At 70.6% G+C, this 55818-nt stretch carries 59 protein-coding genes (2 of these 59 only partly in view); 33 read left to right on the top strand and 26 right to left on the bottom strand.

The window, feature by feature from the left end:
* The 3 genes from ACXKZB_RS14550 to ACXKZB_RS14560 form a co-directional block, all read left to right on the top strand.
* Positions 1–340, top strand: partial view of a rhamnulokinase gene (locus ACXKZB_RS14550; protein ID WP_488823597.1) — the 3' portion only. The gene continues 1136 nt to the left of window position 1, outside the view; the window shows 340 of its 1476 coding nt (coding positions 1137–1476); its start codon lies off the left edge, out of view; its stop codon occupies positions 338–340.
* A gap of 128 nt (positions 341–468) precedes the next feature.
* On the top strand, positions 469–1662 hold the full coding sequence (locus tag ACXKZB_RS14555; protein ID WP_488825913.1) for an alpha-hydroxy acid oxidase: 1194 nt from the start codon (positions 469–471) through the stop codon (positions 1660–1662).
* A gap of 284 nt (positions 1663–1946) precedes the next feature.
* Positions 1947–2936, top strand: a complete 990-nt coding sequence (locus ACXKZB_RS14560; protein ID WP_488823598.1) for a glycoside hydrolase family 16 protein — start codon at positions 1947–1949, stop codon at positions 2934–2936.
* 97 nt (positions 2937–3033) lie between these two features.
* Here ACXKZB_RS14560 and ACXKZB_RS14565 read toward each other — a convergent pair whose 3' ends face one another.
* Together ACXKZB_RS14565 and ACXKZB_RS14570 are read right to left on the bottom strand one after the other, a co-directional pair.
* Positions 3034–4167, bottom strand: a complete 1134-nt coding sequence (locus ACXKZB_RS14565; RefSeq protein ID WP_488823599.1) for a sensor histidine kinase — start codon at positions 4165–4167, stop codon at positions 3034–3036.
* Positions 4164–4859 carry a response regulator transcription factor gene (locus ACXKZB_RS14570; RefSeq protein WP_488823600.1) on the bottom strand — a complete coding sequence of 232 codons (696 nt, stop codon included), beginning with the start codon at positions 4857–4859 and terminating at the stop codon, positions 4164–4166. The genes ACXKZB_RS14565 and ACXKZB_RS14570 overlap by 4 nt, the downstream gene beginning before the upstream one ends.
* A 141-nt stretch (positions 4860–5000) precedes the next feature.
* On the opposite strand from ACXKZB_RS14570, the gene ACXKZB_RS14575 reads away from it, so the two are divergent.
* From ACXKZB_RS14575 to ACXKZB_RS14585, 3 genes are read left to right on the top strand one after another with little or no spacing between them, the layout of a single operon-like run.
* Positions 5001–5576, top strand: coding sequence for a M15 family metallopeptidase (locus ACXKZB_RS14575; RefSeq protein ID WP_488823601.1), 576 nt, complete (start codon positions 5001–5003; stop codon positions 5574–5576).
* Complete coding sequence (alr, locus tag ACXKZB_RS14580; RefSeq protein WP_488823602.1) at positions 5573–6712, top strand: alanine racemase; 1140 nt, start codon at positions 5573–5575, stop codon at positions 6710–6712. Before ACXKZB_RS14575 ends, alr begins: the two co-directional genes overlap by 4 nt.
* On the top strand, positions 6705–7718 hold the full coding sequence (locus ACXKZB_RS14585) for a D-alanine--D-alanine ligase family protein (protein WP_488823603.1): 1014 nt from the start codon (positions 6705–6707) through the stop codon (positions 7716–7718). Before alr ends, ACXKZB_RS14585 begins: the two co-directional genes overlap by 8 nt.
* Positions 7719–7747: 29 nt before the next feature.
* Here the strand turns inward: ACXKZB_RS14585 and ACXKZB_RS14590 are convergent, their stop codons facing one another.
* The 3 genes from ACXKZB_RS14590 to ACXKZB_RS14600 all read right to left on the bottom strand — a co-directional run bounded on the left by ACXKZB_RS14590 (position 7748) and on the right by ACXKZB_RS14600 (position 9107).
* Entirely contained in the window at positions 7748–7876 is a 129-nt protein-coding gene (locus tag ACXKZB_RS14590; RefSeq protein ID WP_488823604.1) for a hypothetical protein, read from the bottom strand.
* Positions 7877–7938: 62 nt separating this feature from the next.
* A complete protein-coding gene (locus ACXKZB_RS14595) occupies positions 7939–8490 on the bottom strand; it encodes a hypothetical protein (RefSeq protein WP_488823605.1) in 552 nt (183 codons plus the stop codon).
* An 80-nt stretch (positions 8491–8570) separates the two neighbouring features.
* Complete coding sequence (locus ACXKZB_RS14600; protein ID WP_488823606.1) at positions 8571–9107, bottom strand: hypothetical protein; 537 nt, start codon at positions 9105–9107, stop codon at positions 8571–8573.
* A 57-nt stretch (positions 9108–9164) separates the two neighbouring features.
* On the opposite strand from ACXKZB_RS14600, the gene ACXKZB_RS14605 reads away from it, so the two are divergent.
* On the top strand, positions 9165–9878 hold the full coding sequence (locus ACXKZB_RS14605) for an NUDIX hydrolase (protein ID WP_488823607.1): 714 nt from the start codon (positions 9165–9167) through the stop codon (positions 9876–9878).
* On the opposite strand, the gene ACXKZB_RS14610 is transcribed toward ACXKZB_RS14605, so the two are convergent.
* Positions 9784–11040, bottom strand: coding sequence for an ROK family protein (locus tag ACXKZB_RS14610; protein WP_488823608.1), 1257 nt, complete (start codon positions 11038–11040; stop codon positions 9784–9786). The two genes, ACXKZB_RS14605 and ACXKZB_RS14610, sit on opposite strands and share 95 nt — an antisense overlap.
* Before the next feature lie 168 nt (positions 11041–11208).
* Between ACXKZB_RS14610 and ACXKZB_RS14615 the strand changes: the two genes are divergently transcribed.
* The 6 genes from ACXKZB_RS14615 (at position 11209) to ACXKZB_RS14640 (ending at position 18336) form a co-directional block, all read left to right on the top strand.
* Complete coding sequence (locus ACXKZB_RS14615; RefSeq protein ID WP_488823609.1) at positions 11209–12471, top strand: ABC transporter substrate-binding protein; 1263 nt, start codon at positions 11209–11211, stop codon at positions 12469–12471.
* A gap of 11 nt (positions 12472–12482) precedes the next feature.
* Positions 12483–13430 (top strand): carbohydrate ABC transporter permease, encoded by a 948-nt coding sequence (locus tag ACXKZB_RS14620; protein ID WP_488823610.1) that lies wholly within the window; start codon positions 12483–12485, stop codon positions 13428–13430.
* Positions 13430–14335 carry a carbohydrate ABC transporter permease gene (locus tag ACXKZB_RS14625; RefSeq protein WP_488823611.1) on the top strand — a complete coding sequence of 302 codons (906 nt, stop codon included), beginning with the start codon at positions 13430–13432 and terminating at the stop codon, positions 14333–14335. The genes ACXKZB_RS14620 and ACXKZB_RS14625 overlap by 1 nt, the downstream gene beginning before the upstream one ends.
* Positions 14336–14370: 35 nt before the next feature.
* Positions 14371–16041, top strand: coding sequence for a glycoside hydrolase family 13 protein (locus ACXKZB_RS14630; RefSeq protein WP_488823612.1), 1671 nt, complete (start codon positions 14371–14373; stop codon positions 16039–16041).
* 145 nt (positions 16042–16186) lie between these two features.
* The gene (locus ACXKZB_RS14635; RefSeq protein ID WP_488823613.1) at positions 16187–17116 is read left to right on the top strand and encodes an ABC transporter ATP-binding protein; all 930 of its coding nucleotides are present in this window, start codon (positions 16187–16189) and stop codon (positions 17114–17116) included.
* Positions 17113–18336 carry an ABC transporter permease gene (locus tag ACXKZB_RS14640; RefSeq protein WP_488823614.1) on the top strand — a complete coding sequence of 408 codons (1224 nt, stop codon included), beginning with the start codon at positions 17113–17115 and terminating at the stop codon, positions 18334–18336. Before ACXKZB_RS14635 ends, ACXKZB_RS14640 begins: the two co-directional genes overlap by 4 nt.
* Here ACXKZB_RS14640 and ACXKZB_RS14645 read toward each other — a convergent pair.
* Together ACXKZB_RS14645 and pnuC are read right to left on the bottom strand one after the other, a co-directional pair.
* Positions 18333–19043, bottom strand: coding sequence for a hypothetical protein (locus tag ACXKZB_RS14645; RefSeq protein ID WP_488823615.1), 711 nt, complete (start codon positions 19041–19043; stop codon positions 18333–18335). The genes ACXKZB_RS14640 and ACXKZB_RS14645 overlap by 4 nt on opposite strands.
* 103 nt (positions 19044–19146) lie before the next feature.
* Positions 19147–19812, bottom strand: coding sequence for a nicotinamide riboside transporter PnuC (gene pnuC, locus ACXKZB_RS14650; protein WP_488823616.1), 666 nt, complete (start codon positions 19810–19812; stop codon positions 19147–19149).
* A gap of 356 nt (positions 19813–20168) precedes the next feature.
* Between pnuC and ACXKZB_RS14655 the strand changes: the two genes are divergently transcribed.
* The 9 genes from ACXKZB_RS14655 (at position 20169) to ACXKZB_RS14695 (ending at position 25993) form a co-directional block, all read left to right on the top strand.
* The gene (locus tag ACXKZB_RS14655) at positions 20169–20723 is read left to right on the top strand and encodes an alternate-type signal peptide domain-containing protein (protein ID WP_123314016.1); all 555 of its coding nucleotides are present in this window, start codon (positions 20169–20171) and stop codon (positions 20721–20723) included.
* A 132-nt stretch (positions 20724–20855) separates the two neighbouring features.
* Positions 20856–21452 (top strand): TasA family protein, encoded by a 597-nt coding sequence (locus ACXKZB_RS14660; RefSeq protein WP_488823617.1) that lies wholly within the window; start codon positions 20856–20858, stop codon positions 21450–21452.
* Positions 21449–22345 (top strand): hypothetical protein, encoded by an 897-nt coding sequence (locus ACXKZB_RS14665; protein ID WP_488823618.1) that lies wholly within the window; start codon positions 21449–21451, stop codon positions 22343–22345. Before ACXKZB_RS14660 ends, ACXKZB_RS14665 begins: the two co-directional genes overlap by 4 nt.
* Positions 22342–22995, top strand: coding sequence for a signal peptidase I (locus ACXKZB_RS14670; protein ID WP_488823619.1), 654 nt, complete (start codon positions 22342–22344; stop codon positions 22993–22995). The genes ACXKZB_RS14665 and ACXKZB_RS14670 overlap by 4 nt, the downstream gene beginning before the upstream one ends.
* An 11-nt stretch (positions 22996–23006) precedes the next feature.
* The gene (locus tag ACXKZB_RS14675) at positions 23007–23534 is read left to right on the top strand and encodes a hypothetical protein (protein WP_488823620.1); all 528 of its coding nucleotides are present in this window, start codon (positions 23007–23009) and stop codon (positions 23532–23534) included.
* A 17-nt stretch (positions 23535–23551) separates the two neighbouring features.
* On the top strand, positions 23552–23692 hold the full coding sequence (locus tag ACXKZB_RS14680; protein ID WP_185020900.1) for a hypothetical protein: 141 nt from the start codon (positions 23552–23554) through the stop codon (positions 23690–23692).
* Between the two features lie 360 nt (positions 23693–24052).
* Complete coding sequence (locus ACXKZB_RS14685; RefSeq protein WP_488825914.1) at positions 24053–24697, top strand: hypothetical protein; 645 nt, start codon at positions 24053–24055, stop codon at positions 24695–24697.
* Positions 24698–25102: 405 nt separating this feature from the next.
* On the top strand, positions 25103–25651 hold the full coding sequence (locus tag ACXKZB_RS14690; protein WP_488823621.1) for a hypothetical protein: 549 nt from the start codon (positions 25103–25105) through the stop codon (positions 25649–25651).
* A gap of 123 nt (positions 25652–25774) precedes the next feature.
* Positions 25775–25993: a hypothetical protein gene (locus ACXKZB_RS14695; protein ID WP_488823622.1), complete on the top strand. Its 219-nt coding sequence runs from the start codon at positions 25775–25777 to the stop codon at positions 25991–25993.
* Positions 25994–26222: 229 nt separating this feature from the next.
* Here the strand turns inward: ACXKZB_RS14695 and ACXKZB_RS14700 are convergent, their stop codons facing one another.
* The 3 genes from ACXKZB_RS14700 to ACXKZB_RS14710 form a co-directional block, all read right to left on the bottom strand.
* Positions 26223–27002: an alpha/beta fold hydrolase gene (locus ACXKZB_RS14700; RefSeq protein WP_488823623.1), complete on the bottom strand. Its 780-nt coding sequence runs from the start codon at positions 27000–27002 to the stop codon at positions 26223–26225.
* A gap of 9 nt (positions 27003–27011) precedes the next feature.
* On the bottom strand, positions 27012–27551 hold the full coding sequence (locus ACXKZB_RS14705; protein WP_488823624.1) for a GNAT family N-acetyltransferase: 540 nt from the start codon (positions 27549–27551) through the stop codon (positions 27012–27014).
* A 71-nt stretch (positions 27552–27622) separates the two neighbouring features.
* Positions 27623–28465, bottom strand: a complete 843-nt coding sequence (locus ACXKZB_RS14710; RefSeq protein ID WP_488823625.1) for an NAD-dependent epimerase/dehydratase family protein — start codon at positions 28463–28465, stop codon at positions 27623–27625.
* Between the two features lie 109 nt (positions 28466–28574).
* Between ACXKZB_RS14710 and ACXKZB_RS14715 the strand changes: the two genes are divergently transcribed.
* Positions 28575–29249 (top strand): flavin reductase family protein, encoded by a 675-nt coding sequence (locus tag ACXKZB_RS14715; protein ID WP_488823626.1) that lies wholly within the window; start codon positions 28575–28577, stop codon positions 29247–29249.
* A gap of 159 nt (positions 29250–29408) precedes the next feature.
* On the opposite strand, the gene ACXKZB_RS14720 is transcribed toward ACXKZB_RS14715, so the two are convergent.
* The 5 genes from ACXKZB_RS14720 to ACXKZB_RS14740 form a co-directional block, all read right to left on the bottom strand.
* A complete protein-coding gene (locus ACXKZB_RS14720) occupies positions 29409–29936 on the bottom strand; it encodes a hypothetical protein (RefSeq protein ID WP_488823627.1) in 528 nt (175 codons plus the stop codon).
* A 132-nt stretch (positions 29937–30068) separates the two neighbouring features.
* A complete protein-coding gene (locus ACXKZB_RS14725; protein WP_488823628.1) occupies positions 30069–30290 on the bottom strand; it encodes a hypothetical protein in 222 nt (73 codons plus the stop codon).
* A 94-nt stretch (positions 30291–30384) separates the two neighbouring features.
* Entirely contained in the window at positions 30385–30510 is a 126-nt protein-coding gene (locus ACXKZB_RS14730; protein ID WP_463321891.1) for a hypothetical protein, read from the bottom strand.
* 862 nt (positions 30511–31372) lie between these two features.
* Positions 31373–32014 (bottom strand): GNAT family N-acetyltransferase, encoded by a 642-nt coding sequence (locus ACXKZB_RS14735; RefSeq protein WP_488823629.1) that lies wholly within the window; start codon positions 32012–32014, stop codon positions 31373–31375.
* A gap of 63 nt (positions 32015–32077) precedes the next feature.
* On the bottom strand, positions 32078–32593 hold the full coding sequence (locus ACXKZB_RS14740) for a GNAT family N-acetyltransferase (protein ID WP_488823630.1): 516 nt from the start codon (positions 32591–32593) through the stop codon (positions 32078–32080).
* A 201-nt stretch (positions 32594–32794) separates the two neighbouring features.
* On the opposite strand from ACXKZB_RS14740, the gene ACXKZB_RS14745 reads away from it, so the two are divergent.
* The 8 genes from ACXKZB_RS14745 (at position 32795) to ACXKZB_RS14780 (ending at position 39842) form a co-directional block, all read left to right on the top strand.
* Positions 32795–33754, top strand: coding sequence for an NAD-dependent epimerase/dehydratase family protein (locus ACXKZB_RS14745; RefSeq protein ID WP_488823631.1), 960 nt, complete (start codon positions 32795–32797; stop codon positions 33752–33754).
* Between the two features lie 390 nt (positions 33755–34144).
* Positions 34145–34684 carry a hypothetical protein gene (locus ACXKZB_RS14750; protein ID WP_488823632.1) on the top strand — a complete coding sequence of 180 codons (540 nt, stop codon included), beginning with the start codon at positions 34145–34147 and terminating at the stop codon, positions 34682–34684.
* A gap of 122 nt (positions 34685–34806) precedes the next feature.
* Positions 34807–35169: a hypothetical protein gene (locus ACXKZB_RS14755; protein ID WP_488823633.1), complete on the top strand. Its 363-nt coding sequence runs from the start codon at positions 34807–34809 to the stop codon at positions 35167–35169.
* A gap of 61 nt (positions 35170–35230) precedes the next feature.
* Complete coding sequence (locus tag ACXKZB_RS14760) at positions 35231–36706, top strand: cryptochrome/photolyase family protein (protein WP_488823634.1); 1476 nt, start codon at positions 35231–35233, stop codon at positions 36704–36706.
* A gap of 29 nt (positions 36707–36735) precedes the next feature.
* On the top strand, positions 36736–38055 hold the full coding sequence (locus ACXKZB_RS14765; RefSeq protein WP_488823635.1) for a GNAT family N-acetyltransferase: 1320 nt from the start codon (positions 36736–36738) through the stop codon (positions 38053–38055).
* A complete protein-coding gene (locus ACXKZB_RS14770) occupies positions 38055–38381 on the top strand; it encodes a nucleoside triphosphate pyrophosphohydrolase family protein (RefSeq protein WP_131845820.1) in 327 nt (108 codons plus the stop codon). The genes ACXKZB_RS14765 and ACXKZB_RS14770 overlap by 1 nt, the downstream gene beginning before the upstream one ends.
* Before the next feature lie 107 nt (positions 38382–38488).
* A complete protein-coding gene (locus ACXKZB_RS14775) occupies positions 38489–38854 on the top strand; it encodes a DUF2087 domain-containing protein (RefSeq protein ID WP_222658318.1) in 366 nt (121 codons plus the stop codon).
* Between the two features lie 10 nt (positions 38855–38864).
* Entirely contained in the window at positions 38865–39842 is a 978-nt protein-coding gene (locus tag ACXKZB_RS14780; RefSeq protein ID WP_488823636.1) for a squalene cyclase, read from the top strand.
* A gap of 1 nt (position 39843) precedes the next feature.
* Here the strand turns inward: ACXKZB_RS14780 and ACXKZB_RS14785 are convergent, their stop codons facing one another.
* The 10 genes from ACXKZB_RS14785 to ACXKZB_RS14830 form a co-directional block, all read right to left on the bottom strand.
* Positions 39844–40842: an ABC transporter permease gene (locus ACXKZB_RS14785; protein WP_123314050.1), complete on the bottom strand. Its 999-nt coding sequence runs from the start codon at positions 40840–40842 to the stop codon at positions 39844–39846.
* The gene (locus ACXKZB_RS14790; protein ID WP_488823637.1) at positions 40839–41774 is read right to left on the bottom strand and encodes an ABC transporter permease; all 936 of its coding nucleotides are present in this window, start codon (positions 41772–41774) and stop codon (positions 40839–40841) included. Before ACXKZB_RS14790 ends, ACXKZB_RS14785 begins: the two co-directional genes overlap by 4 nt.
* The gene (locus ACXKZB_RS14795) at positions 41771–43513 is read right to left on the bottom strand and encodes a dipeptide ABC transporter ATP-binding protein (RefSeq protein ID WP_488823638.1); all 1743 of its coding nucleotides are present in this window, start codon (positions 43511–43513) and stop codon (positions 41771–41773) included. The genes ACXKZB_RS14790 and ACXKZB_RS14795 overlap by 4 nt, the downstream gene beginning before the upstream one ends.
* Positions 43510–45177 carry an ABC transporter substrate-binding protein gene (locus ACXKZB_RS14800; RefSeq protein ID WP_488823639.1) on the bottom strand — a complete coding sequence of 556 codons (1668 nt, stop codon included), beginning with the start codon at positions 45175–45177 and terminating at the stop codon, positions 43510–43512. The genes ACXKZB_RS14795 and ACXKZB_RS14800 overlap by 4 nt, the downstream gene beginning before the upstream one ends.
* A 217-nt stretch (positions 45178–45394) precedes the next feature.
* The gene (locus ACXKZB_RS14805) at positions 45395–46276 is read right to left on the bottom strand and encodes a cation-transporting ATPase (RefSeq protein WP_488823640.1); all 882 of its coding nucleotides are present in this window, start codon (positions 46274–46276) and stop codon (positions 45395–45397) included.
* 103 nt (positions 46277–46379) lie between these two features.
* On the bottom strand, positions 46380–47654 hold the full coding sequence (locus tag ACXKZB_RS14810; RefSeq protein ID WP_488823641.1) for an FAD-binding protein: 1275 nt from the start codon (positions 47652–47654) through the stop codon (positions 46380–46382).
* 17 nt (positions 47655–47671) lie between these two features.
* Positions 47672–49267 (bottom strand): L-arabinose isomerase, encoded by a 1596-nt coding sequence (gene araA, locus ACXKZB_RS14815; RefSeq protein WP_488823642.1) that lies wholly within the window; start codon positions 49265–49267, stop codon positions 47672–47674.
* Positions 49264–49974 (bottom strand): L-ribulose-5-phosphate 4-epimerase, encoded by a 711-nt coding sequence (locus ACXKZB_RS14820; protein WP_488823643.1) that lies wholly within the window; start codon positions 49972–49974, stop codon positions 49264–49266. The genes araA and ACXKZB_RS14820 overlap by 4 nt, the downstream gene beginning before the upstream one ends.
* A complete protein-coding gene (locus tag ACXKZB_RS14825; RefSeq protein WP_488823644.1) occupies positions 49971–51701 on the bottom strand; it encodes a xylulokinase in 1731 nt (576 codons plus the stop codon). The genes ACXKZB_RS14820 and ACXKZB_RS14825 overlap by 4 nt, the downstream gene beginning before the upstream one ends.
* Positions 51702–52184: 483 nt before the next feature.
* Positions 52185–53198, bottom strand: coding sequence for a LacI family DNA-binding transcriptional regulator (locus tag ACXKZB_RS14830; protein ID WP_340195792.1), 1014 nt, complete (start codon positions 53196–53198; stop codon positions 52185–52187).
* Positions 53199–53369: 171 nt separating this feature from the next.
* Here ACXKZB_RS14830 and ACXKZB_RS14835 point away from each other — a divergent pair, with 171 nt between their 5' ends.
* Together ACXKZB_RS14835 and ACXKZB_RS14840 are read left to right on the top strand one after the other, a co-directional pair.
* Positions 53370–55367, top strand: a complete 1998-nt coding sequence (locus tag ACXKZB_RS14835; protein ID WP_488823645.1) for a glycoside hydrolase family 127 protein — start codon at positions 53370–53372, stop codon at positions 55365–55367.
* Positions 55368–55371: 4 nt separating this feature from the next.
* Positions 55372–55818, top strand: the 5' portion of a protein-coding gene (locus tag ACXKZB_RS14840; RefSeq protein WP_488823646.1) for an ABC transporter substrate-binding protein. Its footprint extends 861 nt past the window's final position; the window shows 447 of its 1308 coding nt (coding positions 1–447); the start codon lies at positions 55372–55374; its stop codon lies off the right edge, out of view.

The following is a 55818-nucleotide window of genomic DNA, read 5'->3' on the forward strand; positions in this document are numbered from 1 at the left end:
GCTGGCCGCCGCGTACGCGGAGACACTCGCGACGATCAGCACCATCACGGGCAAAGACGTCCGACAGGTGCACATCGTCGGCGGCGGATCGCAGAACCGGCTGCTCTGCCAGCTGACGGCCGACCGCACCGGGTTGCCCGTCCTGGCCGGGCCCGTCGAGGCGACAGCGCTCGGCAACATCCTCGTGCAGGCGCGGGCCGCCGGACTCGGTGGCCTGGGTGGCGCGTCGCTCGAGGCCCTGCGCGCGACGATCGCCCGCACCGTCGAGCCCGTCCGGTACACCCCTCGGGCCGATCACACCTCCCCACAATCCACTCCGAGACGTAGGATGTCTGTATGACCTCGATCGACGACCAGCACCGAGTCGACCCCGCGACCGGGGCTCCGGCAGCGACCCCCGGGGCACCGTCGACCCGGCGGACACCGATCAAGCGGCAGCTGCCGACGGTGCGTGACCTCGCGCCGCTCATGCAGTTCAAGAAGCCCTCACTGCCGGGCCGGCGACAGCGGCTCGAGTCGGCGCTGACGATCTGGGACCTGCGCGACATCGCCGCCCGCCGCACGCCGAAGGCCGCGTTCGACTACACCGAGGGCGCCGCTGAGGCCGAGATCTCCCTCGCCCGTGCCCGCCAGGCGTTCGAGGACATCGAGTTCACCCCCGCGATCCTGCGCGACGTCTCGAAGGTCGACACGTCCCGATCGGTGCTCGGTGCGCCCGTCGCGTACCCGTTCGGCATCGCCCCCACCGGGTTCACGCGCATGATGCAGACCGAGGGCGAGCGTGCCGGCGCCCGGGCAGCCGGACGCGCGGGCATCCCGTTCTCGCTCTCCACCATGGGCACCACCGCCATCGAGGACGTCCGCGACGCCAACCCGAACGGCCGCAACTGGTTCCAGCTGTACATGTGGAAGGACCGCGAGAAGTCGATGGCGCTGGTCTCCCGTGCCGAGAAGGCCGGGTTCGACACGCTGCTCGTCACCGTGGACGTGCCCGTCGCTGGCGCGCGCCTGCGGGACAAGCGCAACGGCTTCTCGATCCCGCCGCAGCTGAGCGCCCGGACCGTGCTGAACGCCATCCCGCGACCGTGGTGGTGGTTCGACTTCCTGACCACCGAGCCGCTGGCCTTCGCGTCGCTCGACCGGTGGTCCGGCACCGTCGGGGAGCTCCTCGACCACATGTTCGACCCCACCGTCACCTACGAGGACCTCGCCTGGATCCGCGACCAGTGGAAGGGCAAGGTCGTCGTCAAGGGCGTGCAGTCCCTGGCGGACGCGAAGCGCTTGGCCGAGATGGGCGTCGACGGGATCACGCTGTCGAACCACGGCGGTCGCCAGCTCGACCGGGCACCCGTGCCGTTCCACCTGCTGCCCTCCGTGGTCAAGGAGGTCGGCATGGACACCGAGGTGCACCTCGACACCGGCATCATGTCCGGCGCGGACATCGTCGCCGCCGTGGCGCTCGGTGCGAAGTTCACCATGGTCGGCCGGGCGTACCTGTACGGGCTGATGGCGGGCGGCGAGGCCGGCGTCGACCGGATGATCCAGATCCTGTCGGAGCAGATCGAGCGGACGATGCGGCTACTCGGGGTCACGTCGCTCGACGAGCTCGAGCCCGGGCACGTGACGCAGCTGCAGCGGTTGCAGCCGGTACCGCGCGGCTGAGGCTGCGGGCTGCGGGCTGCCCGCCGTTCACCGCGCGTTCGACTGCCGATTCGGGCGATTACCCCCGAACGGGGCACAAATGATGCAAGATGTCCGTGGACGCGTCACCGAACCCCTCGGCATCCTGCCCCCTGGCGCGCCGTCCCCTCCCCGCATCCTGCGCCCGAGCACCACGAGGAGCCCGACATCTCGACCCGAAGCACGTGCACGCCCATGCGCGGCACGACCCCCGCGACCACCACGCCCATCACCTCCATCACCTCCATCACCGAACGGCACACCCGATGAGCCGCCGTCGCGCGATCCTGGCGGCAGCGACCGCCGGTTGCCTGGCGCTCGGAGTTCCCACCGCCTCCGCCGCCTCCGCTGACAGCTGGTGGGGTTGGGGCGGACACCGCCACGGGCAGCACGCCCCGGTGACGCCCACCCCCACCCCCTCGGACACCGCGACCCCGGCCCCGTCGGACGACGAGGAGTCGGACACGACGCCGACGGAGACGCCCGCGCCGACCGCCGAGGCCGCGCCGATCGAGGACACCACCCCGACCGCAGAGCCCGAGGCAGCAGTTCCGTCGGACGAGCCTTCGTCCGACGGAGCGGCCGAGGGCTCGGCTGAACCGCAGGACGAGGTCGCCGAGACTCCTGACGCAGCCGCCGCGCCGGACGCCTCGTTCGTCGAGGACTTCACCACCGACGCCGTGACCGGCCTCGTCTCGCGGCTCTACCCGCAGTCGTGGCAGCCCTACCCCGACGGCACCTCCGGCATCTACGCGCCGAGCAAGACCGTCTCGGTGCACGACGGCGTGATGGACGTCGCCCTCGGCACCGGCGCCGGAGCAGCCGGCACGTTCGGCTCCTCCGCCGGAGCCTGGGACCACGTCGGCGGCTCGTTCTCCGTCCGCGCCAAGGCGACCGGTGGCGACGGCAACGGCGCGGCGTTCATGCTGTGGCCGACGTCGGGCACCTGGTCCGACGGCGAGATCGACTTCCCCGAGGGCAACTTCGAGGACAGCCCCTCCGCCTTCCACCACTCGATGACCCCGGGCAAGGAAGCCGACCGCGTGCAGATCGGTACCGGCGTCTCGTGGCGCGACTGGCACACCTACACGGTGGACTGGGTGCCCGGAGAGTCGGTCACCTACAGCGTCGACGGCAAGGTCCTCGACACGATCACCCACGACGTGCCGACGACCCCGCACCGCTTCATGTTCCAGGTCGGCAACTGGGGCGACCAGGGCAACCTGCTCATCGACTGGGTGTCCACCACGGAGTAGCACCCGACCCCCTGCCGGGAGGACCAGCCCCCGGCCGTCGACCGCTGAGCGGTGCCGGACACTCGGTCCGGCACCGCTCGCGGTCATCGCCGAGTCGTCACCGGTCGTCAGAGCGCCCGACGACACCACCTTGCTGCGGCTGACGGTCAACGGACTCGAACTCGGCGACCACGTGGAGGCCGCCGCCACGTCGTGCCCGGACCCTCAGGGCACCGCGGTGCGACGAGACGATCGCGTCGACGATGGCGAGTCCGAGGCCCGCGCCCGAGCCGTGGTCGTAGCGCCGCCCGCGGCCACGCTGGAACGGTTCGGTCAGGGTCGCGACGACGTCGTCGGCGATCACCGGGCCGGAGTTCTCGACCTCGATCGTGGCGGTCCCCTTCGTCGTCCCGATCCGCACCACGACCCAGCCGTCCTCGTCCCGCCCGAGGTTGTGGACGATCGCGTTCTGCACCAGGTTGGTGAGCAGTTGCTGCAGCAGCGTCGTGGAGCCCTGCACCCGCGCGGTGGCGATGCTGTGGTCCAGTCGGATGCCCCTCTCGGCAGCACGGGCCAGGGAGTCCTCGATCGTCTGCTCTGCCAGGAGGGACAGGTCGGCGACCTCGTCGTCGGGGACGTGTGCTCCGGAACGGGCCAGCAGCAGGAGTGACTCCGTCAAGGCGACTGCACGGTCGTTCACGGCCAGGAGCCGCTCGAAGGTCTCGGCCGGTGCCCGGTCCGGCGTGCGCGCGGCGACTTCGAGGAGCGCGCGGGTGGTGGCGAGCGGCGTGCGGAGTTCGTGCGAGGCGTTCGCGGCGAACCGTTGCTGCTCGGCGACCTGTTCGGCGAGGCGATCGACCATGCCGTCGAAGGAGTCCGCGAGGGTCCTGAACTCGTCGCGGCCGCCGGCGAGGTCGACGCGGTGGTCCAGCGAACCGGCCGAGATGGCCTGCGTCGCCGCCGTCAGGTGGGTGAGCGGTGCGAGCATCCGCCCGGCGAGGTACCACCCGCCGAGGAGGCCGCTGGCGAGGAGGGCGACGAGCATCGCCGCGGCGGGTGGCACGAAGGCGCGGACCAGGTCGCTCCGGTTCGGGACGTGCCCGGTCTCGTCTGCGATGTTGCCGACGGGGACGTACCGGAGCAGGAACAGCCAGACGACGGCGAGGATGAGCACCCCGACGACGAGGACCACCGCCGCGTAACTCACCGCCAGGCGGAGACGCACGCTCGTGCCCGGGCGTCGGTCCTTCACGGCTGCGTCTCCGCGGCAGGACCGTCGGGGCCCGCCACCGTGATGCGGTACCCGACACCGGGCACCGTGCTGATCACCCACGGCTCGCCGAGACGGCGCCGGAGCGCGGACATCGTGATGCGGACGGCGTTCGTGAACGGGTCGGCGTGTTCGTCCCATGCGCGCTCCAGGAGTTCTTCGGCGCTCACGACCCCGCCTGCGGCCTGCACCAGCACCTCGAGCACGGCGAACTGCTTCCGGGTGAGGGCGACGTACTGCCCGTTGCGGAACACCTCACGGCGGAACGGATCCAGTCTGATCCCCGCGAGCTCCAGGACCGGCGGGCGTCGCTGCGGTCGACGGCGATCGAGCGCTCGGATCCGCATCACCAGCTCACGGAGCTCGAACGGCTTGGTGAGGTAGTCGTCGGCACCCGCGGCGAAGCCCGAGGCCTTGTCGTCCAACCGGCTCGCCGCCGTCAACATGAGCACCGGGGTGCCGGACGCGCTGGTGAGCACCTGTGCCGCCACCTCGTCACCGGACGGTCCCGGCACGTCGCGGTCGAGGACCGCGACGTCGTACGCGTTGACCGCGAGGAGCTCGAGAGCGGCATCCCCGTCCAGCGCGATGTCCGCAGCGATGGCCTCGAGCCGGAGGCCGTCCCGGATCGCCTCGGCCAGCAGGGGTTCGTCCTCGAGGATCATCACGCGCACGGACCGATGCTAGGCGGCGGAACGTGTCGTCAGCGTATGCAGAAACAGCGACGCTCCTGCAACGCCGGCTCAGGTGCACTCGTCCGTATGCCCACCAACCCCACGTCCAGCCGACCGCAACCCCGACGTCGACGAGTCCGCGTGCTGCCCGTCGTGCTCGCGGTGCTGCTGCTCGCATCGGCAGGCGCTGTCCTCACATCCCTCTTCCTGACCCCGGGGACCGTCACCGGACTCGGCGACGAGGCTCCCGCAGCGTCCGACGGCACCGGAGCGCTCGATGGCGACGTCCCGCCCGGCACGACGGTCTTCGACGACGTCCCCGCGGTCACCCGTCTCCGCCCCGACCTCCTCGGCGCGGTCCGGCACGCAGCCCGCGATGCGGATGCCGAGGGAGTCCGGTTCACCGTGAACAGTGGCTGGCGATCCCCGGCGCTCCAGGAGCAGCTGTTGGACGAGGCGGTCGCCGAGTACGGCTCGCGGCAGGAGGCCGCGCGGTGGGTGTCCACGCCGGAGACGTCGCTGCACGTCCGCGGTGCAGCGATCGACATCGGTGGCTGGGACGCGGCGACCTGGTTGCAGCAGAACGGCGCGAGGTACGGCCTGTGCCAGATCTACGACAACGAAGCGTGGCACTTCGAGCTCCGCGCCGGCGCACCGCAGGCGGGCTGCCCGCGGAAGTACTGGGACCCCACCGACGACCCGCGGATGCAGCGATGACGAAGGGTGTGCCGGAACTGCTCGTCCACGACGATGCCGTCCGCGCCAACACAGCGGTCTTCAGCGATCGCACGCGTGGCCGACTGATGGCAGTCCTGAAGGCCGACGGGTTCGGCCACGGTGCGGTCGCCGCGTCGGTCGTCGCAGCCGGCGCGACCGCGATCGGCGTGACGAACATCGACGAGGCGTTGGCCGTCCGCGCCGGTGTCCCGGGAGTGCCGGTGCTCAGCTGGCTCAACCCGGTCGACGCCGACTTCGACGGAGCGCTGCTCGCGGGCATCGACATCGCGGTGTCCGGTACGGAGCTGCTCGACGCCGTGCACCGAGCAGCGATCAGGACGGGTCGGCGTGCGCGGCTGCACCTCCACGTCGACATCGGCATGGCCAGGGACGGCGCACCGCCGGCCTCGTGGCCAGCGCTGTGCGCACTGGCGTTCGAGCTCGAAGCGACCGGAACGGTCCGGGTCGTCGGGGTGATGGGGCACATGTCCTGCGCCGACCGACCCGCAGACCCGCAGAACGTCCGCGAGCGGCTCCTCTTCGCCAACGCCGTCCGCACTGCTCGGCGACGAGGACTCTCCCGGTTCGTCACCCACCTCGCGGCCACGGCGGCGACGATCACCGGAGTCGGCGCCGGGTACGACCTGCACCGGGTCGGAGCGGGCCTGTTCGGCATCGACCCATCCGGGACGTCGACGGACCTGCAGCCCACGCTCTCCCTGACCGCGCCCGTCGTCGGCGTCCGGACGATCCTGGCCGGGACCGGCGTCGGGTACGGGCTGGAGCACGTGGCGGACCGGCGCACGAACCTGGCGCTGTTGCCGCTGGGCTACGGGGACGGACTCCCCCTCGCTGCATCCGGGCGCGCCGAGGTCATGGTGCGGGGGCGGCGTCGACCGCTCGTCGGACGGTTCTCGATGGACATGGTCGTCGTCGACACCGGGGACGAGGAGTTGCACCTCGGCGAGACGGTCACGGTCTTCGGCCGCGGACGCGGCGACGAACCCACGGTCCGCGACTGGGCTGGTTGGGCGAACACCATCGAGCACGAGATCGTCACCCGGATCGGCAGCCGAGTCGCCCGCGTCCGTCGATCCACGACATCCACGACATCCACGGAGAAGACCGATGCCTGAGCCGAAGCCATCCCTGCGCCGGGTCGCCGTCCTCGGCGGCGGAGCGAACGACGAACACGACGTCTCCCTCGCATCGGCACGTTCGGTCGCGCGCGCCGTGCGGGCACTCGGACTGGAGGTGGTCGCGCTCACCATCGACCGGGCCGGGTGCTGGTGGCGGACCGGCGGCACGGAGCTCACCCCGAGCGGAGCGGTCTCCTTGCTCACCACGTGCGATGCAGCGTTCCCCGTCCTGCACGGCGAGCACGGTGAAGACGGCGCTGCCGCTGGGTTCCTCGAGATGATCGGCGTCCCGGTCGTCGGCTCACCCGTCCGCGCGGGTGCGCTCGGGCTCGACAAGTGGGTCACGAAGCTCGTTGCCGAAGCGGTCGGGATCCGCACAGCGCCAGCGGTCCTGCTGCGGCGGGGCGACGACCTCGACGGCCCGCCGCTCGGGTTGCCGTGTGTGGTGAAGCCGACCACGGGCGGATCGAGCAACGGGGTGTCACTCGTGCGGAGCGCTGCCCAGTTCCCGCCCGCGGTCCGAGTCGCCCGCGACGCAGGGGACGACGTCCTCGTCGAGTCGTTCGTCACGGGACGCGAGGTCGACATCGCCGTGTTCCGTGACCGCGGCGGTGTCCTGCGCTCGGGCGCGACCTTGGAGATCGGGGTCGCCGAGGGCTCGCTCTTCGGCCGAGCAGAGAAGTACGACGGCTCGGCGACCTTCGTCGTGCCTGCTCGGTTGACGGCCGCGGAGCACGAGGCGGTCGAGCACGCGGCGCGCACCCTGTACGAGTCGCTCGGTTGCGCCGGAGTCGCTCGGTTCGACTTCTTCGTGACCGGCGACGGCGTCGTCCTCAACGAGCTGAACACCTCGCCGGGCTTCACCGAACAGTCGCAGGTCCCGCAGATGTTCGACGCCGTCGGACTCACGTACACCGAACTCGTCCGCGAGTTGCTCGACGCCGCCGCCCCCGAGCACGCAGACGTCGACGGTACGCGCGCACATCGACAGACCCCTTCATGACCCGACCAGCCAGTCAGCCAGTCAGCCGGTCAGCCGGTCAGCCGGTCTTCCACGATGACCACCATGAGCGTCGCACCCCGACCGGCCGAGCCCGCATCCTCCGTGCCGGAGGACACCCCGAACACGACGAGCGTGACCGCGATGATGACGAGGCCCACGCCGATCATCCGGCTGCCGAAACCGCCACCATCGCGCCGCGGGCCGGCTCCTCGCTCGCCGCTCACCGCGGGTCGAACTGCGGAGCGCTCGGCTCGGGAACGGTCCAGGTTCCGCGCAGGGCGGTCAGCAGGTGGTCGATGTTCCGCAGTGCCCGTCGGGTCTCCCAGACGGAGTACGCGCAGAGGCCGACGAACAGCACCAGGATCGCCCACCAGAACGGACTGACCGTCAGGGCGGCCCAGACCGAGAACGCCGCGAAGACGACGACCATGATCGGCACGATGACCCGGTTGTTGCGGTACCGCTTGCGGGTGGACTCGAGCTCGCGGGTCCACACGACGTGGTCCACGTCGCCCGGCAGTTCCCCGGTGCGGACCGCTCGCTGGATCGCGGCGGCACCCTCGGTTCCGCCTGCCTGACGGCGACGGATCGCGATCATGATGCCGAACCCCGCGGTCGCGATCGTCGCGTACGCGATGGCTCCGATCGCTCGCTCGACGGGCGCGAAGTCACCGGGGCCGGTGAGGAGGCCCATCGCGAACCACACCGACCACAGCACCACGAACAGCAGGGGCAGCAGCGCCGGCAGCGGGAGTCGTCGGAAGCGGTCCACGGTGTCCCCTCGTAATGTTCGAGTCGTTCTCGGTTCTTCCACGATGCCCACGGTGTCCGAGAGTCCGCTGGGTACCCGGGCTACTGTGCACCGCCGCGCTCCCGACGGCGGACCACGAGCGTGCCGATGCCCTGCACGACGAAGAACAGCCCGCACGCGATGACCAGCACCGCCGTCAGGAGCCCGGCAACCGTCGCACCGCCCAACACGAGCGGCGCGACGCCCACGGCGACGAAGATCCCGCCCATCACGATGACGACGACCGGGTTCGGGGCGATGAAGAACCGGCGGCCACCGTTGGCCTCGGCGACGGCACGGTCGCGAGCCTGCGGGACGGCGTCCGGCGACCGACCCGCGAGCCGGTCCGCACGGCGCCGCAGCGCTCGGAGGACGAGCCACACGGCGAGGCCGATCACGATGCCACCGAGGAGCGCGGCCCACTCGGCGAGGCCGAGGAAGCCGAGGACGACCCGCGCGAGGAAGCCGGCCACGATGCCGATGACCATCGCCGTGGTGGTCCGGTCGGTTCGACCGTCGACGCCCGTCACGTAGCCGGGACGGCGGGCGTAGGGATCATGCTCGTCGGCGGGTCTCTCGTCGACACGTTCGGTTGCCATGGGTCGAACCTACCGATCACCGGACGGCTCGTGACCAACGCCTAGGGTGGGCGGGTGATGGACGACGGGCGCGCACGGGCGGCACTGGCGAGGCTCGCGGCGACCGGGTGGGGCGACGCCGAGCCGCCCGTCGAACCCGGCGGCACGACCGCCCCGCGGCACGCTGCCGTCCTGATGCTCTTCGGCGCACTCGACGGCACCCCCAGCGACCGCCCCGCCGTCGCCGCCGACGTGCCGCGTGACCTCGACGTCCTGTTGCTCGCTCGCGCCACGACCCTGCGCGCGCACCCGGGCGAGGTCGCGTTCCCCGGCGGACGGATCGACCCGGGCGATGCCGACGCCGTCGCCGCGGCCCTGCGCGAGGCGCGTGAGGAGACCGGCCTCGACCCCGCCGGCGTCGAGGTCCTCGGCACGCTGCCCGCCGTGCCGCTGGCGTTCTCGAACCACCTGGTCCGCCCGGTGCTGGGCTGGTGGCGCGAGCCGTCCCCGATCCGGGTCGTCGACGAGCGCGAGTCGGCCGCGGTCTTCCGGGTGCCGGTGGCGGACCTGCTCGACCCGGCGAACCGCGGGGTCACGGTGATCCGACGCGGTGGTCAGGAGTGGCGCGGGCCGGGCTTCACGGTCGATGCGGAGGGCAGCGAGCGCCCCGACGACGGCGGCCACCTGGTGTGGGGGTTCACCGCGATGCTGCTGGATGCGCTGTTCGACCGACTCGGGTGGACCGAGGACTGGGACCGGACGCGGGAGCTTCACCTCGACCGTCGGCACTGACGACAGCAGGGTCGACCAGCGGGAACGACAGCGGATCAGCACGGACGGCATCCACCGCGTGGGCGACGGCCCCGATGACGACGACGTCGCCACCGAGCGTGGACGCCACCAGCTCGGGCACGGGGTCGAAGTGCCAGCCGTCGAGCAGCGCACGGGCCCGGTCGATGACGGCGACCGCAGGCTGGGCGATCGCACCGGCGACGACCACGCGGTCGATGTCGAGCAGGCTGGCGAGCAGGACGCAGACGCGGGCGAGCCGGTCGCCGAGGCGGTCGACGATCGTCAGCGCCAGGGCGTCGCCGTCCTGCGCCGCTCGGAACACGGCGGAGGCGCCGGCGTCCACCGTGAGGGGGCTGCCCGGCTCGATCTCGCCGGCGGCGAGGGCCTCGGCGACCAGCGTCCGTGCCGTCGCGCCGATGCCGTCCGACGACCCCACGCCCTGGACGATGTCGAGCACGCGCATCTCCCCCGCGCCGCCGTGGGCACCCCTGAGCAGCACGCCGTCGACCACGAGCCCGCTGCCGAACCGCTCGCCGGAGAGCAGCGCGGCGAACGAGGCGTCCCCCGAGGACGGCCGCTCGGCGAGCGCGGCGAGGTTCGCGTCGTTCTCGACGACGACGCGGCCGTGCGGGACGGCGTGGGCGAAGCCCGGGTTCATCCGGTCCCAGAAGCCGCCGTCGCCCGGCGATGCCCCGCCGGCGTCGACCGGCGCGGGGATGCCGACGACGGTGACCAGGACGCGGGAGCGGTCGGCACCCGCCGCGGCGAGCGCGTCGTCCACGGTGTCGGCGAGGACCGCGAGCCGGACGGGGACCTCGAGTCCCGATTCACCGAGCGCCCCCTCGGCGCGACCGAGCACGGTGCCGCGCAGGTCCGCGACGAAGGCGGTGACCCGGTGCTGTCCGGCGTCCACGCCGACGACGACCCCGGCGACGGTGTCGAGTTCGTAGCGCCGGGCGGGCCGGCCGATCCGGTACTCCCCGGCGGCACGGGCGTCGTCGAGCTCGTGGAGCCAGCCGAGCCGGACGAGTTCCTCGCACGCGGCCAGGACGGTCGAGCGGGTCAGGCCGGTGGCGTCGATGGCCTCGGTCGCGGTGAAGGCGCCGGCGTCGAAGGCGTGCGCGAGCAGTGTCTCGGCGCTCGTTCGACGGGGTGGCGGCATGCCGTGACCTTATCGCGCAAGGAGTTCCTTGCGTAATTAGATTTTGTCGCTAGATTTAGTCCCGCGGTCGACATCGGAGCCGATCGCAGGACGGAACGGCAGGGCTGCCGGGTCCGGACGGACGGAGACGACGTGCAACCACACGCCACGACCAGGACGGCAGCATCGGTGAGCCGACGCTCGTTCCTGCTCGGAGCCGGCGGCATCGCCAGCGGGCTCGCGCTCGCGGGGTGCGCCCCGATCGGGTCCGCGAGCGCCAAGCCGGAGACCATCACGTTCTACGTGTCGAAGCCCGAGGTCATCGGCTACTTCGACGGCGTCATCGCGCAGTTCCACGACAGCCAGTCGAAGGTGCGGGTCGTGCGCGACTCGACCTCGAGCATGTCCGCGAACTTCGTCCGGAACCGTCCGCCGGACCTCGGGTGCTGGAACTACAACTTCTCGGTCGTGCCGTTCGTCGAGCACGGGGCACTGACGGACCTGTCCGACCTGCCCCAGACCGACACGATCAACCCCGACCTGTGGCCGCTCATGGAGCAGACCGCCGACTACCCGGGCCGCAAGAGCGCCCTGCCGTACTCGGTGACCGCCGCCTCGGTGATCTACAACAAGGCGCTGTTCGCCGAGCAGGGGCTCGAGGTCCCGACGACCTGGAGCGAGTTCGCCGACCTCTGCGAGCGCCTGACGAAGGCCGGGATCGCCCCGATCTACGGCACGTTCAAGGACAACTGGACGATCGCGCAGGGCATGTTCGACTACACGATCGGCGGCGCGATCGACACCCCGAAGACGTTCGACGCGCTGCGACGCGAGGGCACGAAGGTCGGCAAGGACTCGTCGGTGTCGTTCGAGAAGGACCTCCGGACACCGATGGAACGCATGGTCCAGCTGCGCGAGTGGCACCAGGACGGCGCGGCCAGCCGCGGGTACGGCGACGGCAACCTCGCCTTCGCGCAGGGCAAGGCCGCGATGTACCTGCAGGGACCGTGGGCCCTGGGCGAGATCGCGAAGACGAACAAGGACATGGACCTCGGCACCTTCCCGCTGCCCGTCACCGACGACGCCGCGGACAACAAGGTGCGGGTGAACGTGGACCTGGCGCTCTGGATCCCGGAGGCGTCGCGCAAGCAGGAGGCGGCTCGCGAGTTCCTGTCGTTCCTGATGCAGTCGAAGGTCAATGACGAGTACAACGCCGACAACAACGGCTTCGGTGTCCGGAAGGACGCTCCCCCGGCATCGAACCCGGCGCTGACCGGCATGCAGTCGTACTACGACGACGCCGCCTTCTACCTCGGTGCGTCGCAGCTCATCCCCGCCGAGATCCCGGTCGCGAACTACGCGCAGTCGATCGCCTTCGGCGGCGACCCGCAGCGCCAGCTCCGCACCCTCGACGCCGACTGGGCGCGCCTCGCGCTCCGCACGGCCGCGTAAGGAGACGTCCCATGGCAACCACGACCACCGAAGCCATCACGACGGCGGACCGCCGCCGACGGGGCGGAGCCGCCCCGGGCCTCCAGTCCGTCACCCACAAGCGGAAGCGGATCGAACCGCTCTTCCTCGCCTTCCTGCTCCCCACCCTGCTGCTCTTCACGCTCGCCATCACGCTGCCGGCCGTGATGGGCATCGTGCTGAGCTTCACGAACTCCGTCGGGTTCGGTGAGTTCCGCTTCATCGGGCTCACGAACTACGTCGCGGTGTTCTCCGACCCGGCGATCCTGCAGGCGTACCTGTTCACCCTCGGGTTCTCGCTCGTCACCGTGATCGTCGTGAACGCGGTCGCGTTCCTGCTCGCCATCGCCCTGACCTCGAAGATCCGCGGCAAGATCGCCCTCCGCGCGGTGTTCGTGCTGCCGATGGTGATCTCCGGCATCGTCATCGCGTACGTGTTCTCGTTCCTGTTCGCGAACAGCCTGCCGGCGTTCGCGACCGCGATCGGCTTCGGGCCGCTCGAGCAGAGCATCCTGGCGAACCCCGACCTGGCGTGGGTCGCGATCGTGATCGTCACCGCGTGGCAGGCGATCCCGTCGACGCTCCTCATCTACATCGCCGGGGTGCTGTCCATCCCCGGCGAGGTCTACGAGGCCGCTGCCCTCGACGGCGCGAGTGCCTGGCGCCAGCTGATCTCGATCACCGCGCCGCTGACGGCCGGCTACATCCTGATCAACCTGGTGATCGGGTTCAAGAACTTCCTGAACTCGTACGACATCATCGTCGGCCTGACCGACGGCGGCCCCGGCACCTCGACCACGAGCGTCGCGATGTCGATCTTCAAGGGCTTCAACGGCGGCGACTACGCGTACCAGATGGCCAACGCCACGATCTTCTTCGTCATCGCGGTCGTCATCGCCGTGATCCAGCTGCGGGCGACCCGCGGGAAGGCAGCGCTCTGATGACCATCCAGACACCCCTCCGTCCGGGAACGACGAAGACGGGCACCATCCGATCGGTCGACGCCGACCGGACCGCGGGCCGCCGCGGCGGCACCGCCAACTGGCCCGTCACCGTCGTCCTCGTGCTCTGCGCGCTCTCGATCCTGGTGCCGCTGTACGTCACGCTGACGATGGCGTTCAAGACGACGAGCCAGGCGGTCGACGGCAACGCGTTCTCGCTGCCCGCGCCCTTCAGCGTCGACGGCTTCGTGCAGGCGTGGGAGCTCACCGACTTCCCGCGGGCGTTCGGCGTCTCGGTGCTCGTCGCCGCGATCACCGTCGTCGGCACGATCCTGCTCGCCTCGTTCACGGCGTTCGCGATCGCCCGGAACTGGGACCGTCGGCTGTTCCGCTGGTCGTTCTTCTACCTGCTCGCCGCCATGTTCCTGCCGTTCCCGGTGCTCGCGCTGTCGCAGGTGAAGCTCACCGGACTCGCGCACCTGGACAACCCGTTCGGCGTCGCGCTGCTGCACGTCATGTTCCAGCTGTCGTTCAGCGTGCTGCTCTTCACGGCCTTCCTGCGGTCGATCCCGGCCGAGCTCGAGGAGAGCGCCCGCATCGACGGTGCGAGCACGGGCCAGGTGTTCTGGCGGCTCGTGTTCCCGCTGCTGGCACCGATGAGCGCCACCGTCGGCATCTTCGCGTTCCTGGCGTCGTGGAACGACTTCGTGATGCCGTCGTTGATCACCTCGGACCCGGCGCTGCAGACCCTGCCGGTGCTGCAGCAGATGTTCCAGACGCAGTTCAGCAACAACTACAACGTGTCGTTCGCCTCGTACCTGATGGCGATGGCGCCGGCGATCATCGTCTACCTCGTCACCCAGCGATGGGTGATGGCCGGTGTGACCCAGGGCGCCATCAAGTGACCGGAACAACGACCTCGACCGAAGGAAGAACCCAGATGACCGACGTGCTCGACCCCGCCGTCAGCGCCAGCCCGACCTCGACCGACGAGACCTGGTGGCGCCAGGCGAGCGTCTACCAGATCTACCCGCGCTCCTTCGCGGACGCGAACGGCGACGGCATCGGCGACCTGCCCGGCATCTCCGAGCGCGTGCCGTACCTGGCGTCGCTCGGTGTCGAGGCCGTCTGGCTCAGCCCCTTCTACCCGTCCGCGCTGGCCGACGGCGGCTACGACGTCGACGACTACCGCGACGTCGACCCGAAGCTCGGCACGCTCGACGACTTCGACCGGATGGTCGAGGCACTGCACGCCGCCGGCATCCGGGTGATCGTGGACGTGGTGCCGAACCACACGAGCGACCGGCACGAGTGGTTCCGCGAGGCGCTCGCCGCGCCGAAGGGCTCCCCCGCCCGCGACCGGTACGTGTTCCGCGACGGTACCGGGCCCTCCGGCGACCAGGCGCCGGCCGACTGGATCTCGATCTTCGGCGGCCCCGCGTGGACCGCGGTCGGCGACGGCCAGTGGTACCTGCACTCCTTTGCCAAGGAGCAGCCCGACCTGAACTGGGCGAACCGCGAGGTCCGCGACGACTTCCTGCACACCCTGCGGTTCTGGTCGGACCGCGGCGTCGACGGCTTCCGGATCGACGTCGCCCACGGGCTCGCGAAGGACCTGCCCACCGGCACCCTGCCGACCTGGGCGGAACTCGCCGAGATCCCGAAGGACGGCTCGCACCCACTGTGGGACCGCGACGACGTGCACGAGATCTACGCCGAGTGGCGGACCGTGTTCAACGAGTACACCCCGGCCCGCACCGCAGTCGCCGAGGCCTGGGTCGCCGCCGACCGCCGCGCTCGGTACGCCAGCGCCGAGGGTCTGGGGCAGGCGTTCAACTTCGACCTGCTCGAGGCCGACTTCGACGCCGGCCAGTTCCGCACGATCATCGAGTTCAACCTCGGTCTGGCCGAGCAGTCCGGCTCCTCGACCACGTGGGTCTTCTCGAACCACGACGTCGTCCGCCACGCCACCCGGTACGCGCTGCCGGCGCGGAACGGCTCCCCCGACAAGCAGGGTGGCGCGTGGCTGCTCGCCGGCGGTTCGCAGGACGACCTCGACCGCTCGCTCGGGCTGCGCCGAGCGCAGGCCGCGACCCTGCTCGAGCTCGCGCTGCCCGGCTCCGCCTACCTGTACCAGGGCGAGGAACTCGGCCTGCACGAGGTCGGCGACATCCCCGACGCCGACCGTCAGGACCCCGCGTTCTTCCGCAACCCGGGTGTCGACGTCGGCCGTGACGGCTGCCGTGTGCCGATCCCGTGGACCCGGTCCGGGCCGTCGTTCGGCTTCGGCGCCGGCACCGCGCACCTGCCGCAGCCGGCGTGGTTCGCGGACGCGAGCGTCGAGGCCGAGGACGCCGACCCCGACTCGACCCTGAACCTGTACCGGAAGGCCCTCGGACTGCGCGGACAGCTGCAGTCCGAGGAACACCTGGAGTGGCTCGAGACCGGCCGCGACGACGTGCTCGCCTTCCGACGCCCGAACGGCTGGACGAGCGTGACGGTGTTCGGTGACGAGCCCTACGAACTCCCCGCCGGCGAGCTGCTGCTCGCCTCGGCGCCGGTGGCAGACGGCGCCCTGACGGGCGTGGGGACGGCCTGGTTGCGTTCCTGACGCAGGGTGCGCGTCGTGGACGCGACCAGGGGACGGACGGGAGGCGCGGTGCGGGCAGGCACCGTGCCTCCCGTCCGTCGTGCGGTCACCGTCTCGGGCCGCGACCGGCAGCCGGGACGTCAGCCGGTCCCGGTAGGGTCACCGCATGAGCGGGGCGACCATCAGCGTGCAGGACTTCGTCATGCGGTTCGGGGACCGGAACGTGGTCGACGGACTGTCGTTCGACGTCGCCGCCGGCGAGACGTTCGGCCTGCTCGGCAGCAACGGCTCCGGCAAGACCACGACGATCCGCGCCCTGCTCGGCATCACCACCCCGACCACCGGCACCCTGACCATCGACGGCCAGCCGTACCGGCCCGCCACCGGCGGCATCGGGTACCTGCCTGAAGAACGCGGGCTCTACCGCAAGGAATCCGTCATCGACGTGATGTCCTACTTCGGACGGCTCCGCGGGCTGCGCGGCCCCGAGGCCACGGCCTGGAGCATGGACTACCTGGCCCGCGTGGGCCTGGCCGACCGCGCCAAGCTCCGCGTCGACAAGCTCTCCGGCGGCCAGCAGCAGAAGGTGCAGCTCGGCATCACGATCATGGACCGGCCGCGGCTGCTCATCCTCGACGAACCCACGAAGGGCCTCGACCCCGTCAACCGTCGACTGCTGCTCGACCTGGTCGACGAGCGCAAGGCCGACGGCGCGACCGTCATCCTCGTGACCCACCACATGGACGAGGTCGAGCGGCTCTGCGACCGGATCCTGCTGCTCAAGGACGGCACGGCCGCGGCCTACGGGTCCATCCCCGACGTGCAGGACGCCTTCGGCGGCGCCGTCGCCCGGGTCGGCCTCGACGGACCGGTCCCCCGCTCGCCGCTGTACAAGCTCGCGCGGCACGAGGGGCACGTCGCCTACCTCGTGCCGACGTCCGCCGCCGCGCCGGACGGCGCCGACATCCTCGCCGCGCTGGTGGCGGACGGTGTCCGCGTCACCGCGTTCGAGATGCGCCGGATCCCGCTCGACGAGATCTTCGTGCAGGTCTACGGCCACGACGCGCTCGCCGCCGCCGAGGGGGTAGCAGCGTGAGCCGCCTCGGCACCGTCGTCCGGTTCGAGTTCGTCCGCGCGGTCAAGAAGCCCGCGTTCTGGATCGGCACGCTCGCGCTGCCGGTCGTCATCGTCGTCGTGTCCCTGCTCGTCGGCATCGGACAGGCAGCCGGCACCGACTCGGTGGTCTCCGGCTCGTCGGCCACGAAGACCCCGTTCCGCTACCTCGACCACTCCGGGCTGGTGTCCGAGTCCGTCGCCGCGAAGTGGGGCGGATCGCCGTCCACCGACGCCGGTGCCGACCGCGCCGCCGTGCGCTCCGGCGCCCTCGACGCGTTCATCGAGTTCCCCGCGTCGCCGTCGACCACCGCGATCCAGGTCGACGCCGCCGACCGCGGGCTGTTCGCGAACGGCGGCTACTCGTCGCTCGCCGAGCGGGTGCTCGAGCAGAGCGTCGCCGCGACCGTCGACGACCCCGAGACGGTCGAGCTCCTGCGCTCCCCACCGGCCACCGACGTCACGACCTACGCCGACGGGCGGGTCGCCCCGGGCTGGCTGTCGATCGTGCCGCCGTTCCTGTACGTCGCCGCCTTCTTCGGGCTCGTCATCCTGCTCGCCGCACGCATGGTGACCGTCGTGGTCGAGGAGAAGGAGAACCGCATCTCCGAGATGATCCTGACGGCCGTCACCGCCGGCGACCTGATCCGCGGCAAGGTGATCGCGATGCTGCTCGTCGGGTTCGTGCAGGTCGGGGTGTTCGTCGTCCCCGGGCTGGTGGGGATGCTCGCCGTCCTGCCGCTCGTCGCCTCGCAGCTGGGCGGCCTGACGATCGACCCGTGGCGGATGCTCGTCGGTGCCCTGCTGCTCGTCGGCGGCGTCCTGCTGGCGTCCGGGTTGTTCGTCGCCGTCGGTGCCGCGGTGCCGTCGATCAAGGACGCCTCGGCGCTGCAGTCGGCGGCGATCTTCGCCCTGATCATCCCGCTCTACGCGGCGTTCTTCGTGATGACCACCCCGTCGTCGCCCGTCGCCGCGTTCTTCACGTACTTCCCGACGTTCACGCCCGTCACCGCCATGGTCCGGAACGCCGTCGGCTCACTGAGCGTCACCGAGTCGGTGGTCTGCATCGTCGAGGTGTTCGTCGCCGCCGGGCTGCTGCTGTGGTTCGCCGAGTACCTGTTCCGGCACTCGGTCGCGCAGTACGGGTCGAAGGTGACGCTGCGGCAGATCGTGTCGTGGCGGCGGCGGTCGGTCTCCCGCTAGGGACGGCTCTGGGGTTCCCGCTCGGGCTCACGAGCTTCCTGCTGCTGCGCTGCCGGTCGCTCGCGTCGGGGCGTCTCGCGCTCGGGGACGTCGGCGTCGAGGTCCCACGACGGCAGCTCGTGCTGCTTCCAGCCCTGTCGGAGCGTCCGGACCGAGCGGTCGAACTCCACCATGACGTCGATGTGCGGCCGGACGAGCATCTGGATCTGCAGCCCCTCGTACACCGCGAGCAGCTGCGTCGCCGCCTGGTACGCCGGGATCGCCGATTCCTCGACGCCGCTGTCGAAGTCGCGTTGCAGACCGTTGCTGAGCTGCTCGACGTACTCGTCGAAGCGTTTGCGGAACAGTTCGGCGAACCCGGACTCCGAGCTCGCGACGGTGATCACGCCCGCCAGGACGCGGACGAGGCCCGGATCGGCGACGTCCTCTGCCAGGGTCAACCGGACGTGGTCGATCGTGCACGCCGGCGGCGTCTTCCGACGGGTGCCCCGCAGCTGCGTCCAGCGGTCGTACGTCACCAGCAGCAACGCCTCCCACGCGGGGAACAGTCGCTCCACGGTCTCGAGCGGGATGCCCGCGACCTCGGCCACCACCGAGGCGTCGACCGCGTCGAAGGGGTGCAGTCGGTAGGCGCGGATCGCTCCGCGGACGGTGCGCTCGGCGAGGGACTCATCGTCCTCGACGCGTTCGCCGTGCAGGGGTTCCATCGGACCATCCCATCGTGTGCGGTACCCCATTGTCTCGTCCCAGACCGGGGGCCGTCACATCCGCGCCGGGTCGTCGTGGACCAGTTCGGTGTGGGCGGGCCGTTCAGCCGACCGTGACGGGGGCTGCCGGGGGCTTGACGCGCTGGTTCATCCAGACGAAGAAGCCGGTCAGCGTGAAGACGCCGTAGAAGACGTACATGAGACCCGACGCGTAGTACCCGGCCGAGAACAGGAGCGGGACGCCGACCAGGTCGACCGCGACCCAGATGAGCCAGAACTCCACCCAGCCCTTCGCCATGCCGTAGGTGGCGAGCAGCGAACCGACGAAGATCCACGCGTCGCTCCACACCGGTTCGTACGACCCGAGGGCGCGGAACACCGGGGTGAGCAGCGCGGTCCCGCCGACCATGCCGACGACCAGCAGGATCCTGGTCCGCCACGAGGCCCAGTGCGGTTCGATCACGGTGGCGGTGTCGTCGGGGCGGTGCGTCCAGCGGTACCAGCCGTAGATGCTCACGATGATGAACATGACCTGGCGGCCGGCCTGACCGAGCAGGTTGACGGGGTTCGGGGTGTCGAACAGGGCACCCATGAAGACGGTGAACAGGAGCGCGTTGCCGACCAGCCCGATCGGCCACGCCCAGACCTTGCGGCGCATCCCGCCGAGCGCGCTGAGCAGCCCGAAGACGTTGCCGATCACCTCGCGCCAGAGCACCGTCTGGTCGCCGATGACGATCTGCGCGTCGAACAGCCAGCGCACGATGCCCATGGGTCCCTCCTCGTTTCCGGACGGTGCAACGGTTGAGGACCGCCCGACATTCCGATCATGATCGGGGTACAAACATGTCCTCCACAGGGAGGACAGAAATCACCCCCGTTCTGGGTGCATGCAAAAGCATCTTGTGACTTGTCCGCACTATGGGGGACGAGTAGCGTCGTCAGCAGAGCGAGTCCAGCCCGCCCGAGCAGCAGATCTGCGCTCCGGAGCCCGGCGACCACTCTCGGCACCGGTCAGCCGCGACCCCTCACCCGCGAGGTCGATGACACCGTCCCACCGGCACGACGACCCGAATCACCGAGCCGGTGGTGCTCAGCGCGCCCCGAAGCGCAGAACGGACCACTCCCATGCACAAGATCGTCACCGGCACCATCGCCGGCGCAGCCGGTATCGCCCTCCTCCTCGGCGGTGCAGGCACGTTCGCCCTCTGGAACGCCAGCGCCTCGAGCGCCGCGTCCTCGGTGAGCTCCGGCACGCTGACCCTCAGCGCGAACAACGACGGCGCCTGGACCGACATCACGAACGGCCGCTCGACCGCGATCAACCCCACCACCGCCCTGATGGTGCCGGGCAACACGTTCCAGTTCACGCAGACGCTGAACATCGGCGCGACCGGCCAGGACCTCAAGGCGAACCTGACCTACGCCAGCCAGTCCATCACCGGCGACTCCGCGCTCCTCGCCGCGACGCAGAAGACCCTCGCCGTGACCTCCTCGAGCGCCACCGTCGTGCAGTCGACGTCGAACGCGAACACCTTCGTCGTCTCACCGTCGGCGTCCACCTCGACCGTCAAGGTCGTCTTCACGATCACGCTGCCGTCCTCGGCGACCACCGGACAGAACGGGTCGATCAACGTCGGCGCGTTGGCCTTCACCCTCACGCAGACCGCGATCGGTTCCTGATCCACCGATCGCACTGACGCGGGCCACGACCGGCCCCTGATCCGCCGGTCGTGGCCCGCCCGGGCCCTTGCGGCCCGTCTGGGCCCCTTGTGGTCCGCACCAGCAGAGGCTCACGAGCACCAGGGGACGCACATGACCGGGACACCGAGGACGACGGGCCGCCACCGCGCGGCACGACGCCACCGGTGGATCCTGCCCGTCGCGCTCGCCCTGGTCGTCGCGGTCGCCACGGCGCTCCTCGGCGTCGGCGGGACCTACGCCCTCTGGAACGGCACCGCCACCACCGCTGCCACCACCGTGAAGTCCGCGACGGCGACGATCACCGTCGGCACCCTGTCGACGATGAACACCACCGTCCTCGCACCGGGGACCGGCGTCACCGGCACCTTCGCTGTGAAGAACACCGGTTCGATCCCGCTGTCGATGCGGGTCGCCACGACGTCCACGAAGGTCGCCTCCGCGACGAACGCCTCGTCGGCGGCCGTGCTCGGCGAACTGACGCTCCGGTTGACCAACGTGTCATCGGCTGCGGCCTGCACCGCCGGGCTGTCCGGCGCGAGCGGCCGTCTCGCAGCCTTCGACACCGGCAGCAGCTCGTTCACGCTGCAGCCCGGTGCGAGCTCCGTCGGATGTGTCGAGCTGGTCCTCGACGCCGACGCGCCGCAGAGCGTCTCCGGCGCCGTCACCGACTTCACCCTCACCGTCACGGGAACGCAGGTCTCCGCATGAACCGCCGACTCCGACTCGTCGTCGCCGTGCTGCTCACCGCCGTGTTCGTCGGCGGCGGATCGAGCGCCGCCTGGGCACTGTGGAGCGCGTCCGGCACCACGGCCTCGAGCGTCACCATCGGCAAGCTCTCCGCCTCGATCGCCGGCACGAGCGCGCTGACCACCACCTTCTCGTCCACGGTGACGTCGGTCACGAAGCCGATCACGCTCACCGATTCGGGCACGATCGCCGGCACCGCGACGACCACCGTGTCCGTCGTCTCCGGCAGCTCGACGGCGCTCGCCCAGGCCGTCACCGTCGTCGCGTGGCCCGTCGCCGCGACCGCGGCGTGCACGACGAGCGCCGCGGTCGGCAGCGGATCGGTCACGGGCACCTGGGCATCGCTGCCGAGCATGACGTCCAAGCTCGCCGCCGGTGCCTCGGCCATCTGGTGCACCCGCAGCACGCTCAAGTCCTCGGCGCCGGCGTCCGCCACGGCCACCGTGAACGTCAACCTCACCGTGGCGAGCGGCAGCTGGACCTCGGGCGTCGTGCAGGGCGGCTTCACCCTGACCACCCCGGCGACGGCCGCGGACACCGGTCCCGCACTGGTCTGCACGGACCACGACGGCTGGTACGTCGAGGTGCGCTGGGACGCCGCGGACCGACCGAAGGACACCTGGTACGGCGCCTTCGTCGGCACCACCGCGGTCGGCCAGAAGGCGCAGGACTACTCGGCGTTCATCACCATCGCCCCGAACGACGTCCCGGCGAGCGCCGGCACCTCCGGGACGCTCACCGTGACCGTCAAGGTCCTCGACAGCGCCGGCAACCCGACCTCGACCGTCGCCGGCAGCGGCCCGGTCACGCTCTTCACCCAGAACAACGGCGCGGCGATCCGGTGTGGCGCATGACCCGCGCGACCGCCCGTCCCGAACGTGCCGAGCGCTCCGGCGCGCGCGCCGTCGTGCACGCCGTCGTCCTCGGCGTGAGCACCGGACTGCTCCTGCTCGTCGCGGCCCTCGCCGTCGTGCTCATCGTGGTGCCCAAGGCCACCGGCTCGATGCCGCTGACGGTCCTGACCCAGTCGATGGAGCCGACACTGCCGCCGGGCACCCTGCTCGTCGTCCGTCCCACCGCCGTCGACGACATCGAGGTCGGTGACGTCGTCACCTACCAGATCGTCTCCGGCCAGCCGGCCGTCATCAGCCACCGGGTGGTCTCGGTGTCCTCGGCGTCGAACGGTGAACGCACGTTCATCCTCAAGGGTGACAACAACGCGAAGGCCGACCCGCACTCCGTCACCGCCGCGCAGATCCGGGGCGTGGTCTGGTACAGCATCCCCGAGGTCGGTGTCGTCAACCAGCTCGTCAACGGGTCGCGGAGCTGGCTCATCCCGACCGTCGCCGGAGTCCTGCTGGCGTACGGCGGTGTGATGATCACCGTCGGGACCGTCACGGCCGCCCGCCGGCGACGATCGACGGCCGGGCACGGGCGACGTGCGACGACCGGTCACGGGCGCCGCAGCGCATCGCACCGGGGCTCCGGGCAGGCCCCGGTCTAGGCTCGGTGGACGTGACCGACGGAGTGCAGCGAGCGCGCGAACTGCTCGACGATGCCGCACGTCGGCTCCGCGCCGCCGGGGTGCCGGACGAAGCGCTCGGCGAGTACGTGCAGCCGAAGGCGGTGCTCGGCATCCGCCGCGAAGCGACCATGCGGCCCCTCGGTCGCGTGTGGCGCGTCGGTGCGCTGCTGATCGGGTCGTCGCTCGAGTCCGGCGGCCGGGTCTGGGCCACCGGGGCGATCACCCGGGTCACCGATCCGGGCCGGGCGCAGTTCCAGTCGGTCTCCGCCGAGGTCCGTCGGGCCTACCGCGCGGCTGCAGCGAAGGGGCACTTCGCGGCCGGCGACACCGTCAACCACGGCGCCACGGCGATCGCGTTGGACGGGACGCTCGTCGACGCGACCGGTGTGCTCTTCATCGAGGAGGACGTGCCGCTCGTCCGCTGGTCACCGGCCGCGGGTTCCGCCGTCCCGCTCGCCGACTACCTGGCCGACCGCGTCGGGTTGCTCGTCGAACCGCCCCGAGGTGCGACCGACTGACCCGCTATCGTGACGGTATGGACGGACAGCAGCCGCGCGAACGAAGCAACCCCTGGTGGGCGGTGCTGCTCGTCTTCATGTTCGGGGGCGTGCTGTCGCTGGTCGCCGGCCGGATGCTGCCCTGGCAGGACCAGGATCGCCAGGACCCCGACTACTGACCGGCCCCGGACGGGGCGACGCGCGCACTGAGTACTGCAGCGTCGCCTCGGACGAGATCCGCGGCGACGCGGTCACGTTCCACCACGCCTCGCCGCACGTCATCACGGCGACGCCGCGCTGCTCGCCGCCCTGCTCGGCTTCGCCGTCCGCACCATGTCCGCCGGAGCCGCCAGCGGTCCTGACGCGACCACACGACGGACTGGAGGCCCTGCTCACGTGGTGAGCACGGCCTCCAGTCCGTCGTCAGGTGCGTTTCCCCCGTCAACGGGCGGCGCACGGCGGGTCGCGTCCGCGACACCACCGGGCTCGTCGCCCGAGAGCCCTGCCGGACGCCGTCGTACGCTGTGCGGGTGGTGAGCATGATCATCCTCGTGATGGCCGAGTACATGGTCGACGATTCCCCGCTGTGGTACCGCGGATCGCGGTCCAGAGAGCACTTCGGGGTCGCCGAGGCCACGGACCTCGGGCTGAGCGCGTCACTCCGGCACGACCTGCAGGCCTGGAACGACGTCTTCGAGCAGGTGAGTCAAGAGGTGTTCGACGATCGTGACGAGTCGAGCGCAGTCCCGTCGACCTCGGCGTCCCCCGACGTGGTGGAAGCCCACCGAGTCGACTCCTTCACTCTCGCAAGTCGCGTCCAGCTCGAGCTCGGTGACGACGTCCACGTCTGGTGCGGCGCAGGCGGTGGCATCGAAATGGTGACCGAATCGGGGACGGCCGTCGTGCTGCCGATCGGACGACCTGGCACCGATGTCGAGTTCCTGCGTGACGGGGAGCGTGACGTCAGATCGGCGCGTGCTGCGGGCGCATGTGAGGGAACAGCCAAAGCAGTCGTCCACTGGCGTGCCCTCACCGAACGAGCCGGGACCCCGTTCGGCGACGCCGAGACCCGCGCCCTCGGACTCCGAACAGCCGGGCGCCTGCAGGGCGACGTCGGGTCGCGCGCCCAGGTCGTCTTCTACGCTGGCGCGTCGGCGCCGTACCGGGTCGACGAATTCGACTGAGGTCGCCACCGTCCGGTAGCCGATCGCTCGATGGAGCCCGGTGAAGTGCGCATCGGATTGGCTGTTCGAACAACCCGAGAACAGTGACTCGGTGCGGCCACGCAGCGGCCGCACCGGCACCGACGTTCACTCCGGCCGCGAGGGATACGCGCGTCCGGCCGCTCCTGGCTCGCCGACGACCTCGCGGAGCTTGCTCGCCGTTCGCGGAGCGAAGGGGTACCGGGAGCCGACGGTTCGGCAGTTCAGTACATCGGCCCACAGGCCCACGCCGCTGAAGAGAAGGCGCCAGAACCTTGCCGTCTTCAAGAGACCACGCTGGCCAGCGCCAGACGTCGAGGGTGTTGCCGAAGGTCGACAGTACGCAGTCACTCGTCGCCGTGCGACCAGGACTCCGCGATGACGGGGTTGGCCGCGCCGCTGTCCTGCAGGCATGATCAACAGGTGCTGAACACCCCCCACCGACTGACCGTGGCAGTTCTGACCATCGGCTCGACGCTCTTCCTCGCCGGCTGCACGAGTCACACCACCGGGAACGGCCTCCCCAAGGACTACGGGCAGGACTGGCTCGGCCAGATGTCGTCCCAGCTCGCTGGCAACCACGCGGGCGGTGGCGGACAACTCCTCGTCGATGACGAGAACACGAAGCAGGCGCGCGCAGAGATCACACTGCAGACCGAGCTCGTGGGCCCGTACGACGTGCTCGCCGTCTGCCGATCCACGAAGACGGTGCACCTCGCCATCCAGGACATCACGACCAAGCACGACGAGTACGGCGATTCGTTCGACACCAACTCGCTCATCGGCGAAGCGAACATCCATTGCGGGGCGACGGCCCGCATCCCCATCGACGTGCCCAAGGGCCGCGACGGCATCATGCTCGACGCGACCACCAACGACACTTCCGAGCGAGCCTTGTTCGATGCGTTCATCGTCGCGCGCGGATCTGATCAGTGACGCTCGCTTCGTAGCCTCCGGCAAGCGCCTCCCGTCGACACCACCGAGCACAGTTCAGGCACAGATCAGCTTGTGGGACTGCTCCCATCGCCCGCGCTGCGCGACCGCACTACGCTCAGCGCGGTGGGTACGTTCTTGGTCGGGCTGGCAGTGATCGCCGTCGCATGGGGCTGTGTCCTCATCATCTTCCCGAAGCCGATCGCCCGCTTCGCGCGGAAAGTGCAAGGGGAGTTCTGGGGAAGGCAGTTCACTCCGGAACTCACACGATTCGCTGGCTGTGGATTTGTTCTCGGAGGCGTCATCGCAGCTGCGACGCTGGTCGCCGAGTTGCTCAGGGGCTGAGGGGCTGAGGGCCGGAGGATCGCTCCGTACCGGGTCCGCAAGCGGACGGCGACGGACGGTCAGTGACGTCCAGGAGTGCGGCGGCGCACCGAGGACCGAACGCGCGCTGATGCGCACGACGACACGAGAGCCGAGGAGACCTGACGATGCAAGCACCAGCCACACCCATCGCGCACTCGCAGGGGCGACGGTACGGGGTCAGCCCGCTCTTGCACCAGTGAAGGATGGGCTACCGGTCGATGCGTACGAGCCAATCGCGGACCAGGGCGGTCGTGACTTCTGGTTGCTCGAGGTGCACGTTGTGTCCAGCACCGTCGAGGACGACGAAGCTCCCTCGCGGGTAGTGGTCTCGGAGTGCGAGCCCGTCCTCGTAGCCGACGACGTCGTCCTGCCGACCGAACAGGTGCAGGGCCGGAGCAGTGAACGGATCCGAGTGGCGCTCCTCCGGCACGGCGTCCAGTGCGTAGTCGGCGGCGATGCGGTCCATCACCGCAATGTCAGCGCCACGGAGACCCGGCAGCACGTACCGCTCGAACGCTGCGAACGCGGCGGCATCCTGGATGACGCTGACCTCCTCGAACGCTGCTCGCGCGTCGCCAGCGGCTTTGAGGACGGACGGTTCGGTGTGCAGCACGGTGCGCTCGGGGACGGCACGGTCCGCGTGTGCCGGATGCACGACACCGGCCAGGGTCGCGACGCCGAGGATGTGGTCTCGGCGTTCGTGGGCGACGTGTCGGGCGATCATGCCGCCGAAGGAGTTCCCGATGACGGCGAAGGGCTCGTCGCCGAGGTAGTTGTCGATCTCAGCGAGTACTTCGTCTGCCACCTCGACCGCGCTCGTTGCAGTCGAGGTCCCGGCAGCAGCCTCGGCCCACGGCAGGTCGAGGAACACCATCCGCCAAGGCAGGTCCTGCACGGCGTCCGCCAGCGGCAGCATGATCCGGTGATCCACACCGAACCCGTGGAGGGCGACAAGCGGACGACCAGAACCGAGAACGCGCGCAATCACCCGGTAAGCCTACGAGTCACCCGTACCGATACACGATCGGCTCACGAGTCGGCTTCCAGGATCGGGGAGCCTACGGATCCATCGTTCTTCGTCGAGTCCGGTTCCTGGGTCGAGCTGCCGTCTGCCGATGCGCTCGAATCCGTGCTTCGCGTAGAAGCGCTGGGCGCGCAGATTGAACGAGAACACGAGCAGGTGCGCGTCGTCTCCGCCGATCGCGGCGTGGAGGAGATTCGACGCCAACCCTGTTCCGTGTGAGCCCTGATCGACGTACAGGGTCGACAATTCGCGTGCGGGAAGGCCGTCCTGTGCTTCGGATGTGTGCGTCGTGCTGGCGACGCCGAGGAGCCGGCCGCTGGCCGACTCGGCCACGAACACGTGTCGGCTTCCGGCACGGATGCGCTCCGCCCAGCGTCCGGTTCCCGGCTGGGCGGCCCTGGCGTCGAGGAACGAGTCCGGGACGACGCCGCGGTAGGTCTGCTCCCATGCACGCATCTGGAACAGTCCGATCGCTTCAGCGTCACCGACAGCGGCTCGGCGGATGTTTGTCATTGCAACAGCTTGTCGGACGATCGTGCGAGGCATGGCGGGCGTGCCGGGTACCGACGGGTCGCCGGACACGGTCAGAGGCTGGCGAAGCCCGTCCGCCAGGTCGACCACCGCGGTGCGAAGCCCAGTTCGCGGCCACGACGGTTCGACACCGGGCGCCCGGGGTCGTCGCTCTGCTCGGTGCCCGGTACCGGCCCGCCGACGGCGGCAGCGAAGGCGGGGACCCACGCTGTTCCGGGTGCTGGTTCGTCGTCCACGACGTTCCGGACACCGGCAGGCCACCCGAGCGCCGCGACGACGGCCGCAGCTGCGTCGTCGACGTGCAGGAACGAGGTCACCGTCTCCGTCGCGGGGAGCCGACCTGCACGTGCCGCCTCCCCGAACCGACCGTCCGACGTGTACCAGGTGCCGGGTCCGTACAGCTGCCCGAACCGCAGCACGACGCCGGCGCCGACCTCCTGCACGGCGGCCTCGAGCTCCCGCACGGCGGTGATCGTCGTCCGTCGGGGCCCCACTGCGTCGAGGTCCAACGGGTCCGTCTCGGTGGCCGGTTCCGTGCCGGACGGGTAGATCCACGAGATGCTCTGCGCGACGATCCGGTCGACGCCGGCGCCTCGTGCCGCGTCGACCAGGTTCCGGGTCCCCGTCGACCGGAGCAGCGCGTTGCTGGCCGAGTTCCCGGTGCCGAGGTCCGTCATGAGGTGCAGGACGGCGTCCGGTTGCGCACGCGCGACCGTGGCGATCGTGCCGTCACGGTCCAGCGCGTCGAGCACCGTGGCGGTCACACCCGGACGTTCGAGCAGCCGCGCCTTCTCAACCGACCGGGACGTCACGGTCACCTCGTGTCCCGCTGCGAGGAGCAGCGGGACGACCGATCGAGCGAGGACACCGGAACCACCGGCCACGAAGATGCGCACCGCTCCATGGTGGCAGGGTTGGCGGGACGGGCCGGCCGCCGGAAGGGGCGCCCGGATGCGACGTCCGGAACCCGCCAGCCACCGCGTGCGCGGATCGCGAGACTCAGCGGTGCTCGCGACCGACGCGGGCTTCGACAGAGAGCAGTCCGTGCAGCACACCCGCATCGATCCCGCGATCCTCTACTTCGGCACGCCCGTCGTCCTCCTGAGCACCATCGACGCGGACGGCGTGACGAACACCGCCCCGATGTCGTCGGTGTTCTGGCTCGGACACACCGCCGTGCTCGGCATGGGCGGCCGGTCCCAGACCGCCAAGAACCTGTTGTCCACCGGCGAGTGCGTCATCAACCTGCCCTCGGCCCGGCTGGTCTCCGCGGTGGACGCCCTCGCGCTCACGACCGGACGCGACCCCGTGCCGGACGGCAAGGAACGGGTCGGTTACCGCCACGTCCCGGACAAGCTCACCGCAGCCGGACTGCACGGACGCCCCGGGGAAACCGTCAGTGCCGAGCGGATCGACGAGTGCCCCGTGAACCTCGAGGCGCGTGTCGTCAACGCGCACACCCTCACGGGCGAGGAGTCGGACGACGGCGCGACCTTCCTGTTCGAAGCCGCGGTCTCCCGCGTCCACGTGCACGAGGACATCCGTGCGGCGGGGACGACGAACCGCATCGACCCCGACCGGTGGCGGCCGCTCATCATGGCCTTCCAGCGCTTCTACGGCCTGACCGACGAGCTGCGGCCGTCGAAGCTCGCCACGATCGACGAGGAGTGGTATCGATGACCCGGGATACCACCGTCCTCAGACTCGCGGCTCGATAGCCGATCGGCTAGCGGACGCACCCGCGACGAGAGCTAGAGGACGGGCGGGTCGACTTGCGTCCGTCGTCCGACAACAACGATTCGCCCAGGCGACTCGTCTTGAGCCGGGGGTTTCGGTGCATCAACGTCGAAGAGCGCCGTCGCCGTCGCTCTTCTCGCGGCCACGCACCACCCAATCGCGCAGAAACGGAAGACCTACTGCTACGGCCAAACCGATCGCGTACACGATGATCGTGGACCGGCTGTCGTGGTTCTTTGAGTAGTTCGACCACCGGATTCCCAACAGGACCTGAACCAACGGGCCCAGCGCTGCGATGACGCCCCCCGGTAACACGGTCAGGAGCCATGTTCTGCGCCATGGTCGCTCCTTTGCGGCACCGATCATGATCACACCAGTTGTCGCGCCTATCGCGACCCCACCCCAGAACCATGACGCCCCAGACATTCGCCAACCGTCGTGGGACCACCATGCTTCAATCAAGGCGGTCGTGCGCTCCCACGCGTCGGCCCGCACGTATCTCCCCGGGGCCGCCGGTAGCGGCCACCCGATGATCGCAAGAGCACCAGTGAAGGCAGCCAACAGACCGAGCAGCCATCGAACCACCGTGCGATGGTCGATCGGCTCAACGTCGAAAGACTCGATGCTCACCGTCGCACAGGCCACGAAGTCATGATGCTCATGGTCGGAGCGTATCGGCCGCTCCGTCGCCGCGGTCGAATCGACAACTCCGGCAGCCGATCGGCTACCGGACTCCGTTTGGTCGCGCCTTCCACTCGCCGGTCACTCGGGGTGACCGAAGATGGACAGGAGTGTCCAGACGATGCCGATCATTGCCAGCCCTACAGCGAGCACACGGACGAGTCCCGGGGTCATCGCACTCTGCGGACCGCGGCTCCCCTGCTGGGCGTCGACGAAGTACTGCGCGATCGGCGCCGGACGCACGAACGCAGTCACCGCTACCGCAATGATCGCCGGCCCAGCGATGAGTCCGGGAATCCACATGGACTTCACCCAACCAGGTCGACGTGATGGCAGTGAGGCGTAGCTGTTCGGTGGCCGATCCTGTACCGGGCAAAACCACGCGGGTCTGGCCTGGTCAGGTCGCGATGGCGGAGGACTGGGTCGCGAGAGCCCACGCGATCACCACGATGAGGGCGACGAAGGCGGCCACACCGCCGATGATTGCCGCCAACCGGTCAGCCCGGCGTTCTTCGTCGCTCATGACCCCACTGTGCACCGGATACTAGGTGTGGGGGACGTTCGATGGCGGATCCTTCAAGGGACGTCGCGCCCAGCGGGCTGAGCTGAGAGGTTCAAGCTGTGGATGGTGAGATCACGGCAGCGGCTCTCCGGCAGGCGTTCGGTGAAGCTGATGGTCTGGTGCCGCTGATGCTTCCTGATGCTGAAGTACTCGGGTCCCTCGAGGCTGACATGGACCACGCTGCGCGACGCCCTCAGGAGAGCGCCTTGGATCCGCGTTGACGAGCGCCGCGGAGGTGACGAAGGAGAAAGCCATTCCGTTTGGCCGACTGACGGCGTCCAGGTCAATTTCTTCTTCGCCTGGGAGCCCCCATCGAGTTCGACTTCGACCTTCGGGAGATGATCGACGTCGAGGCCGTCACGAGCTTGTTCGCTTGTTTCGGCTGGTGAGTTCAGCGGTGGGCAAGGACGTCATCGTACGAGCCGAGGGACGTCGAACCGACCTAGCGGTCTTGCGCGTCGACGCTGGAACCGGCTGCGTTGCGCTCAGCCCTCTCTCCTGAACGATGGAGGCGCCCGGTAAGGGATTGGCTGACGTACGCTTTCGTTAGATTCGAAACATGCGAGCGACCAGAGCTGAGCAGCGGCTGCGCAACTTCCAGACCCTACTTCTCGTCGGCGCTCTTCTGGGAGCGCTCCTCGCAGCGGTGGTACTCGTGCTCGTCGGCGCCCCGCAAACGATCGCCATAGCAATCGGCCTCGTGGTGTACCTCGCCAGCTGGAGAGCGGTTCTCCGCGCTATCCGCCGTCGCAGAGATGCGCCAGAGGACACCGACGTCCGGTAGACGATCGGCTACCGGACCGCCGAGCGCTCGCCTGTTCGACTACAACAAGAACTCGGTCGCTGCTTCGACCCCTTCAGTGATCAGGCTCCAACTCGGCCGAGCGAAGCCCTCCCGCCTCAAGCGCACCCTGACCTCGTCAACGACCTCATCGGCGCGGGTCTGGGCACGAGTGACACCGTTGAGCTCGTAACCGAGCTTCGCGGACACCCGAAGGGATGGCTCGTTCCAAGCGACTGCGCTCGACTCCGCCCACTCAGCTCCCAAATGGTCGAACGAGAACAGCAGCAGCGCCGCCCGCATCTCGGTTCCGAGCCCGTGGCCCTGATGTCCGAGGGCAAGCCATGAGCCGCTCTCGACGGTCTTGCGGGCGGCGAAGCGGCGAGCGTGCAGCTCCTGGACCCCGACCGGTGTCCCCTGGTGAAGCACGGTGAAGCTCACACCCCACGAGTCACGGCTCACGCCGGACCGGAGCTTCCAGTGGTACTGCGCCAGAGAACGAGTCAACGTTGTCGGTTCTGCGTCCGTCCATGGGACACCGAACGGCATTCGAGCGGGATCGTGGACGCCGGACAGGGCCACCTCGACGAGCCCAGGAAGATCCTCGTCGCGCAAGGGTCGCAGTTCCAGCCGAGGAGTCATGAGGCGCAGCCCAAACAAGGGCCAAACGTGATCGAGATCCATCGGCCAACGATACGAGCGCGGCGTCGAACGTCACGGGCCGGCGATGTCACGTTGGACGATCGGCTACCGGACCAGCTCGCGCTCGTAGAGGCTGGAAGCCAGTTGCCGCCCACCGTCGAGGGCAGTGACCATGACGTCGCTAACGTGCCGAAACCCTTGCCGCTCGTAGAAGCTCCGTAGCCCGGGGTTGTCCGTCGCGCAATCAAGTCGCACGAAGGCCGCCCCGCGGTCGGCAGCCCTTTGCTCCACCCACGCCAGCAGTCGTTGCCCGAGCCGACTGCCACGATGCGTCTGAGCGACGGCCAACCGATGCACGTACACAGCGGGACTGCTCGCCACGTCCCACGTCTCGGAATCCGAGTCGGCCACCGTGACCATGGCCACGACCACCTCGTCCTGACGTACGAGGAAGAGACTGCCCTGCTCTGCGTCGCGAACCAGAACGGCGTCCGGCACCGGATCCTGCCACTGATCGATCCCCCGCGATCGAAGCCACTGCCTCGCACCCTCGATGAGCGCCTGAGCGGCAGGCACATCGGCGGCGGTGGCCGTTTCGACTGTCAGCGCGTCTTGATCCATGGGACGACGCTAAGGGGTGACCTAACCCCACACGGACGCAAGCGGGGTAGCTGATCGTCCGATAGCCGATCGGCTACCGGACGTCTCAGCCAGGCGCATGACGCGAGAGCCATGCCGTGACGGTCCGTCGCAGCGGCGAATCCGGTGCGCTGTGAGCGGACCTGCACCCGGTGAGCGCGGCCATTTCGATTAGCTGGGGTCATGAAGACACTTGTCTTGGGTGGGACTGGCTGGCTGGGGCAAGCGATCGTGCGCAATCTCGTCGCGGAGGGAGTCGAGGCCACGTGCCTTGCTCGAGGTGAGTCCGGAGCCGTGCCGGACGGTGCACGGCTCGTGCGCGCGGACCGGCGAGCAGACGATGCGTACAAGCTGGTGCGGGGCGACTGGGATGAAGTGATCGAGCTGTCCAGTGAGCCAGAGCTCGTCGAGCCAGCCCTCGCCGAACTTGCTGACACTGCGGCGCACTGGACCCTCGTGTCGACCGTGTCCGTGTACGCCCGGAACGATGAGCCGGGAGCAGACGAGTCGGCAACGCTGGTGGAACCGAGGAACCTCCCGGAGTACGCGGACGCCAAGGTTGCGGCCGAGCACAGCAGCACCGCCCGGCTGGGCTCCCGGCTGCTCGTTGCCCGGCCTGGCCTCATCGTCGGCCCCGGCGATCCGAGCGACCGGTTCGGGTACTGGCCCGCGCGGTTGAGCAGGAGCGGTCCGGTGCTCGTTCCGACGACGGCCGGTCGGTTCGTTCAGGTGATCGACGTCGCCGACCTCTCGGCATGGCTCAGCCGGGCAGCACGGGACCGCCACGTCGGGGTCGCCAATGCTGTCGGGGATGTCCTCCCGATGAGTACGTTCTTTGCCCGCGTCTCGGCGGTCGCCCACTTCGACGGCTCCTTCGAGCAGGTTGAGGACGAGGTGCTGCTCGCGCACGACGTTCGGCACTGGGCGGGACCCCGATCACTGCCGCTGTGGTTGCCACTGTCCGACGCGGCCCTCGCCCAGCGTTCAGCGCTGGCCTTCCAGCAGATGGGTGGACGCGTTCGACCGCTCGAATCGACCGTTGCTGACGTCCTCGAGGACGAACGATCACGGGGACTGGACCGATCCCGCCGTTCTGGGCTCACGGCAACCGAAGAACGCAGCGTCATGCAGAGCGTCCGGTAGCCGGTCGCTCACCGCTCCAGCCTGACCATCGCAATGCGACCGATGGGCTGCCATGTCCGCGCTGATCGGCGGATCCCCGTACGCCTGTCCCGCAAGAATGCCCGACGAAGGTGCCTCGATCGCTACAGAACAAGCCGCCTGTCGAACGGGTCGCATTCGCCCGCCATCTGGCCACCGCCGCATCAGCGCATCGCACCGGCCTGTGCCCCGCGTCGTTCTGCAGGAGGCCGACCGCGGCCCACTCGGGACGAGCCGCGACGGTCGGGCCCTCGATGCCGACCAGACCCACCTGACCTGGTTGGAGTTCGGAAGGACGCGACAGCCACACCCTGCATCACGATCCGGTGACGAGCCCCGTGCTCTCCCCCGCGCTCTGTCAGGATGCCGCTCATGGGGGACCACAGAACGACCGCATCGGTGACCGGAGCGCTGCTCGCGCTGATCCTGCTGACGGGCTGCGCCGCCGAGAGCAGCACGGCCTCGAGCGGCCCGTCGACGAGCAGCGCACAGGCTGGCACCGCGACCGGAGAGCCGACGGGCGCCGCGGGAACGTACGCTGCGTCCGGGGACGGCGCCGGCCCGGGCGGCGACAGCCCGCCGCAGTACGGGCTCAACAAGCGGCACCATGACCGCACCGAGCTGACCGCGGAGTCGGCGGCAGCGCTCGACGTCGCACGGGCTCAGGTGGAGCGGGAGCTCGCCGCACGGCCGACTCCGGTCCTGCAGCCGGCGGTCGAGGAGATCCTCGACGGCGTCGGGGCACCGGACCGCTGGATCGTGACGACGCAGACCGGTGGGACGGTGCTGTTCGAGGCGCAGGTCGAGATGTCCGGTTGCCTGATCGGCGAGGTCCAGCGGGACGGCACGGCCGAGGTCACGACCGCAGGGTGGGTCCTCGACGGCGGATGCCACGCCCTCGACGGCCACTGAGCGATCCAACGGGCGCTGCGCGGTCCGACGGGCACTGAGCGGTCCGACGGGCACTGAGCGATCCGACGAGCACTGCGCGGTCCGACGAGCACTGAGCCCCCGACAGAACCTAATCTGGTCGGATGCTCTCCCGACGCGACGCCGCCGTTCGACTCGACATCACCCTCGAGATGGCGACCCACCACGGAATCCCCTCGCGTCTCAGCGAAGCCGAACTCGACGCGATCGAACAGGATCCGCCCGCGTGGCTCGTGCAGTCGCGAGCCAACCGCACGGGTGCCAAGAAGGTCTGGGTCCGCCTCGAGTGCGTCGTCTGCGCGTTCGCCGAAGAAGCGCGGCCGAAGAAGTGGTGGCCCGAGTGGGACTACCTGATGTGCGACTACCACGAGCCGTACCAGGCACCGGAACCGACCGGCGGGCTCACCCGACGAGAGGTCGAGGGCATCGGCAGCCGGTTCATCGCCCTCGTCGACGAGCGCCCGTGACCGAGCGCTTCAAGCGTCCCTGACTGACAACCCCACCGCGCCCACTGGGTACGGTCCACCCATGCCCACCGAACGCCGTCGCCTGGTCCTGCCCGGCCAGTACGGTCCTGTGTTCGACGACGGCGGCCCGGCCCTCGTCGTCGAGGCACGCGAGTTCTTCACCGCCCGCCCCGTCCACCGGGCGAAGGCCCACCTCTGGCTGAGCGCCCTGCGCCACCGCGTCCGCGAACTCGGTGACCGTGCCGAGCACGTCCAGGTCGACACCCTCCGCGAAGCACTGACGGGCCGCGACGACCTCGAGGTGATCGACCCGCCGTCCCGCACCCTCCGCGCGCAGGTCCGGCACTGGGGCCGGGACACCGTGATCCTGCCGAGCCGCGGGTTCGTCACCGACGAGGACGAGTTCGCGGAGTGGGCGGCCCAGGGCACGGGTCGGTTCCGCATGGAGGACCACTACGAGCGTGTCCGGCGCCGCGAGGGCTGGCTGCTGCGCGACGGCAAGCCGATCGGCGGGAAGTTCAGCCTCGACGACCAGAACCGCGAGCCGCCGCCGAAGGGTGCGACGACCCTCGGGCTGCCCGAGCCGTGGTGGCCCGACGAGGACGACATCGACGAGCAGGTCCGGCACGACCTGGACCGGTGGGAGCGGGACGGCACGGCGCGGTTCGTCGGCCGCGACGACACCCGTCGCTTCGCGGTGACGGCGGACGAGGCCCAGCGTGCGCTCGACGACTTCGTCGCGGTGCGCCTCGGCGACTTCGGTCCGTTCGAGGACGCCACGTTGACGAACGACTGGACGATGGCGCACTCGCTCCTCAGCGTGCCGATGAACCTCGGCGTGCTCGATCCACGCCAGGCGATCGACGCCGCCCTCGAAGCACACCGCACCGAGGCCGCCCCGCTCGCCAGCGTCGAGGGCTTCGTCCGCCAGGTCGCTGGCTGGCGCGACTACGTCTGGCACCTCTACTGGTGGTTCGGCGACGACTACGGCGCATCGGAGAACGCCCTCGGCGCGCACGGACGGCTGCCCGGCTGGTGGCAGGACCTCGACGCGTCCGAGGTCGAGGCAGTCTGCGTGCGGACCGCGATCGAGGGCCTGCACGACCACGGCTGGCTGCACCACATCCAGCGCCTCATGGTGCTCGGCAACTGGGCGTTGCAACGCGGCTACGATCCGGTGCACCTGACGGAGTGGTTCACGGACGTGTTCGTCGACGGCACCGACTGGGTGATGCCCGCGAACATCATCGGCATGTCCCAGCACGCCGACGGCGGGATGGTCGCCACCAAGCCGTACACGTCGGGCGGCCGCTACATCGACCGGATGTCGGACCACTGCGGGGGCTGCCGCTTCGACCCGACGAAGCGGGTCGGCGACGACGCGTGCCCGTTCACGGCCGGGTACTGGGCGTTCCTGTCGCGCGTCGAACCGGCGCTCCGCGACAACCACCGGATGGCCCGTCCGCTGCAGCAGATGCGGTCGCTGGCAGACCTCGACGAGGTCGTCGCGCAGGAGGCTCGTCGCACCACGCCGTGACGTCACCCGGTCCCGATAGGGTCGTGAGCGTGAGCAACGAGGCATTCGACGACCGCTACGAGCTGCGCGAGTTCGCGCCCGGGACGGATGACGAGGGGGCGCCGAACGCCGAGACGGCTGCGTGGATGCAGGCCGTCGGCCTCGGCTTCCACGAAGCCGATCCCGACGCCGAGGGTGCAGCGCGCATGGCGTCCCACTTCATCGCCGACGAAGAGACCTTCCTGGGCGTCTACGTCCGGAAGCCCTTCCCCGGTTCCGTCGACGAGACCTGGCCCGCAGGCACCTTCACGTGGTTCCGCAAGGCGCTGAGCTGGGGCGACGGGTCGTCCGTCGACACGCAGGCCATCTCCGCGGTCACGGTCCGACCCACCGAGCGTCGCCGCGGCATCCTGCGCCGCATGATGACGCACGCGCTCGAGCGCGGTGTCGCCGAGGGCTACGCCGTGGCGTCCCTGACCGCGTCCGAGGGCACGATCTACCGCCGCTTCGGCTTCGGCAGCGCGATCCGCGAGCGCGCGGTGCGCGTGCGTCGCGAACGCGCGCTCCCCCTCCTCGCCCCGACGTCGGGCGCGGTGTCCGTCGTCACGCCGCAGTGGCTCGCCGACGGTCCCGGCAAGGCGGTCTTCGAGCGCTTCCACACCCGCACGCCCGGCTCGATGGTCCGCAACGCCGGCACCTGGCCGATCGTCTTCGGGCTGCTCGGCAACGACGGCCAGAAGGCGAAGGACGTCCGTGCGGCGGTGCACCGTGCCGACGGCTCCGACGAGGTCGACGGCTACGTCACCTGGCGTGTCAAGGAGGACCGGGGTTCCGACACCGCACTCGAGATCGTCGACCTGGTCTACGCGAACGACCAGGCGTACACGGCGCTGTGGGAGTTCCTGCTGTCGATCGACCTGAACGACGTCGTGAAGTACAACCGCTCGCGGCTCGACGACCCGATCGTCGCGGCCCTCGGCGACAACCGCGCCTACGACGTCGACCACGAGGAGGACCACGTCTGGCTGCGCGTCCTCGACGTGGCCGCGGTGCTCGAGTCGCGGCCGTTCGCCGTCGACGGCTCGCTGACACTCGCGGTCACCGATGCGCTCGGCCACACGACCGGCACGTACCGGCTGGACGTCCAGGAGGCCCGTGGCAGCGTCACGCGCATCGCCGACGACGCCGACGCGGCCGGTTCCGACGTCCAGCTCGACGTGGCAGAGCTCGGTGCGCTGCTCATCGGGTCGGTCTCGCCCGTCACCCTGGCGGCCGCCGGCCTGGTCCGCGCTGCGGATCCTGCGTCGGTCGAGCTGCTGCGCGCGATGCTGCTCCCGCCCCGGACCCCGCACGGCATCACGTACTTCTGATGGACGTCCAGGACCTGAGCGACGAGGTCGAGGCCGTCTCCGCGTTCTACGCCGAGCGGCACGGCATCGACCGCACCGACGAGTGGTTCGTCCTGAAGCTCGGCGAAGAGGTGGGTGAACTCACGCAGGCGTTCCTCGCGCGCTCGGGTCAGGCTCGGCGCAAGGGCCGCACGGACGACGAGATCGAGCAGGGTTTCCGGGACGAGATCGCGGACGTCCTCGCGCAGGTCCTGCTCATCGCGCGGCACTTCGACGTCCCGCTCGATGCCGCTGTTCGTGAGAAGTGGGCGAAGTGGCACCCCGATCGGCTGGCGGCGGAAGGTTGAGCAGGGCCACGGAGCCGCTGGCACGCGCACGGCAGGTGGTGTCGGCGGTGGCGAGCCGGACACTGCGCCCAGCGCTCGTCGATCGCGTTCAGCTCGACGAGCGGACCATGTCCGCGGTCAGCGCGTTCGACTGGCTGGATGTGGACGGACCCGATGTGGCGCTGCTCGGCCGTACAGCGCAGGATCTGCAGCGTCTGCAGGCGCCGGCCGCGCTCCTGGAGTTCGACCGGATCCACCGGATGCCCGTGAAGGACGACGAGCGGCTCCCGCTGTCGACGCGCATCGTCGAGTTGGTGTTCGAGCGACTCGGATCGTCACGCCCCGTCAGCGAGGCGGTGCTGAACGCCGCCATCGCGATGTTCTGCGAGGACGTCGCGATCGTCCGACGTGACGCCGTCGACCTCGGTGTGGTCGATCGGACCGACGACGGCTCGTCCTACCGGTACGTGGCGGCGGGCTTCCGCACGGCGTAGCCTCCGCGCCATGAGCGACGACGCGGTGGTCGAGTGGCTGCTCGACTCGGACCCGGCGGTCCGGTGGCAGGTCGAGCGGGACCTGGTCGGTGCGCCGCCGTCCGTGTGGCAGCAGACCCGGGGGCGAGTCGCGACCGAGGGCCTCGGGGCGGCGATGCTCGCGCACCAAGACTCCGACGGGCAGTGGGCCGGTGGCGCGTACTTCCCGGCGGACTTCGACTTCGACGGTCCCGAGGCGGACGAGCCCGGACAGCCCTACACGGCGACGACCTGGTCGCTGAACGCCCTGCGCGACTGGGGGCTCGATCCGGCGGTCCTCGGGGACACGGCTGCACGCCTCGCGACGAACAGCCGTTGGGAGTACGAGGACCTGCCCTACTGGAGCGGCGAGGTCGACTGCTGCATCAACGCGTTCACCCTGGCGAACGGTGCATGGCTCGGTGCCGACGTCGGTCAGCTGGCGGCGTGGTTCCTCGATCACCAGCTCGACGACGGCGGGTGGAACTGCGAGTGGATCGAGGGGTCGACCGTGTCGTCGTTCCACTCGACCCTCAACGTCATCGACGGGCTGCTGCAGCACGAGCAGCTGACCCGCGGCACCCACCCCCGCGCGGCGGAGCTCCGTGCGGCTCGACACCGCGGCGCCGAGTACCTGCTCGAGCGTCGACTGCTGTTCCGGAAGCACGACGGCGAACTCGTCGGGCCGTGGGCGACCCGGTTCGCGTACCCGCTGCGCTGGATCTACTCGGCGCTGCGGGTGACCGACCACCTGCGGGCTGCCGCGCTGCAGGACGGCACCGCGCCGGATCCCCGGGCAGCCGAGGCGGTCGAGGTCGTCCGCGCCGCCGGGAACGCCGACGGGACGTGGACGCAGGGTGCTCGGCCGCCGGGTCGGCAGTGGTTCGAGGTCGACGTGCCCGAGGGCGAGCCGTCGAAGTGGCTCACGCTGTACGGCACCCGCGTGCTGCGCTGGTGGGACGCCGCCTGAGCTACGCCCGGCGCCGCACCCGCGGGTCGACGAACGCGTAGACCACGTCGACGATCACGTTCGCGGTGACGATCAACAGCGCCGAGAACAGCGTGAAGCCGACGACGACCTGCAGGTCGAGCGTGTGCACGGCATCGATGAGCAGCGCGCCCAGGCCCTGCATCGAGAACACCTTCTCGGTGATGACCGCACCGCCGAGCAGCGACCCGAGGTCGAGCCCGAACAGCGTCACCACCGGCAGGATCGCGGTGCGGAGTCCGTGCCGCACGACGACCTGGCGCTCCCGCAGGCCCTTGGCCCGAGCGGTCCGTACGAAATCCTGCGACATCGACTCGAGCATCTCGCCACGGGTCAGTCGGGCGTAGATCGCGGCGCTGATGAACGCGAGCACGCACCACGGCAGGATCAGGTGCGTGAACCAGCCGACGGGGTCGTCGGCGAACGCGACGTACCCGCTCGTCGGCAGGATCCCGAGCACGAACCCGAACAGCAGGATGCCGAGCAACCCGATCAGGTACGCGGGCGACGAGACCCCGGCGACGGCGACGGTCATCACGGCCCGGTCGACGAAGGTGCCACGGCGGAGCGCCGAGACCGTGCCACCGAACACCCCGGCGACGAGCCAGAGCACGGCGGCACCGACGGCGATCGACGCGGTGACGGGCAGGCGGGACAGGATCAGTTCGGTGACGCTCTCGTGCAGCTGGAACGAGTACCCGAAGCACGGTGCGGCGCAGGTGATCACGGACGCTCCGCTGCCGAACGTGCGGCCGGTGAAGATCCCCGCCAGGTACGCGCCGAACTGCGCCAGCCAGGGCTTGTCCGTCCCCAGGAACGCCTGGACCTCGCGGAGCCGGTCCGGCGTGCAGGGCTTGTCGCAGATCGCGCGCGCGGGGTTCGTCGGCAGCAGCATGAACAGCGCGTAGGTGATCGCCGCGACGACGAGCAGCACGACGGCAGCACCCAGGATGCGGATCGCGATGAAGCGGAAGGTGCTCATCGGCGTGCTCCCCTCGGGTCGAGTGCGTCCCGCAGGGCGTCGCCGAGCACGTTGAACGCGAGGGTGATGAGGAACAGGGCCACTCCGGGGAACACGAGGTACATGGGGTCGGTCTGCACCCAGCCGACGGCGTCGCCGATGCTGCGGCCCCACGACGGCGTCGGCGGGGTCACACCGACGGCCAGGAACGACAGGGCGGCCTCGGCGCCGATCATCGACGGGATCGAGATCGTCGCGTAGACGGTGATCGTCGCCGCCAGGTTCGGCAGCAGCTGCGTGCGGATGACGTGCCACCGGCCGGCGCCCATCGCCGTGGAGGCGACGACGTAGTTCCGGCTCACGAGCGACAGCGTCTGACCGCGGACCACGCGGGCCACGGACGGCCAGCCGAAGAAGCCGATGACCAGCACGACCAGGACGGGCTTCGGGAACGACGTCGGCACGATCGCGGTCAGGGCGATCATGAAGACGAGCGACGGGAAGCCGAAGATGACGTCGACCACGCGGGAGAGCACGCGGTCGTACCAGCCGCCGAAGAAGCCGGTGGTGACGCCGACGAGCACGCCGATCACGATCGACACCAGGGTCGCGGCGAGCCCGATGCCGAGCGACGTCCGGGCGCCGTAGGTCACGATCGCGAACAGGTCGCGTCCGGTCAGCGGCTCGACGCCGAACCAGTGCTCGCCGCTGATCCCGCCGCCGAAGCCCTTGGGCGCGCCGAACGAGTTGAGCGCGTCGATGTCGTACCCGTACGGGTCCTGCCCGGTGACGGCACTGATGAGCGGCGCCGCGACGGCGACCAGGAGGAACACCACGATGACGACGGCCGACGTCACGGCCCAGCGGTCTTGCCGGACCCGGCGCACCACGGCGCGGAAGCCGGTCGCGCGTGCGGACGACGCCACGGGGCGCTCGACGACGTTGGCGGTCACGAGGCCACTCCTTCCCAGGCGCGCCACGCTTCGCGGCGCGCCGCCTGTCGCACGGGATCGGCGACGGGCGCCGCTGCGAGCAGCATCCGCGTGTAGTCCTGCTGCGGGTCGTCGAGGACGGCGTCCGTGGTCCCCCGCTCGACCACGCGACCGTCGTGCAGGACGACGACTTCGTCGGCGAGCTGTCGGACGACGGCCAGGTCGTGGCTGATGAGGAGCATGCCGAACCCGAACTCGTCCTGCAGCTGTGCGAGCAGGTCGAGCACGGCCGCCTGCACGGTCACGTCGAGTGCCGAGGTGGGCTCGTCGGCGATGACGAGCGCCGGACGGAGCGCCAGGGCCCGCGCGACGGCGACCCGCTGGCGCTGTCCGCCGGAGAGCTGGTGCGGGAACCGCTCGGCCCACGAGGGGTCGAGCTGCACGGCGGTCAGCAGGTCACGGACGCGTTCCGCACGGTCGGCAGCCGAAGCCGTCCCGTGCACGAGGAGCGGTTCGGCGATGCTCCAGCCGATGGTCTGGCGCGGGTTGAGCGACGACGCCGGGTCCTGGAAGACGATGCCGACGCGGCTGCGGAGCTCGCGGAGCCGTCGGCCCCTGGCGGTCCGCAGGTCGCTGCCGTCGACCTCGACCGAGCCGGCGACGACGGGCACCAGCCCCGCCAGGGCGCGTCCGATGGTCGACTTGCCCGACCCGGACTCCCCCACCAGGCCGACGGTCTCGCCGGCCCGCAGGTCCAGGTCGATGCCCGAGACGGTCGGTCCGCCGCGGCGCGAGTACCGCACGGCGACGTCGCGCAGGCGCGCGACGAGCGGACGGGAGGCGTGGCTCGCCTCGGCGAGACTCGCTTCCGCCGGTCCGAGACTCGCGTCTGACGACACGGCTCGGGTCCCGGGGGCCGCGTCCTGTCGTCCAGGCCGACTCTCGGGGTCCGCAGCCGGCGTGGCGGACGCGGGACGGGCCTCCAGGCTGGGGACGGCGGCGAGGAGCTCGCGCGTGTAGTCGGCGGACGGGTGCGCGAAGACCTCGGCGACCGTCCCGTGCTCGACCGGGTCGCCGCGCCGCATCACCAGGAGTTCGTCCGCGACGTCCGCCACCACGCCCATGTCGTGCGTGATGAGCAGGACGGCGAGGGAGCGCTCGCGACCGAGCCGGCGGAGCAGGTCGAGGATCCCGGCCTGCACCGTGACGTCCAGCGCGGTCGTCGGCTCGTCGGCGATCAGCGCGACCGGGTCCCCGGCCAGGGCCATCGCGATCATCGCGCGCTGCAGCTGTCCGCCGGACAGTTCGTGCGGGTACGCCGTGCGGATCCGCTCGGGGTCGGTGAGGCCCGCGGCACGCAGCAGCTCGTCGATGCGCGCGGACACCGCCGCACGGTCGAGGTCCGTCGGGTGTGCCCGGATCGCTTCGGCGACCTGCGTGCCGATGGACAGCACCGGCGTGAACGAGTTCATCGGTTCCTGGAACACGACGCCGATGCCGGCGCCGCGAACGGCACGGAGCGTGTCGTCGGAGGCACCGACGAGTTCCTCGCCGCGGAACCGGACGCTGCCGGAGACCCGCGCTTCGGGCGGCAGCAGACCGAGCACGCTCATGGCGCTGACGGACTTGCCGGAGCCGGATTCGCCCACGAGCGCGAGCACGCGTCCGGGGGTCAGGGTGAAGGAGACGTCACGGACGACGGGCTCCGCGTCGCCGAACGCGACGCGGAGCCCCTCGACCTCGAGCAGCGGCGAACTCACTTCGCGAGCGAGACCTTGAGGTAGTTCGGGTACGCCGGGAAGTCCGCGATCTGGAAGTTCTGCACGTTCGAACCGGCCAGGAACGACTGCTTCGCGTAGATCAGCGGCACCGACGGCGAGTCGGCCATGATCTTCTTGTCGGCCTCGGCCCAGAGCTTCTGCGCGTCCTGCTGGTCGACCGTCGCGCTAGCCTTCTTGATCAGCGCGTCGACCTCGGGGTTGCTGTACTTCGACACGTTGTAGCCGCCGCCACCGATCTGCGACGAGTCGTACAGCGGCTGCAGGTTGGCGTTCGCGCTCGGGAAGTCCGGCTGCCAGCTCGAGAGCGACAGGTCGAAGTCCGTCCCGTTCGTGGTGGCCTGGGTGAAGGAGTCGTAGTCGAGCGGCTTCAGCGTCACGGTGATGCCGGCACGCTTCAGGCCGGACTGCAGCGCCTGCGCCTGTGCGAGGTAGGTCGGGTCGTTCTGCGTCACCAGGGTGAGCTTGAGGTTGCTGACACCGGCGTCCTTCAGCAGCGACTTCGCCTTGTCGACGTCGCCCGTGGCGCCCGTCTTGTACAGGTCGTAGTCCTCGCGCCCGGCGATGCCCGGGGTGATCAGCGTCGACGCGTACGACCCGGCGATCGCGCCACCGGCCGCGATCCGGAACGACTTCTTGTCGACGGCGTACTGCAGCGCCTGGCGGACCTTGAGGTCCTTCAGCGCGCCCTTCTGGGTGTTGATCGCCATGTACGAGATCGGACCGGCCTTGGACGTGGCGAGGCGGTCCTGCGCTGCGGGGTTGCTGCGCACCTGGTTCAGCTCGGCCGCGCCGAGGTAGATGGCGCCGAAGGAGTCCTTCGCGTCGCCGTTGTCGGCGATGAGCGTCTGCGTGATCGTGGAGGCGTCCTGGCTCTCCTTGAACACGATCTTCGAGGGGCCGGCGGTGCGGACCTCGTCGGTCTTGGCGCTCCAGGCCTTGTTGCGCACGAGGGTGACCTGCGTGCCCTGCGTGTTCGACTGCACCTGGTACGGGCCGGAAGCGACGGGCTTCAGGTCGTAGGCGCCGGTGTCCTTGCCGTCGCCCTCGGGGACCGGCGTGAACGCGGGCATCGAGGCGAGCCACGGCCAGTCGCCGTAGGCGTCGTTCAACTTGAAGACGATGGTCTTGTCGTCCGGGGTCTCGATGCTGTCGAGGGACTTGCCGTCGAACGGGCCCTTGTAGCTGTCACCGCCGACCAGGAGCGACTTGTGGTAGCTCAGGCCGCCCGAGAGCGTCGGGGCGAACGAGCGCTCGATCCCCCACTTGATGTCCTTCGTGGTGATGGGCGTTCCGTCCTGGAACTCGAGCCCGTCCTTGAGCGTGTAGGTCCACGTCTTGCCGCCGTCGCTGGACTTCCCGGTGTCCGTCGCGAGGTCCGGGACGACCTTCGCGGTCTTGCCCGGCTCGACGTCCCACGTGGTCAGACGCCGTGCGACGAGGCCGAGGGACGTGATGCCCAGGCTCTGGCTCGTCGCCGGGTCGAGGTGGAACGAGGTCTGCGGCGTCAGGATGTTGAGCGTGCCGCCCTTGGCCGTGCCGCTCGTCGCGTCGTCCGAGGAGCTGCCGCCCGAGCAGCCGGTCAGGACCAGGGCTGCTGCTGCGGCGACGGCCGCGGTGATCGTCAGGCGGTTCGGGCGTCTCATGACGGTGGGGCTCCTCGTGGGAAGGGTGGTGGCGACCGTGCGGCAGTCGCTGCGGTTCCGCGGATCGGGTCACCGGGCGGCGTCCATCCTGACACCGCTGCGGTCACCCGTCCGAATTCCACGTGCGAAGGACGTCGCACGACGAAACAATCCAAGTCCCGTGCGACGTCCGACTATTCCCGATGGATCTGCACTGCTTCCACCCCGAGGGCGAGGGTCAGCGGTCGAACAAGCCCCCGAGGAAGTCGTTGCCGAGGTTCGACGCCTGCTCGCCGAGGCCGGATGCCTGCTCGCCGAGGCCACCGAGGAGCTGTTCGCCCTCGCCCGCGATCCCCTCGAAGCCACCGCCGAGGTCGGCGCCGAGGTCTCCGAGCCCGAGGTCGCCGATGCCCGAGGCGATGCCGTCGAAGTCGACGCCGAGGTTCGCGGCCTCCGCCAGCACGGGGCCGGCGGCGGCGCTCAGCACCGCTCCCCCGGCGACGGCGACGCCGAGGCCGCCGAGCGCCATCGCGCCGGCGCCGACAGCGGCACCACCGGCGAAGGCGCCACCACGGCCGCGGCCGTTGCCGTTGCTCGAGCCGCCGAGGACGCGTCGGATCAGACCCGGACGCGACATCTCACCGCGCGTCATCGCGCGCGCCATGCCGCCCGCCGAGTCGTCGCGCAGGTGCTCGTGCGGCGGCAGTTCGGAGTTCAGGCGGTTGCGCACCTGCTGCCGCTGCGCCGGGGTCAGCCGGGCGAACGCGTCGTGGTGGACCTGCTCGAGCTGGTCCGGCGACGAGGTGCGGAGCAGGTAGTCGTACTTCGCCAGGGCGACCTTGTCGGAGTCGGCCGGGCCGTGCTGCTGCGGCTGGCCGTACTGCTGCTGCTGCTGCGGGTGGCCGTACTGCTGCTGTCCGTACTGCTGCTGGGGCCGCTGCTGCTGGCTCCGGTCGTCGCCGGTCAGCCGGTCCGCAGCGCCGCGGACGACGTCACGCCAGTCGGTCCCGCCACCGCGCTGCGCTCCGTTGCCGGGCGCACCGTCCCCCTGCCCACGCTTCTGGAGCTGCTTGTCGATGACCTTCGAGGCCATGCCGAGGATGCGGTTGAAGTTCGCCATGCCCCGACCTTTGTGGATGCACATGTGCGCTCCCAGCGACGAACCGGCGGGTCGCCCGCACATCCGGTGGGCATCCCCTGTGAGCTGCGCCAGTGACGCCCCGTCAGGACAGGACGCGCGCCAGGTACGCGTTGCGGAACCGCCCCGTGGGGTCGACGTCACGGGCGACCGCGGCGAAGTCCGACAGCCGCGGGTACACCTCGTGCAGACGCTCGACGCTCACGCCGGACACCTTCCCCCAGTGCGGCCGTGGGTCGAAGGGCGTGAGCGCCTCCTCGATCCGCGACACCGCGGTCGCTACGGCAGCGGCGTCCCGACGGAACGTGAAGTGGATGCCGACCGACTGCCGACCGGACGACGGCGCGAGCCACGCGGTGTCGGGCGCGATCGTGCGGAGCTCGGCGGCGATGAGGATCGGCGCGAACACCGGTTCGAGCGGACGGAGTGCCTCGAGCGCCGCAACGGCCGAGGCCGCGGGGATCAGGTACTCGGCCTGGATCTCGGCGCCCGTCGACGGGGTGAACGTGGACCGGAAGTGCGGCAGCCGCTCGGCCCACGGACCGGGGACGCCGCCCTGCTCGGTGACGCCGGCCGGGTCGTTCTCCCCCGGGTGCACGGGGCCGGTGGCGGGCCGCGCGCCGAGGGCGACGAGGTCGACGGTCGGTGCGGGTTCGTCGGTGCGGTGCTTCACCCAGACCTGCCGGGCGCCGCGGTCGTCGAACGACGTGAACATCGACACCGAGTACGCGTCGGACATCACCTGGTCGAACTGCGCGGCGACGGCGTCCCACGGCAGGTCGAGGTGCACGGTCGTGGCGACCTGGAACGTGGGCTCGATCGCGAGCTCCACGGCGGTGACGATGCCGAGCGCGCCGATGGCCACCCGGTGGGCGTCGAGGGCGCCGTCCGGCGAGGACGCATCGACGTGCGCGAGCTCGCCGGAGGCGCGCACCACGTCGAGTCCGACCACCGCCTGCGCGAGCGACGGGTTGCGGACGCCGGAGCCGTGCGTGCCCGTGGCGACGGCCCCGGCCGTGGAGATGTGCGGCAGGGACGCGAGGTTCCCGAGTGCCCAGCCACGGGCCTCCAGACCGGCCGCGACCTGACTGTGCGTCATGCCGGCGGCGACGCGGACCACGCGCCGCGACGTGTCGATGTCGAGCACCGGCGGCAGGTCCTGCAGCGACACCTGCACGGCGTCGGTGTCGGCGATGGTGTTGAACGAGTGTCGCGAGCCGAGCGCCGTCAGGCGCGGCGTCGACGCGACGAGCCGCTGGAGCTCGTCCGTCGACGTCGGGCGCACCAGCGCCGAGGCGCGGTAGGTGACGTTGCCCGCCCAGTTCGTCCGCGTGCGCTCGGCCGCGATCACGTCGTCCATCGTGGGGTCCTGACTCCTCAGAAGCCGCGGTCGAGACGGTGCCACGTCTGCTGGAGACGCAACTCGTCGCGGAACCCGCGGGCGGTGGTGTGCTCGTCGATGACCAGGAACTCGGTGCCGACCATGGTGGCGAGGTCCTCGACGACCTGCAGACCGACGGCCGTCGTCATGACGGTGTGGTGGGCGGCGCCGGCGGTGAGCCAGGCCTCGGCGGCGACGGGGAACGACGGGCGCGGCTCCCAGACGGCACGGCCGACCGGCAGCTTCGGCAACGCCGAGGTCGGGGGCACCACGTCGACGACGTTCGCGGTCAGGCGGAAGCCGTCGCGGGTGTCGGAGAGCGCCACGACGACGGCCTCGCCGGAGTCGGCGGTGAAGACCAGGCGCACCGGGTCGTCCTTGCCGCCGATGCCGAGCGGGTGGATCTCGAGCGTCGGCTTCGTGGTGGTGAGCGTCGGGGAGACCTCGAGCATGTGCGCCCCGAGGATCTTCTCGGCACCCGGGGTGAGGTCGTAGGTGTAGTCCTCCATCAGGCTCGCACCGCCGGGCAGACCGGCGCCGGCGACGTTCATCGCGCGGACCAGGACGGCCGTCTTCCAGTCACCCTCGGCGCCGAAGCCGTAGCCGTCGGCCATCAGGCGCTGCACGGCGAGGCCGGGGAGCTGCTTGAGCGTGCCGAGGTCCTCGAAGTTCGTGGTGAAGGCGGCGGACCCGTTCTGCTGCAGGAGCGTGCGGAGGCCGATCTCGATGGCCGCGCCGTCGCGGAGCGCGGCGTGCCGTTCGCCGCCGTCGCTGCGGAGTGACGGGTCGACGTCGTAGGCCGCTTCGTACTGCGCCACGAGCGCGTCGACCGCTGCCGTGTCCGCTGCAGCAGCGTCCACCGCTGCCGCGAGCTCGTTGACGGCCCAGGTGTTCACCTGCACGCCGAGCTCGATCTCCGCCTCGGTCTTGTCGCCCTCGGTGACGGCGACGTAGCGCATGTTGTCGCCGAAGCGGGTCAGCTTCAGCTCGCGGACGGCTGCAGCACCGGCTGCGGCACGGGTCCAGTTCGACACGCGCTGCTGCACGCGCGGGTCCGAGACGTGCCCGACGGCGGTGGCGTGCCGGACGCCGAGGCGCGCCAGGGCGTAGCCGAACTCACGGTCGCCGTGCGCTGCCTGGTTGAGGTTCATGAAGTCGAAGTCGATGTCCGCCCAGGGCAGCGTGACGTTCGCCTGCGTGTGCAGGTGCAGCAGCGGCTTCGTCAGCGCCTGCAGGCCGCCGATCCACATCTTCGCGGGACTGAACGTGTGCATCCAGGTGGTGACACCGATGACCTTGTCGTCGGCGCTCGCCTCGATCAGGGCGCGGCGGATGCCGTCGGCGTCCTTCAGGACGGGCTTCCAGACGAGCTTCACCGGCAGGTGCCCGGCGAGTTCCGCGTGCACCGCCTTGCTCTGCTCCTCGACCTGGCGCAGGGTCTCCTCGCCGTAGAGCCCCTGGGAGCCGGTGAGGAACCAGACCTCGTAGCCGTCGAGCGTGGCCTGGGGGTCGACGGTGGTGTCCGGCGTCGTGGTGTCGTGTGTCGGGGTGTCGTGCGTCGGGGTGTCGTGCGTCGGGGTGTCCTGCGTCATCGCATGGCTCCTTCGGGGTTCTGTCCGTAGACGTTCTGGTAGCGATCGAAGAGTCGATCGATGTCTGCTTCGGCGATCGGGACGACGTCTCCGCCCTGCTTCGCGATGTGCACCGTCCGGGCGACGTCCTCGCACATCACGGCCGCCTTGACGGCGTCCTTCGCGTCCTTGCCGATGGTGAAGACGCCGTGGTTCTGCATCAGGACCGCGCGGCTCCGGTGTCCGCTGAGGGTCTCCACGATGCCGTGGCCGATCGAGTCGTCGCCGATGATCGCGAACGGGCCGACGGGGATCGGGCCGCCGAACTCGTCGGCCATCGCGGTGATCACGCACGGGATGGGTTCCGCTCGTGCGGCCCACGCCGTCGCGTACGTCGAGTGGGTGTGCACGACGCCGCCGACCTCGGGCATGTTCCGGTACACGTGGGCGTGCGCGGCGGTGTCGGAGGACGGGCCGTGCTCGTTGCCCCAGCCGTCGGCCGGCTGGCCGTCGAGGGTGCAGACGACCTGGTTCTCCGGGGTCAGGTCGTCGCTCGAGACGCCGCTCGGCTTGATGACGAACAGGTCCGTGCCGGGCACGCGCTCGGAGACGTTGCCGCCGGTCCAGATCACCAGGCCGTAGCGGACGAGTTCGCCGTGCAGGCGGGCGACGCGCTCGCGGGTGGCCGCGACGGCCCGCCGGGTGTCGTGGTCGGTTGCGCTGGTCATCTGGTCACTTCCTGCTCTGCCGGGAGGCGCGGCTCGGCTCCCGCCGTCCCCTCGCCCCGGGTCGTGGTCGCGCCGGCGCCGGGGGCGGCTGCCGCACCGGTTCCGGTCGCGTCTGGTCGGGTCGCCGCTGCCGCCACGGCCTGGACGGGCAGGGCAGCGCGGTACCGGCCGAGGTACGTCTGGAAGCCCTCGACGTCGCGCGGCCCTGGCTCGGCCACGTGCACGGCGTCCCCGCCGAACACGGTGTCCGACAGGTAGTCGGCGAGCTGCTGGTCGGTGTGCTCGAGGTAGGCGGCCAGGACGGCGATGCCCCACGCCCCGCCCTCGCCCGCGGTCTCCTCGAGGGCGATCGGAACCCGCAGTGCGGCGGCGAGCAGTCGCTGCGGGGCACCGGGCGTGCGGAAGAGCCCGCCGTGCGCGGTCATCCGGTCGACCTGCACCTGTTCGCCGTGCAGCACGTCCATGCCGATCGCCAGGGTGGCGAACGCGCCGTGCACCTCGGAGCGGACCAGGTTGCCCAGGGTGAAGCGGGCGTCGGGGGTGCGGAGCAGCAGGGGTCGGCCGTCCTCGACGTGGGTGACGGGTTCGCCGGCCAGGTAGTTGAAGGAGAGCAGGCCGCCGGCGTCGGGGTCGGCCCGTTCGGCTTCGTCCAGGAGGACCCGGAACACGTCATCCGTCGGCATCGGACTGCCCGATGCCTCGGCGAAGCGTCCGAACACCCGCGCCCAGCTGGCGATCTCGCTCGCGCCGTTGTTGCAGTGCACCATCGCCACGGCGTCGCCGGACGGGGTGGTCACGACGTCGAGCTCCTCGTGCGGGGTGCTGAGCGGGTGCTCGAGGACCACCATCGCGAAGATGCTCGTGCCGACGCTGACGTTGCCGGTGCGGGGGGCGACGGCGTTCGTCGCGACCATGCCGGTGCCGGCATCGCCCTCGGGCGGGCACAGGGGCGCACCGGGGCTGAGCGAGCCGGTGGGATCGAGCCACGCGGCGCCCTCGGGGGTCAGGGCTCCGGCTTCCTCGCCCGCGACGAGCACCTCGGGCAGGACCGCACGGAGGTCGGGGACGTGCTCGCCGAGCAGGTCCTGCGTCGTGGCGAGCATGTGCCCGTCCCAGTCGCGGGAGCCGGGCTCGCCCGGGCCGCTGTCGACGGGGCCGCTCTCGATCGGGAAGACACCGGAGGCGTCCCCGACCCCGAGCACGTTCCGACCGGTGAGTCGTCGGTGGACGTAGCCCGCGAGGGTCGTGATGCCCGCGACCTCGGCCACGTGCGGCTCGTCGTCGAGCACCGCCTGGTACAGGTGTGCGATCGACCAGCGGAGCGGGACGTTGAAGGACAGGGCCTCGCTGAGCCGTTCGGCGGCGGGTCCGGTCGAGGTGTTGCGCCAGGTCCGGAACGGCACGAGCAGCTCGCCCGCGGCGTCGAACGCCAGGTAGCCGTGCATCATCGCGCTCACACCGACGGCGCGGAAGGTGGTCGGACGCACGCCGAACTGCGCTTCGACGTCGGCGACGAGCGCGGCGTACGCGGCCCGGAGGCCGGTCTCGACGGCGTCGAGCGAGTAGGTCCAGCGGCCGTCGACGAACTCGTTCTCCCACTCGTGGGACCCGGCGGCGATGGGCACGAGGTCCTCGTCCACCAGACACGCCTTGATGCGGGTGGAGCCGAGCTCGATCCCGAGTGTCGTGCGGCCGTTCGCGACCTGCTGGGTGGGGTCGTCGCCCATGCGTTCCTCCAGAACTCCGTCGTCCTCCGTGAGCGCTCACATCCTGGCACGTGAGCGCTCACTCTCGCAATGCCCGGGCGCGCCGCCCCGCTCACGCCCGTCGGGGTTCCACAACACGCCGCCCGGTGAACGCATCCGCGGAGAGGACTCGCCCGACCCCCTCCCGCCGAGGTTCCACAACGCGCCGCCCGCGCACCGCCCAGGTTCCACGATCGGCTCGGATCCGCGCCCAGATGCCGAAATCTCGGAACCCCGGGCGCCGAGCGGCAACCCGGGCGCCGAGCGGCAACCCCGGGCGGCGGCCTTCGGCGCGGTCCGTCCAACTCCTCGGCGCCGAAGACTCGCCCGGCCCCCTCCCGCCGAGGTTCCACAACACGCCGCCCGCGCAACGCCCAGGTTCCACGATCGGCTCGGATCCGCGCCCAGATGCCGAGATTTCGGAACCTCGGGCGCCGAGCGGCAACCCCGGGCGACGGGCGCCGACTACGGGCCGGCGGTGCTCTCGCGGATGACGAGGGCCGGGGCGACCGATGCCGAGGCCGCCGCACCGCCGTCGATCAGGCCGAGGAGCGCCTGCCCCGCCACACGCCCGAGCTCCTCGAGCCGCAGGTCCACCGTCGTCAGCGGCGGCCGCGAGGCGAGCGCCATCACGTCCCAGTCGTCGAAGCCCGTGACGGCGACGTCGCCGGGCACCGATCGTCCGAGCTCCCGCAGCCGATCGCACACGCCGCGGGCGATCTGGTCGCTGCCGCACACGATCGCGTCGACGTCGGGCGACTGCCGGGCCAGCACGTCGACGGCCTGGCGCCCCCACCGTTCCGACCACTCGCCGAACAGCGGCGGCGTGACGAGCCGCGACCCGAGCACGGAGGCCGCCCCCGCCACCCGGCGTTCGGCGGAACGGTGCCGCGAGGGCCCGGTGACGACGGCGACGCGTGACCGGCCGAGGGTGAGCACGTGGGCGGCGACGGCCGCGCTGCCGGCCTCGTCGTCGAGGGTGATCGAGACGTCGTCGGCCGAGGTCGACGGGGTGAAGGCGTAGACCACGGGGATGGACACGTCGATCGGCGGCCGGGCGTCGGCGGAGCGGCCGGTGACGATGATGCCGTCGACCCCGCGGGCCGCGAGTGAGCGCAGGTAGTGGGCCTCGCGGACGTGGTCGTCGCGGGTGTCGCACAGCAGGACGGCCATCTGCCCGGCGGACAGGGCGTCCTCGGCGCCGAGCAGCACCGGGATCGAGAACCGGCCGAAGGAGTCGGTGGTGATCATGCCGACCGTGTAGGTGCGGCCCGACGACAGCGCGCGGGCCCGGGCGTCGCCGACGAACCCGAGCTTCTCGGCGGCGTCCTTGACCCGTGCCCGCGTGGAGTCGCGGAGCTGCCCAGTGCCGTTGAGCGCCTTCGACGCCGTGCCGATCGACACCCCGGCGAGCGCGGCGACGTCGGTGATGCGGACGGGCTGCGCGCCGCGGTCGACACCGGTGCGCTCGAGGGTCACGGCAAGGTCCTTTCCGGATCGCGGGAGGTGACGATGAGCATACGCAGAAAACCCGTCACGCCCCTTGCGCGGTGCAGATCCGTGTCGTAACGTCCACCGCAGAAACCGTTTTCCGAATGCTGCCTCGCCGGCGGCGTCGGGACGGTACCAGTCACATCGCAAGGAGGCGACATGACCACCACGCTCGCGACCGACAGTCGTGCACACACCGCGACCCCGGTCCTCCCCACCGCTGACGCGCACCTGACGCTCCGGCCACTGCCCACGGGCGACGCCCGGATCACCGGCGGGTTCTGGGCACTCCGGCAGGAGCGCAACGGCCGTGACGCGGTCCGCGGCGGGTACGCCCTGCTCGAGACCGCCGGCAACTTCCGGAACCTGCGCATCGCCGCGGGGCTCGAGGAGGGCGAGGCCACCGGCCCGATCTTCATGGACTCCGACGTGACGAAGTGGCTCGAGGCGGTGGCGTGGGAGTACGGCCGGGCCCCGTCCGAGGACCTGCTCGACCTGCAGCGCGAGGTCACCGCCCTGTACGCCCAGGCGCAGGCCGACGACGGCTACCTCGACTCGGTGCAGCAGATCCGTGGGAAGGGCGAGCGGTACACGGACCTCAAGTGGAGCCACGAGATGTACTGCGCCGGGCACCTGTACCAGGCGGCCGTGGCGCAGCACCGCGCGACGGGCGACACCGGGCTGCTCGAGGTCGCGATCAAGAACGCCGACCACCTCGTCCGCACGTTCGGCGACGGCACGGCACCCGACGGCACGCCGAAGACCCGCGACGTCGATGGCCACCCCGTCGTCGAGATGGGCCTGGTCGAGCTGTACCGCGAGACGGGCAACCGCGACTACCTCGACCTGGCGCACTGGTTCGTCGACGCTCGTGGCACCGGCATCATCGAGCGCGCCGGTGGCGAGCCGACGTACTTCTCCGACCGGGTGCCGAGCCGGCAGGCCACGACCGTCGAGGGCCACGCCGTCCGCGCCGTGTACCTGGCCGCGGGTGCTGTGGACGTCGCGATCGAGACCGGTGACACCGAGCTCCTGGCCGCGAGCGAGACGCAGTTCGCGGACATGATGGCGACGAAGGCCTTCATCACCGGCGGCCTCGGTGCACGCTGGGACTGGGAGGCGTTCGGCGACCCCTACGAGCTGCCCACCGACCGCGGCTACGCCGAGACCTGCGCGGCCATCGGCGGTGTCCAGTGGGCCTGGCGCCTGCTGCTCGCCACCGGCAAGCCGGTCTACGCCGACGCGATCGAGCGCCTGCTGTACAACGCGTTCCTGGCCGGGGTGAGCCTGGCGGGTACCGAGTACTTCTACGTGAACCCCCTGCAGCAGCGGGACCACGCGCACCAGGACGAGAACCGCTCTCCCGCACACGGGCGCCGCGGCTGGTTCGACTGCGCCTGCTGCCCGCCGAACATCATGCGCACCTTCGCGAGCCTGGACGGCTACCTGGCGACGGCGACCGACGGCGGCCTGCAGATCCACCAGTACGCGACCGCGGACCTCGGCCCGGTGTCGGTCGAGACCGGCTACCCGCACGACGGCCGCGTGGTCGTCACCGTCACCGAGGACGGCCCGCTCGCCCTCGGCCTGCGGATCCCGGTCTGGTCGGACACGACGACGGTGCAGGGTCCGGACGGCACCGCGCACCCGGAGCCGGGAACGCTGCACGTCGTCGACCGGCACTGGACCGCCGGTGACACGGTCGAGCTCGTCTTCGACACGACGCCGCACCGGTACGTCGCCGACTCCCGCATCGACGCCGCCCGCGGTCAGGTCGCCATCGAGCGCGGACCGCTCGTGTACGCCGTGGAGCAGGCGGACCAGCAGGGCTTCACGGTCGACGACCTGACGGTCGACGCGGTCGCCCCGATCACCGAGGAACGTCGCGACGACCTGCTCGACGGCATCGTCACGCTGCGCGTTCCCGGACACGCCCCTGCCGCACACGAGCAGGCATCGTGGCCGTACCAGCGGCTGGACGCGACCCGGTCTGGAGGAACGGATCACGCCCTGGACGCGACCAGCGTCGGCGACGCGGCCGGCTCGCAGGGCGCCACCCCGGGCCTCCCGTCGGTCACCGCGACAGCGGTTCCCTACTACGCCTGGGCGAACCGGGGCGCGGCGCCGATGCGCGTGTGGCTCCCGCTGGCGCGGTGACGTCGTGGACCGCAGAGCGTTCCTGGTCGGCGGTGTCGCCGGCGGCGCAGCACTCGCCCTGGCGGGGTGCTCCGGCACCCTGCCGAAGGTCGACGCGAAGGCGGCGAGCTTCGGGAAGGACGCGACCGGCACCGTGCACGTGTGGTGCCGGTCCGCGACCCAGGCCGGGCTGACCTCGGCGGTGGCCGGGTTCAACAAGGCGAACCCGAAGCTGCAGGTCGAGCTGACCCCGGTGCCGGACGGGCAGTACGTGACGAAGCTCGCGACGGCCATCCGCGGTGGTGAGCCGCCGGACGTGGTGGACATCGACGACATCAACTCGCAGCTGTTCATCTTCCGCGAGGCGTTCGCCGACCTGACCGACGTGGTGCAGGGCCTCGACTACTTCGACGCGATCTCACCGGGGCACCTGCGGTTGCTCGAGTACCGCGACCGGTACTATGGACTGCCC

This window comes from Curtobacterium sp. ABR8 (assembly GCF_057812125.1).

What these genes read in the sequence shown, in the direction of transcription:
- ACXKZB_RS14555 (WP_488825913.1), top strand. Translation starts at nt 469, where the DNA reads ATGCAGTTCAAGAAGCCCTCACTGCCGGGCCGGCGACAGCGGCTCGAG.
- ACXKZB_RS14560 (WP_488823598.1), top strand. Translation starts at nt 1,947, where the DNA reads ATGAGCCGCCGTCGCGCGATCCTGGCGGCAGCGACCGCCGGTTGCCTG.
- alr (WP_488823602.1), top strand. Translation starts at nt 5,573, where the DNA reads ATGACGAAGGGTGTGCCGGAACTGCTCGTCCACGACGATGCCGTCCGC.
- ACXKZB_RS14585 (WP_488823603.1), top strand. Translation starts at nt 6,705, where the DNA reads ATGCCTGAGCCGAAGCCATCCCTGCGCCGGGTCGCCGTCCTCGGCGGC.
- ACXKZB_RS14600 (WP_488823606.1), bottom strand. Translation starts at nt 9,107, where the DNA reads ATGGCAACCGAACGTGTCGACGAGAGACCCGCCGACGAGCATGATCCC.
- ACXKZB_RS14605 (WP_488823607.1), top strand. Translation starts at nt 9,165, where the DNA reads ATGGACGACGGGCGCGCACGGGCGGCACTGGCGAGGCTCGCGGCGACC.
- ACXKZB_RS14610 (WP_488823608.1), bottom strand. Translation starts at nt 11,040, where the DNA reads ATGCCGCCACCCCGTCGAACGAGCGCCGAGACACTGCTCGCGCACGCC.
- ACXKZB_RS14620 (WP_488823610.1), top strand. Translation starts at nt 12,483, where the DNA reads ATGGCAACCACGACCACCGAAGCCATCACGACGGCGGACCGCCGCCGA.
- ACXKZB_RS14625 (WP_488823611.1), top strand. Translation starts at nt 13,430, where the DNA reads ATGACCATCCAGACACCCCTCCGTCCGGGAACGACGAAGACGGGCACC.
- ACXKZB_RS14630 (WP_488823612.1), top strand. Translation starts at nt 14,371, where the DNA reads ATGACCGACGTGCTCGACCCCGCCGTCAGCGCCAGCCCGACCTCGACC.
- ACXKZB_RS14635 (WP_488823613.1), top strand. Translation starts at nt 16,187, where the DNA reads ATGAGCGGGGCGACCATCAGCGTGCAGGACTTCGTCATGCGGTTCGGG.
- ACXKZB_RS14645 (WP_488823615.1), bottom strand. Translation starts at nt 19,043, where the DNA reads ATGGAACCCCTGCACGGCGAACGCGTCGAGGACGATGAGTCCCTCGCC.
- pnuC (WP_488823616.1), bottom strand. Translation starts at nt 19,812, where the DNA reads ATGGGCATCGTGCGCTGGCTGTTCGACGCGCAGATCGTCATCGGCGAC.
- ACXKZB_RS14655 (WP_123314016.1), top strand. Translation starts at nt 20,169, where the DNA reads ATGCACAAGATCGTCACCGGCACCATCGCCGGCGCAGCCGGTATCGCC.
- ACXKZB_RS14660 (WP_488823617.1), top strand. Translation starts at nt 20,856, where the DNA reads ATGACCGGGACACCGAGGACGACGGGCCGCCACCGCGCGGCACGACGC.
- ACXKZB_RS14665 (WP_488823618.1), top strand. Translation starts at nt 21,449, where the DNA reads ATGAACCGCCGACTCCGACTCGTCGTCGCCGTGCTGCTCACCGCCGTG.
- ACXKZB_RS14670 (WP_488823619.1), top strand. Translation starts at nt 22,342, where the DNA reads ATGACCCGCGCGACCGCCCGTCCCGAACGTGCCGAGCGCTCCGGCGCG.
- ACXKZB_RS14680 (WP_185020900.1), top strand. Translation starts at nt 23,552, where the DNA reads ATGGACGGACAGCAGCCGCGCGAACGAAGCAACCCCTGGTGGGCGGTG.
- ACXKZB_RS14685 (WP_488825914.1), top strand. Translation starts at nt 24,053, where the DNA reads ATGATCATCCTCGTGATGGCCGAGTACATGGTCGACGATTCCCCGCTG.
- ACXKZB_RS14705 (WP_488823624.1), bottom strand. Translation starts at nt 27,551, where the DNA reads ATGACAAACATCCGCCGAGCCGCTGTCGGTGACGCTGAAGCGATCGGA.
- ACXKZB_RS14725 (WP_488823628.1), bottom strand. Translation starts at nt 30,290, where the DNA reads ATGTGGATTCCCGGACTCATCGCTGGGCCGGCGATCATTGCGGTAGCG.
- ACXKZB_RS14730 (WP_463321891.1), bottom strand. Translation starts at nt 30,510, where the DNA reads ATGAGCGACGAAGAACGCCGGGCTGACCGGTTGGCGGCAATCATCGGC.
- ACXKZB_RS14735 (WP_488823629.1), bottom strand. Translation starts at nt 32,014, where the DNA reads ATGGATCTCGATCACGTTTGGCCCTTGTTTGGGCTGCGCCTCATGACT.
- ACXKZB_RS14740 (WP_488823630.1), bottom strand. Translation starts at nt 32,593, where the DNA reads ATGGATCAAGACGCGCTGACAGTCGAAACGGCCACCGCCGCCGATGTG.
- ACXKZB_RS14745 (WP_488823631.1), top strand. Translation starts at nt 32,795, where the DNA reads ATGAAGACACTTGTCTTGGGTGGGACTGGCTGGCTGGGGCAAGCGATC.
- ACXKZB_RS14750 (WP_488823632.1), top strand. Translation starts at nt 34,145, where the DNA reads ATGGGGGACCACAGAACGACCGCATCGGTGACCGGAGCGCTGCTCGCG.
- ACXKZB_RS14755 (WP_488823633.1), top strand. Translation starts at nt 34,807, where the DNA reads ATGCTCTCCCGACGCGACGCCGCCGTTCGACTCGACATCACCCTCGAG.
- ACXKZB_RS14760 (WP_488823634.1), top strand. Translation starts at nt 35,231, where the DNA reads ATGCCCACCGAACGCCGTCGCCTGGTCCTGCCCGGCCAGTACGGTCCT.
- ACXKZB_RS14770 (WP_131845820.1), top strand. Translation starts at nt 38,055, where the DNA reads ATGGACGTCCAGGACCTGAGCGACGAGGTCGAGGCCGTCTCCGCGTTC.
- ACXKZB_RS14775 (WP_222658318.1), top strand. Translation starts at nt 38,489, where the DNA reads ATGTCCGCGGTCAGCGCGTTCGACTGGCTGGATGTGGACGGACCCGAT.
- ACXKZB_RS14780 (WP_488823636.1), top strand. Translation starts at nt 38,865, where the DNA reads ATGAGCGACGACGCGGTGGTCGAGTGGCTGCTCGACTCGGACCCGGCG.
- ACXKZB_RS14785 (WP_123314050.1), bottom strand. Translation starts at nt 40,842, where the DNA reads ATGAGCACCTTCCGCTTCATCGCGATCCGCATCCTGGGTGCTGCCGTC.
- ACXKZB_RS14800 (WP_488823639.1), bottom strand. Translation starts at nt 45,177, where the DNA reads ATGAGACGCCCGAACCGCCTGACGATCACCGCGGCCGTCGCCGCAGCA.
- ACXKZB_RS14805 (WP_488823640.1), bottom strand. Translation starts at nt 46,276, where the DNA reads ATGGCGAACTTCAACCGCATCCTCGGCATGGCCTCGAAGGTCATCGAC.
- ACXKZB_RS14810 (WP_488823641.1), bottom strand. Translation starts at nt 47,654, where the DNA reads ATGGACGACGTGATCGCGGCCGAGCGCACGCGGACGAACTGGGCGGGC.
- araA (WP_488823642.1), bottom strand. Translation starts at nt 49,267, where the DNA reads ATGACGCAGGACACCCCGACGCACGACACCCCGACGCACGACACCCCG.
- ACXKZB_RS14820 (WP_488823643.1), bottom strand. Translation starts at nt 49,974, where the DNA reads ATGACCAGCGCAACCGACCACGACACCCGGCGGGCCGTCGCGGCCACC.
- ACXKZB_RS14825 (WP_488823644.1), bottom strand. Translation starts at nt 51,701, where the DNA reads ATGGGCGACGACCCCACCCAGCAGGTCGCGAACGGCCGCACGACACTC.
- ACXKZB_RS14835 (WP_488823645.1), top strand. Translation starts at nt 53,370, where the DNA reads ATGACCACCACGCTCGCGACCGACAGTCGTGCACACACCGCGACCCCG.